This window comes from uncultured Psychroserpens sp. (genome assembly GCF_947501425.1).
GTDB lineage: Bacteria > Bacteroidota > Bacteroidia > Flavobacteriales > Flavobacteriaceae > Psychroserpens.
On record NZ_CANMVN010000008.1, the window covers coordinates 115,343 to 173,013 of the forward strand.

A 57,671-nucleotide genomic window follows, 5' to 3' on the forward strand; every position below is an offset into this window, starting at 1 on the left:
GTAGATCTAGGAAATTATCCAACAAATTACTCGCCTGCATTGCAATAATAGCAACAAAAAATATACTCTAAAAACACCTTCATTTCGAGACCTCGAATGAAGGTGTTTTTTTATACGCAAAAAAGCCTCAAAAATTACTTTAGTTTTAAATTAAAAGATATATCTTTGCAGCGCGAAAAACGAATGTTTTTTCAATCGAAATATCTAAACATTAAACACATAAGTAATGTCAAAAGTTACAGGTAAAGTTGCACAAATAGTAGGTCCAGTTATCGATGTTGAATTCGGAGCTGGTGCTGAACTTCCAAAAATCTATGATTCTTTAGAAATTAAAAACGCTGATGGTTCTATATTAGTACTTGAAGTACAATCTCACATTGGTGAGAATACTGTACGTACTATTGCGATGGACTCATCGGATGGTTTAAGTAGAGGAACTGAAGCTGTTGCAACTGGTGCTCCTATTCAAATGCCAATAGGTGGAGATATCTACGGACGTCTTTTTAACGTAATTGGTGATGCAATTGATGGTATTGGAGATTTACCAAAGTCTGGTGATAACGGTTTACCAATTCACAGACAAGCACCAAAATTTGAAGATTTATCAACATCTACTGAAGTTTTATTTACTGGTATTAAAGTAATCGACTTAATTGAGCCTTATGCTAAAGGTGGTAAGATTGGATTATTTGGTGGTGCTGGTGTAGGTAAAACAGTATTAATTCAGGAATTAATTAACAACATTGCGAAAGGACACGGTGGACTTTCTGTATTTGCTGGTGTAGGTGAGCGTACTCGTGAAGGAAATGATTTACTTCGTGAAATGTTAGAATCTGGAATTATCAAATATGGTGATGATTTTATGCATTCTATGGAAGAAGGTGGATGGGATTTATCTAAAGTAGATAAATCTGCTATGAAAGACTCTAAAGCCACTTTCGTTTTCGGACAAATGAATGAGCCTCCTGGAGCTCGTGCTCGTGTAGCACTTTCAGGATTAACTATAGCAGAATATTTCCGTGATGGAGCTGGTGACGGACAAGGAAAAGATGTACTTTTCTTCGTAGATAACATCTTCCGTTTTACACAAGCTGGATCTGAGGTATCTGCATTATTAGGTCGTATGCCTTCTGCGGTAGGTTACCAACCAACATTAGCAACTGAAATGGGTGCTATGCAAGAACGTATTACCTCAACCAAAAAAGGATCTATTACATCTGTTCAAGCGGTTTATGTACCTGCAGATGATTTAACCGATCCTGCTCCTGCAACAACCTTTGCTCACTTAGATGCTACAACAGTATTATCTCGTAAGATTGCTGAGTTAGGTATTTATCCTGCAGTAGACCCATTAGATTCTACATCAAGAATCTTAACGGCTGATATCTTAGGGAATGATCACTACGATTGTGCACAAAGAGTAAAAGAGTTATTACAACGTTACAAAGAATTACAAGATATTATTGCCATCTTAGGTATGGAAGAATTATCTGAAGAAGATAAAATGGCTGTAGGTAGAGCAAGACGTGTACAACGTTTCCTATCTCAACCTTTCCACGTAGCTGAGCAATTTACAGGTATTCCTGGTGTATTAGTTGATATTAAAGAAACGATCAAAGGATTTAACATGATCATGGATGGTGAATTAGATCACTTACCAGAAGCTGCTTTTAACCTTAAAGGAACTATCGAAGAAGCTATTGAAGCTGGAGAAAAAATGCTTGCAGAAGCTTAATCTAAAATTACAGAAATATGCTTTTAGAAATTGTATCACCAGAAGCTACATTATTTAGCGGAGAAGTAACCAGCGTTACCGTTCCAGGTGTTATGGGTGAGTTTGAAATGCTAAATGATCACGCACCTATCATCTCGTTATTAAAAGAAGGTCACGTTAAAATTAATGGTACTATTACTTTGGAAGAAGAGGTTGAAGCCTTATTCAACAAAACTGATAAAGGATTTTGGCTACCAATTACTTCTGGAACAATTGAAATGAAAGATAATAAAGTTATTGTATTAGCCGACTAAGCAATTCTTTATGTTAAATATAAAAAAAGCCAAACATGATGTTTGGCTTTTTTGTTTTTTACCACAGGGCAGTCGTTATACCTTTTTGATCACATTGGTAACAATACCCCAAATCAAAAAATTATTGTCTTCTGTGATATTGATAATCGGGTAATTTGGATTCTCTGGTTGCAACCACACTTGATCATCCGAAACACGTAAGCGCTTAACTGTAAACTCGCCATCTAAAAAACAAACGGCTATTTTATTATTTGCTGGTTCCAGACTTCGGTCAATAACGAGTAAATCATTATCCTCCAGTCCTGCTCCAATCATTGATTGTCCGCTAACACGAGCATAAAACGTAGCTTCTTTATTTTTAACTAACTCCTCATCTAAAGATAAACGCTGTTCTTTAAAGTCGTCTGCCGGAGAAGGAAAACCTGCGGAAATTCCTGCATCAAAAAATTGTGCTGCTGCACCATCAATAGTTTCGGGTGTAAAGAAGGTCAAACTTCCTGATTTGTGTGTAATCATTTTACTACAATAATATCGTTAATATTCGTGGTATATTTTGGAGATAATCGTTCTTGACGCATTTTCCATGTACGCTTCAAATCTTGATTACCTAATTTAATTTTATGGCTTTTATATTTTGTGTTTATGAAATCAATAGATTTCATTAGTGGTTGATGTTTTGGATTTTCAGCATCAAATAAATGTAATTGATGATTGTCTGTAGGCACTATTCCTGTAACAATGACACCTGCCTTTTTATACTCAATTCCCTCTCTAAATATAGAACTTACTGCACTAACTGCACAATTACTTATGATTAAAGATGAATTTGTTGGATACGACAAGTGAACACTTGTACTTGTACGATGCTGTTTGTGTTCCTTTCGAAATGGATTACTGCGTAAGCTTACAATAACAACATGGCAACTTGAACCTTGTTTACGCAATTTTTCAGCACAACTGGTTGCAAACGTAGAGATCCTTTCTTTTATATAGTTGATATCAGAATATGTAAAATCAAAGCTTCTTGTAGTTGCTATGGCTTTTTTATTTCGGGGTTCATCTAGCAAAATTTTAGAGTTTCCCTCTAAATCCTTTTTTAGCTTCCATTCGGTAATAGAAAATGATTTTCGAACCCAATCATCAGATAATTGTGTAAAATCATAAGCTGTTTTACAGCCTTTAGCTTTCAGGCGTTTTTGTAAGTTATAACCAATTCCCCAAACACTACCAATGTCTATCCATTTTAGTGCTTTGATTCGTTTCTCTTCAGAATCTATGACATATACACCACCTGTATGCTTAGGAAATTTTCGAGCGACTTTATTTGCAACTTTAGAAAGTGCTTTGGTTGGTGCTATTCCAACACAGGTAGGAATGCCAGTCCATTTCAAAATACGACTTCGCATCTCATTTCCGTAGTCATTAAAATTATAATAATCAAACCCCTTAAACTCTAGAAATGATTCATCAATACTATACACTTCAACATCTGGAGTAAACTGTTTTAAAATATTCATCACACGACTACTCATATCACCATACAAAGGATAATTTGATGACAGCACATGAATGCCATTGGCCTTACAGAAAGCTTCCCATTTAAATATAGGAGCTCCCATAGGTAAGCCCATAGCTTTTGCTTCATCGCTACGTGAGATTACACAACCGTCATTATTACTAAGAATGGCAATGGGTTGCCCTTGTAAATTAGGGTCGAACACACGCTCGCAAGAGGCATAGAAATTATTACAATCCACTAATGCAAACATATGTGTAAATATACAATAAAATGTTTGAGTTTTAGTATTCTATTTTCGTAAGATTCTTAACTATTTAGTCCTCAACATACTCTAAAATATCTGCAGGTTGACAATCTAAGGCTTCACATATAGCTTCTAATGTTGAAAACCGGATGGCTTTAGCTTTTCCAGATTTTAAGATCGATAAGTTTGCTGTGGTAATACCAATAATTTCTGCTAGGTCTTTGCTTTTCATTTTTCGTCTAGCGAGCATTACATCAAGATTAACTACTATTGGCATACTTATATGGTTAATTCGTTTTCTTGTTTTAGCTGGTTTCCATTTTGTAAAATATCTGCTATTATATATAAGCTAAATCCTATGACTAATAAAAGAAAATCTTGTCCCATTACACCAAATAATATTAATTCTTGAGAACTATAAGTTAGTACAATACTAAAAATTAAACTTAAACAACCTGAGATTAAAAACAACTTTCCTCCTGTTTTAAATTTAGTAGCACTTTTAAGATTAAAGAATCCTTCTTTAATAATTACACCCAAACCATTCTTGATAAATAATAAACCTATAAACGTTAGTATAGAAAATGCTATACTTATAAACTGTGTATAGTATCCAAAAATAAAGTCCTTATATAGGTCTTCAAATTGATCTGTAAAATCAGTAAAAAAGGTGAGATAAAAATTGCCAAAAAAGTGAATGATATAAATCATAATCAGTATGATTACAAAGCTATTTAGAAATCTGATTTTTCTCATAATTATATGGTTAATTCATTATCCTCTTCGGCTTGTTTCCCTCGTTTAAAGATTTCAGCAAGGATATAAAATGCTAATCCTGCCGGAATTAAAAAGGTAAATTCTGCTTTGAGTTCGTTAAAAAAGTTAAAGGTGGACTCGCCTATTGCAGCAAGAAGAAATCTTAATATCAAAACGCTAATGGTGTACTGAATAAAAATAGTACCAATCTTTTTGAAATACCTGATATTATTATCACTAAAATAATGGCCTTGCTCTATTTCTTTCAGAATGGATAAAAAATAAGAAAATCCATAAATCAAATAGCCTCTCCAGAAAAACAAGCCTGCGCTAATCACATAATAACTCCATTGTATCGCGTTTTTAGAAGTGAACCAAGATTCACTTTTATCTGCTGTTTTAGCCCAGTTTTGAAATGCCTTAAACTGATTAAAATCAAACTCGCGTAAATCATTGAGCAATACTGAAACAGCAGACAGAAGCACAGCCCAAGTGATGATCGTCAAAATAGTAGTATTGTCTTTCATAGTTTATATCGTTAGTTCGTTTTCAGATTGAATCTCTATAGCTCGTTTAAACAAAGCGGCTACAATAAATACCACACCTGCCATGAATATGTAGGCTGATGCACCTAGATCTATTTGTGTAAACACTACCTTTGATGATAGCCACGTCATATATGTCTTTGCAACAGCTCCTATTAACCCTACACTTAAAGCCACATAACTTATTTTAAAAATTAATTGCATTACAGGACGGCTAAATGGTTTACTAAAATCCATACGTTTGAAAATCTTTATAAGCAGATAAAAGATATAGGCCTTCAATCCTGCCAGCACAACAAGTGCTATAACAACACAAGCAAAGTGTCCAACACTTAAATCATATAGTTTAGAAAGATCAATACCCATATACAAATTTTCGGTAGCGTTCTTATTTCCAAATACACTAAGAAGTGCTACTAGAGTAATGGCACCTGCCTTAATGCAATACCCAATGAATACAATCCATGAGACAATGTTCATTGTATTAAAAATTTGTTTTGTTCTCATTGTTTTACAATTTGATTGAGACAAATATATAAAAATTATTGATAAACAATAATTTTTTATCATTAAAGAGTAATTTTTTAATTATAAATCGCTCTAGATTATAGCTTGCATTGGCTATATTTGTAACCATGGATGCTACAATTACATATATTAGAAAAGTCCCATTTTGGAAGATCATAATTGGATTCGCAGCAATACTAATTGGTGTTTTAGGCCTTATTAATTTCGTCTACTTTGCTCTTGTGCCTCTTCTCTTTGGTGTTATGATGTTAAAAACCGAAGGATCAGAAATTAATCTAGAGTCAAAAACCTATAGAAAAATTAATTCGTTTTTAGGTGTTCATTTTGGAAAATGGCAACCATTACAAAACCCAGAATACATTTCGGTGTTTAATACTACTGAAGACATTACAGTAAGAGCCTTATCTGCCGAAACCACCAATAGTTTTCCTATTATAGTTCTTAATATCTTTTATGAAAGAAATAAAAAAATAACAGTCTATAAAACCAAACACGTCAAAGATGCCTTTGAAGTTGCCTCTCATATTGCAGATGCGTTAATGATTGATCTATTAGATGCAACCGAAAAAGGAGATTATAAATGGGTAGACAAGAACATACTTAGAGAGAAAGGAGAAATTTGCTATATCGACTAACTGAAATTTATGCTTCCTAAAAAACTCCAACATAAAATCAATCAGCGTAAGGATGACCAATCTCTGAGACAATTAGGTGCATCTTCCAATCGTATAGATTTTTCATCTAATGACTATTTAGGGTTTTCCAAATCTGAAATCATCTTTAATCAAGCGCATCAATACCTTATTAACCATAATATCATTCAAAATGGAGCAACAGGATCTCGACTATTATCTGGAAATCATAGCTTATATCAAACTGTAGAACAACAAGTATGTACGTTTCACAATTCGGAAGCCGCCTTAATTTTCAACTCTGGCTATGATGCCAACTTAGGTTTTTTCTCATGTGTGCCACAACGCAACGATATAATCTTATATGATGAGTTTTGTCATGCATCCATTAGAGATGGTATTACAATGAGCAATGCGAAATCCATCAAATTCAAGCACAATGATTTAATTCATCTGGAACATCATCTTAATCACTACCAGGAAGCTTTAAAAGACATAGAGATCTATATCGTTACCGAATCTGTCTTCTCTATGGATGGTGATTCTCCCGATCTAAAGCTATTATCACAAATCAGTAAAGCCCACAACGCCAAGCTAATCATTGATGAAGCTCACGCTATTGGTATTTTTGGTAATCAGGGAAATGGGCTAATCAGTGAACTTAATCTTGAAAGCGACATATTTGCAAGAATTATTACCTTCGGAAAAGCACTAGGTTGTCATGGGGCCGCAGTTTTAGGAAGTAAAGCGCTCAAAACATACCTCACTAATTTTTCAAGACCATTCATATACACAACTGCATTACCACCACATGCATTGTCAACCATAAAATTGGCATACGATACATTACAAAATCAAGACCTAAAAGACAGAAGTAAGCTTCAGCATAATATCGTCTTCTTTAAATCAGAATTAAAGCGTCTTGATCTTCAGCATGTATTTATCGATAGTTATTCAGCAATTCATTGTTGTATTATTTCAGGAAATGAATCTGTAAAACAGGCAGCTACAGAATTACAGGATTGTGGATTTGACGTTAAGCCCATCCTATCTCCTACTGTTCCGAAAGGGAAAGAACGTTTGCGCTTTTGCCTTCATGCTTATAATACTGAAAAAGAAATATCGGAAGTTTTGTTCTTACTCACTACCTTTGTGTAAACGTAATAGAGAATTCTTTTCCGGACTGTAAATGAGCCCAACATTTAAGACTATAGCTAGATTTCAATATACCACCGAAGCTCAGATCATCAAAGGTCGTTTAGAAGCCGATGGTATCGAAGTCTTTTTACAAGATCATCTTACCATAGATACCGATCCATTGGTTAGCAATGCTATTGGAGGTGTGAAATTAAAAGTGCTGGCTAAAGATGCTTTGAAAGCTCAGCACATATTGAGTACCATCAAACAATACTCATTAGATGATGATGGCAATATGATCAAATGCCCTAATTGCGATAGCGAAAAAGTAGAACTATTTTCAACTATAAGTGATTTTAAATCGTTTTTTGCATTTATAATTGGGTTCTTATCTGGAACACTCCCATTTCACACACGTTATAAATACACATGCGAAAACTGTAATACAGAATTTAATCAAAAATGAGCACATATTTCATCACAGGAATTGGAACAGACGTAGGAAAAACAGTTGCCGCAGCTATAGTTACTGAAGCATTAGAAGCAGACTACTGGAAACCTGTTCAAGCTGGAGATTTAGATCATTGCGATACTAAAAAGGTCAAACATTTAGTATCTAATTCCACATCAAAATTTCATGAAAATAGCTATGCATTGAACACACCTATGAGTCCGCATGCAGCTGCAGATATCGATGGTATTACTATAGATTTAAAAACCATAAAAGCTCCAAAAACTCAAAACCACTTGGTTATTGAAGGAGCTGGCGGTCTACTCGTTCCTTTAAATAATAAGCAAACTATTTTAGACCTTATCAAACCAGAATACAAAGTCATTGTAGTATCTAGACATTATCTAGGAAGTATCAATCATACGCTATTAACCATTAATTTGCTTAAAGAAAAAGGATTTAATGTCTCTGTTATTTTCAGCGGAAATGAGCATAAAACCACAGAAGAGATCATCACCAAAATGACTAAAGTAAACGTCATTGGCAGAATTAATGAGGAACCTTATTTTGACAAGAATGTGATTAAGGAATATGCTGATATATTTAGAGACAAGATATGAGCCTAAAAGAAAGAGATAAAAAACACATCTGGCATCCGTTAACACAGCACAAATTACATCCAGAAACTACAGCAATTATCAAAGCGTCTGGATGTATCCTAACTGACGAGAACGAAAACGAATATATTGATGCTATTGCATCCTGGTACACCTGTATGTATGGGCATTGCAATCCTCATATTACTCATCGTGTTTCTGAGCAAATGCAACAGTTGGATCAAGTGGTTTTTAGTGGATTCACACATGAACCTGCAGTCCAACTTTCCGAAGCTCTTATTGCTATTCTTCCAGATAATCAAAACAAAATCTTCTTTAGTGATAATGGGTCGACATCAGTAGAAATAGGGATTAAAATGGCATTACAATATCACTTTAATAACAATGATCAACGTAATGTTCTTATTGCCTTTGAAGATGGCTTTCACGGCGATACTTTTGGAGCAATGAGTGTTTCAGGATTATCTGTTTACAATGGTCCCTTTGAAGAGTTCTTCTTAGATGTTAAACGTATTCCAACACCTAATGGAAAGAATCATGATTTCATTTTAAAAGCATTGGAAGCTATTATCGCAAATCACAACGTAGCAGGTTTTGTTTACGAGCCATTAGTTCAAGGTGCTGCAGCCATGAAAATGCATGATGCAAAAGACTTGGAAGCTATTCTGAGGTTTTGTAAGTCAAATCAAATCATTACTGTTGCTGATGAAGTCATGACTGGCTTTGGAAAAACAGGAAAATATTTTGCTTCAGACCATATGGAAAGTAAACCAGACATCATCTGCTTGAGTAAAGCCTTAACAGCAGGTTTACTTCCAATGGCGATTACCAGCTGCTCTCAAGAGATATATAATGCGTTTTATAGTGATGAAATCAGTAAGGGTTTATTTCATGGACATACCTATTCTGCAAATCCGTTAGCATGTACAGCGGCTTTGGCAGGAATTGAATTATTACGATCTGATGACATTCAAACTCATATCCATCGTATTATTCGTTCTCATAAACAATTTGCAAAGCATATCCAAGAGCATCCTAAAGTAGCTTCAGTCAGACAAACAGGTATTATCTTTGCTTTAGATATCGATATTAAAATGGAGCGCTACGGAAATTTGCGCGATAAACTCTTTAACTTTTTTATGGACAACGGTGTGTGTTTAAGACCTTTAGGAAATACAATATACATTCTGGCACCTTATGTGATTTCAGATGAACAACTACAAAAAGTCTATCGAGTCATTGAAGAGGCACTAGATAATTTATAACACGATTTTAATCTCCTTCCATAACTTGATCTAAAAGATTGATTTCCTCCTGATTCTCTTTAATTAAAACATAAAGTTTCTCATACATCCAATCATTACCTTGCTTTTCAGCAACAACAATAATAGTCCCTTTGCCTTTTGGACCTTTAATTGGAATTTTTAAATCAGCCTCTCCTGTACTATTATTTATAGTAATGTTACCTTCAAACAATCCGTCTGTTTCTATAACATCTCCTAATTTTTCTTTTACTTCAATGCTATGAGTAGCTTCATTTACTGCATATTCATAAGGAGCAGATTCTTTAATTATTTTTGAAACACCAAAAAACACGGCTCCTACTCCAAATACAAATAATAAAATCACTCCTAAACATCCTCCCAAAGGCAATACCCAGAGCCAATTTCGTCCAAACCAGCTTTTTTGACGTCCGTTTTCCATAATATATTGATTGATTTATTTGATAGGTGTACTTTATTTAGAATTTGTTACTTAATCTATCTGTAATTTATGTTTACATAAATATACAATATCCTATTTTTGCATAAATTTCAATGTATTTTGCAACAACCCATTTCCATAACTGCGCTTGCCTCTATGTCTCCTCTAGGAATTCAACCTAAAGACATTTGGAATAACTATACTAACAACAATCACCATTTCACATCTAAAGATGGCGCTTTTATTGCTGAAATCTCTACTGAAGCCAAAAAAGAGATCAAACATTTAAGACAATCAAATACAAAATACAAAGCTTTAGATGATTCAGTATTGTACGCTATATATGCGGCCAGACAAGCTGTAAAAAATGCAAATTGGAACGCTTCAGATAATTTCGGAATTAATATTGGTTCTTCACGTGGAGCGACTGCGCTTTTCGAAAACTATCATCAAGAATTCATAACCAACAAAAAAGCCAATACCTTAACGTCTCCCACAACGACCTTAGGAAATATCTCGTCATGGGTAGCTCACGACTTACAAACCAATGGCCCTGAAATATCACATTCCATAACCTGTTCTACAGCATTACACGCTGTGCTCAATGGTATTGCTTGGATCAATTCGGGTATGTGCAAACAATTTTTAGTTGGTGGTAGTGAAGCGCCTTTAACACCATTTACAATTGCTCAAATGCAAGCCTTAAAGATTTATGCTAGGGCAAACACTTCTCCCTATCCTAATAGATCTCTCGACCTCAACAAAACAGAAAACACTATGATTCTTGGCGAAGGTGCAGCAATGGCCTGTTTAGAAGCTGGTGAGATTGATGGAGCGTTGGCTAAAATTATGGGTATTGGTTATGCAACTGAGATCTTAGAGCACAATGCATCATTATCTACAAATGCACTTTGTTTTCAACGTTCCATGACCATGGCATTAGGTAGTCTAAACCCTGAAGATATTGATATTATCGTGACCCATACACCTGGTACTATTAAAGGTGATCAGGCAGAAATTAATGCTATTGAAACGATTTTTTGTAACAAAACACCTGCATTAACTACTAACAAGTGGAAGATAGGTCACAGCCTTGGTGCTTCCGGACTTTTAAATATTGAAATGGCAGTTATGATGTTGCAACACCAGGAGTTCATTTCAGTACCTTACCTAAAAGTTCAAACACCAAAACACATCAAAAAAGTTCTGATCAATGCAGTCGGATTCGGTGGAAATGCAGTATCTATCTTACTTTCAAAATAACATTTGAAATCTATTGTAAGGCACTTTTAAAGGTCTTATCTTTCAGTATTAATTTTAAACACTAACCTATTATGGAATGGTTTTCAGCTTTAGATGGATTCTCACAATTCTTTTGGATTGTCGCGCTTATTGGCTCACTGGTCTTCGTTTTTGTAATCATTACAACCTTTGCTGGTATTGATGGTGGAGATGATATTGGTGATCTGGACTCAGACATTGACGCAGACACAGGAATTGGATTTCAATTTATAACATTTAAAAATCTCGTAGGCTTCTTTACAATTTTTGGGTGGACAGGCATTGCATGTCTTAATGCAGGAATGTCAAAACCCATAAGTGTCATTGTTGCCTTTGGCGCAGGACTCTTAATGATGGCTATTATGGCTGCTATGTTTTTCTCTATGCGGAAATTAGCCGACAGTGGAACATTAAACTATAAAAACGCCATTGGTGCCATTGGAGAAATTTATCTCACTGTTGGAGCAAATCGCTCTAAAATGGGGAAAGTAAGTGTTCGGGTTCAAGGTACTTTAAGAGAACTTGAAGCACTTTCAGATTCGCTCATCGAACTTAAATCAGGTACGCTTATTAAAGTAGTCGATGTCACCAGTAATGGCATATTAATCGTAGAACAAACAAAAAAACCAATAGAACCAATTAAAACAGAAACATATGAACTACCTTCTGACACAACAAAACTTTGATCTAGGCTTTCCTATCGTGATTACGGTTGCGGTATTAATAGTCTTTGTATTCCTAATCATCCTTATCAAACGCTACAAGCGTTGTCCTTCAGACCGGATTTTGGTCGTCTACGGAAAAGTGGGTGGTGGAAAATCGGCTAAATGTATTCATGGTGGAGCCGCCTTCATTTTCCCTGTTATTCAGGATTATGAGTTTTTAGACTTGACACCTATTTCTATTGAAGTAAACCTAGTCAACGCCTTATCTAAGCAAAATATCCGAGTTAATGTTCCTTCAAGATTCACCATTGGTGTTTCTACAGAACCAGGTATCATGCAAAATGCTGCTGAACGTTTATTAGGTCTGGCACAACAAGATGTACAAGAATTAGCTAAAGAAATCATTTTTGGTCAATTACGTTTAGTAGTAGCTTCAATGGATATTGAAGAAATTAACAGCGATAGAGATAAATTCTTAACCAACATCTCTCAAAGTGTAGAGTCTGAATTAAAGAAAGTTGGACTTAAACTAATCAACGTAAACATTACAGATATTGTTGATGAGTCTGGATACATCGAAGCACTTGGTAAAGAAGCTGCTGCACATGCCATCAATGCCGCTCGTAAATCGGTTGCTGAAAAAACAAGAGACGGATCTATTGGTGAGGCTAATGCAGTTCAGGATGAAAGAACACAGGTTGCAGCGGCTAATGCTCAAGCTGTAGAAGGTGAAAACACCGCAAAAATTGCTGTAGCGAATTCTGATTCGTTACGTCGTCAGCGTGAAGCTGAAGCTGAGCGTGTGGCAATTGCAGCTGAAAAAGTACAAAGCGCAAAAGCCTTGGAAGAATCATATGCTGCTGAGCAACAAGCGGAAGCTGCAAGAGCTGAACGTGAGCGCTCTTCTCAAATGGCAGATGTTATTGTTCCAGCGGAAATTGATAAACGCAAAGTAGAAATTGATGCTGAAGCGGAAGCTGAAATGATTCGCCGTAAAGCAAAAGGTGAAGCAGATGCAATACTTTTCAAAGCTCAGGCTGAAGCTCAAGGACAATTTGAAGTCTTAACTAAACAAGCTGCTGGTTTACAAGAAATTGTTAAAGCTGCCGGAAACAGCAGTAAAGATGCTGTGTTGTTATTGATAGCAGATAAGTTACCTGAGTTAGTCAAAACGCAAGCTGAAGCAATTAAGAACATTAAGATCGATAAAGTAACAGTCTGGGATAATGGTGGAAATGGTGAAGATGGAAAATCATCTACAGCAAACTTTTTGTCGGGAATGTATAAATCAGTTCCTCCATTACAAGACATGTTCAATATGGCTGGTATGGACTTGCCTGAGTACTTAAAAGGCAAAGACAAAGCAAAGCCTGAAGACGATGCAAAATCACTTCCTAATACTGAGGAAAATAGTGACAGCTAATGTTTAAAAATCCGCCAATTGGCGGATTTTTTTTGTTCCTGTGTTTATAATTATATTTACGATAAAATCATCACAATGAAATCCATTTTCAAACTTTTGTTACTCATCATAGTTCTTACTGGACAGTACTTAATCGCTCAAACCGATCCAGAGATCTTTGATAAATTTGAATCGAAATTTTACAACATTGACGGTTATCAAATCAACGTTGAAGTGCTAGGAGAAGGTAATCCCATTTTCTTTTTACCTGGCGGTCCAGGAAATTCTCATGACTATATGCAAGGGGCTTTCGGACACTACTACAAAACTAACACAGTAGTCTTCTTCGATTGGCTTGGTCGTGGTAAAAGTGATAATGCAAAGGATATTTCAGAATATAGTGTTGAGAATGATGTCGAACTCATTGAGAAACTTCGTGTACTCTTAGAGTTTGATACAATATCACTTGTTGGTCATTCATACGGAACAGTTCCTGCACAAGCTTATGCCATCAAATACAAAGAAAATGTTGATAAAATGGTACTGATCAATGGCTTCCATTCCGGAGCTATGTGGCAAGCCAACTGCGATAGCTACAACCATTATGCTAAAACCCATTTCCCTGAAAAATGGAAAGTTGTGGATTCACTTAGGTCATTAGGTTATGTCTCAAGTCAGGAGCCATTAAAAACAGTTTATGGTAACTTTCCTACAAAATATATCTACTACCACAATACCAAACTAAGATCTAAAGTACCAAAGACCAAATACAGAGGTTGGGCTGGAGATGTATATACAACTATTATTGGTATTGATGGTGATTTTGACGTTTCGGGTAGTATGATCAATCAGGATTACCGACAAGATTTAAAAAACGTAACAGCTAAAACTTTAGTGGTTGCTGGCAGATATGATGGTGTTTCTACACCAGAGTTTGCAGTACAATACAAAACCTTTATGCCTCAGGCTCAGTTTGAAATGTTTGAGCAAAGTGGTCATAATCCTTATCTGGAAGAATCCGAAAAATTTTATGCAATTTTTGATGTTTTTATGAACATAAAATAGGTATTTTTGAATTTCATAAAGACGACATTACTATGAGCGAAACAAGACATAATTGGACCAAAGAAGAGATTCTAGAAATTTACAATAAACCTCTAATGGAATTGTTATATGATGCGGCAACGATTCATCGCAAGCATCATGATCCAAATACGGTTCAGGTATCTACGCTACTTTCAATAAAAACAGGTGGTTGTCCAGAAGATTGTGGCTATTGTCCACAAGCTGCAAGATACCATACAGACATTGAAGGTAATGATCTAATGTCGGTTCAGCAAGTAAAAGCTCAAGCCTTACGCGCAAAATCATCAGGAAGTTCTCGTGTATGTATGGGAGCTGCCTGGAGAAACGTAAAAGATGGTGAAGAATTTGACCAAGTATTAGAAATGGTGAGAACCATTAACAAACTAGATATGGAAGTGTGCTGTACATTGGGTATGATCACCGAAAACCAAGCACAACGTCTCGCAGAAGCTGGTTTGTATGCCTATAATCACAATTTAGATTCTTCCGAAGATTATTATAAAGAAGTAATTTCTACTCGTGGTTACGAAGACCGCTTAGAAACAATTGATAACGTAAGAAAAACCAATGTTACAGTTTGTTCTGGTGGTATTATTGGTATGGGAGAAAAAACTGAAGACAGAGCTGGAATGCTTGTGGCTTTATCTACATTAAATCCACAACCAGAATCTGTACCAATTAATGCTTTAGTAGCTGTTGAAGGTACGCCTTTAGAAGATCAGAAACCTGTTTCTATTTGGGATATGGTAAGAATGGTAGCTACCACAAGAATTGTTATGCCAGAAACGCAAGTACGTTTAAGTGCTGGTCGAACAGAAATGACTCGCGAAGGACAAGCCATGTGTTTCTTTGCTGGAGCCAACTCAATTTTTGCTGGTGACAAACTATTAACAACACCTAATCCTGATGTTAATGAAGATATGGAGATGTTTAAACTCCTTGGTTTAAATCCTCAAAAACCATTCATTAAAAAAATGCAACCTCAAACTGTTGAGGCACAGAATTCTCAGTATCAGGCACTAGGAGAAAAACCAAAATGGTCAAGACCAGAACATAAAATAGAACGCAACGAGGAAGCCAAACAAAAGGCTAAAGCTTTAAAATGAGTCATGGCGATTAGTGTTGCTATCCTGTTTATTATTCTGGGTGTTCTTATCAAGTATGCCAAGATGTACTATCTCATTGCGGGTTACAATACGATGTCTAAAAAAGAACAAGCTAAATACGACATTGATGGTATTGCAACAGTATTTAGAAACGCTATGTTTGGAATGGCTTTATTAATGATCATAGGTTATGTATTATCCATATGGCTCAAAGACCCTAAATTAGAAGTGTATGGTGTTATCATTGCTGTAATTATCGGACTTCCATACCTGCTCATCGTTTCTAATTCAGGGAAATACAAGGTTGACAAGGAGAACTAATTTCCGGTTTCTGTATTGACTTCAGAAGTTTTAACATACAATTAATTGCATTTCATAACGTTTTCTTAACTTTGAACCCTAATTTTTTTTGATGTCCACATTGAATCTTCAACATATTCCTCGTGTAAAAAACATCACCAAAGAGGAATTCATAACTAACTATTTCAAACCGCAAAAGCCTGTGGTTATTGAACGTTTTACAGAAGATTGGCCTGCCTATTCTAAATGGAACCTAGATTATATGAAAGCCATTGCAGGAGACAAAACGGTGCCGCTCTACGATGACAGACCTGTAGATTACAAAGACGGTTTTAATGAACCTCATGCCAAGATGAAGATGAGTGAATATGTGGATTTACTAAAAAAGGAGCCAACAAAGTATCGTATTTTTCTTTGGAATATCTTAAAGGAAATCCCACAATTACAGAATGATTTTACATATCCTGATTTTGGATTAAAACTTATGAAAAGTCTTCCTATGCTTTTTTTTGGCGGAAGGGACTCACATACATTCATGCACTACGATATTGATCTAGCTAACATATTTCATTTTCATTTTGAAGGAAAAAAACTGTGTATTCTTTTCGATCAAAAACAGAATGACCATTTATATAAAATCCCACACTCTCTGATTACCAGAGAGGACATTGATTTTTCAAATCCCGATTTTGACAAATGGCCTGCACTTGAAAACGCAAAAGGTTGGCAATGCGAACTTCACCATGGCGAAGTATTATACATGCCTGAAGGCTATTGGCATTATATGAAATACCTAACACCTGGGTTTTCTATGAGTTTAAGAGCTATAGCTAGACATCCAAAAAACCTAGGAAAAGCCATCTATAATGTTTTAATCATGCGTCATTTTGATAATCTTATGCGACGAGTTAAAGGGCAAAAATGGATTGACTGGAAAAATCAACAAGCCATTATTCGAACTCAAAAGAGAATTAATTAAAAACCCCCTCATTATTAAAAAGTTGTAATATATTTGCACCTCAAATTTTTAGAATAATTATTATGAAAAAATTACTTTTAATTATCGCGTTAGTATCTGTATCGTTAGTAAATGCACAAGCATACAAAGGAAAAGGCGATACTAAATTTCAAGTTGGAGCTAACTTACAGGAAAATGCCACAGGTTTGAATGTGAGTTACGATTTTGGTGTTGGAGAAAACATCTCATTAGGTATATCCTCTACTTATGCTTTAGGAGTAAAAAGTGAGTTAGATGCTGATTTCGGAGATCGTTTTGATATAAGGGCTCGCTTTAATGCTAATTTAGGTAATGTGATCAACATAGATGAAAATTTTGATCTATACCCTGGCTTGAGTTTCGGACTTAAGAATTTTGGTGGTCATTTAGGAGCTCGTTACTTTTTCACTGATGGCTTTGGTATTTATACTGAACTCAATGCGCCTTTTGCAAAATACGACACAGGAACATTAACACCTGCTGAAAAACTCCATAATCAATTTACAGTAAGCCTCGGTGCTACGTTCAATTTATAAATAAAACACACAATTATTTTAAAAAGCCTCAAACTAGTAATTTGAGGTTTTTTTATGGAATTAACTCCCTTATTTTATCATAAACTAAATGGCTTTCCCAACCTCTGTATAATAAATAATCAGCTAGTTTTTTTCGTTTCTTCTGAAGATTAGTTTCTCTAATTGAATCCAATTTCTTGGCTGCTAACTCCTGAAAGGTATTGAAGTATTCCTCGTCAGTTATTTCTTTGAGTGCTATATCTATCAAAGTTCTATTAATATCTTTTCGCTTTAATTCCAACTTTAAACGTTGCTTTCCCCATTTTTTTATTCTGAATTTTCCTCTTACGAATGCCTTAGCAAAACGCTCTTCATTTAAAAAATCATGTTTAAGTAAGTGTACAATAATTTGATCTCTTGCCTCAGGAATCATTCTCATTTCATATAGCTTTTGTATCACATCTTTATGACAACGTTCCTGATATGCACAATAGCGTTCAAGCCGTTTCTGCGCTTCATCGACAGTATATGTTTTTGATGGATTCATTGTGCGAAAGTATAACAATTTGTTAATAAATGTCGTATATTAAAATCCTCATTTTTAAGTATTTTTGGTTAAATTTGCACGTTTGCTTAAAAGCAAAAAATATTAATTCATCCCTATGAAAAAGAATTACTCCCTTATCTTGATTGCCTTCTTGTGTCTGGTCATTACAAGCTATGCACAGGTCACCACCATCGACTTTGAAACTTTAGGTGCTGGTTATACACCATCTACTACATTTGGCACAGGAAACACAGACACCTTTAACAGAACTGGAACCGCTATTAACGGAAATGCTACTTTTCACTGGGCTGCAGAAGACATATCAGGAAACCCATCTATTACACTGGATCAAATTGATGTAACAGGATCAACATCTTTTACATTTGCTGTCGATTTGTCTTATGACAATGCAGCACAATGGGATGCAACTGATGAGCTACTAATTACTTACTCAATTGATGGTGGAGCATATCAAAATTTGATGGCTGTACAGCATATCAATACTGATGCCTTTAATAATCCTGCGGCATTAGATTTAGACTTTAATGGTAATGGTGATCCTGGTCAGGAGTTGTCAACTACTGCGTTCACGACTTTTACGACCTCATCAATTACACTTACTGCTAACACCACTTTAGACATTGACTTTCAATTCAATAATTTGACCTCCAATGGAGAAGGCATTTTAATAGATAATATTGTTATTACAGAATCTGGAGGTTCTCCAACACCAACAATTACTGCTAGCCCAAGCAGTTTATCTGGTTTCACTTATGTAGAAACTTTTGGCCCTTCAGCAGAGCAAAGTTTCGATGTTTCGGGTTCAGATCTAACAAATGATATTATTATATCTCCTCCAACTAACTGGGAAATTTCTACAGTTTCAGGAGGTCCATATCAAACTACAGCAATTACTTTAAATCAAGCTAGTGGTACAGTTGCAAATACAACGATTTATACACGATTGGTTTCAGGATTACTAAATGTTAATTCACCATTTTCAGGTAATGTAACTTGTACAAGTACAGGAGCGACTACAAGAAATATTGGGTTGAATGGTACTGTTACACTCCCTGTAGCCGACGTAGTCATCACAGAAATCATGTACAATCCACCTGCAGCTAATGATTATGAATGGATAGAAATTTGTAACCTTAATGGGACAGCACAAGACGTTAGTGACTATACCATTGATGTTAACGGCACAACAAGGTTTACATTTCCTTCTAGCACTACAATTCCAGCAAACAGCTGTATTACTGTGTTATTAGGGCATTTAAGTTCATCTCCTGCACCAGAATGTCCATTTACTCCTGACTATTCTAATCCTATTGGAGCTACAAATTTCCTGACTAATGGTGGAGCAACGATCACACTGGAAACTCCAACTAATGTAGTGGCAGACTCAGTAGCTTATGATGATGCAGACAGTAATCCTACAAATGGCAATGGTAGTTCTTTTCACGTGATAGACGCAACTGCAGATAACTCAGACACAGATACTAACTGGCAAGCTGTATTAACTGGTGGTTCGCCTGGAGATAACACTTTAATTTCTCCATGTACTGCTCCCGAAATACAGTTAGTTGATGCTTCAAATACCGATCAGGCATGTGGATTTGCCATGGCTTTTGGATCTCAAGCCACTGGATTTGACACAGACCTTACCTTTGATATTGATAATGATGGTGCTTCTGATCTAACGGTATCTTCAATGGCAATAACTGGAGCAGCAGCAGGTGATTACTCTATCATTTCTCCAGCTACACCATTTGTTGTTACAGCTGGAAACACACAAACCGTAACTGTAAGATTTACGCCTAGTGCACTAGGCTCTAGAAGTGCAACACTTACAATTAATAACGATGATTCAGATGAATCAGCATGTACAATCATTTTACAAGGGACAGGAACATCACCAACTCCGGAAATAAATGTAGAAGGAGATATTGGAGCATTTCCTGACATTGCAGATGGCGACACTACACCGAGTGGTACTGACAACACATTATTTGCTGCTCAATTTATAGGTTCATCTCAAGAAAAAACATTTAGAATTCAAAATACAGGTACAGATGTATTGAATATTTCTAATATCACTGTCGGTGGAACTAATCCTGGAGATTTCACCATAACTGTTGCTCCTGCTTCAAGTATAGCTATCTCAGGTGTAACAATCTTTGAAGTTTCTTTTTCACCGTTAGCTGCTGGTGTAAGGCAAGCAGATATTATTATTACAAATGACGACAATGATGAAGGCACTTATAATTTCAGGGTTCAGGGTACTGGAAATTGCGTCGCTAATGCCATATCTTTAACTCCTACATCAGGACCAGAGGGAACAATTGTAACTGTTACCGGAACAGACTTAAGCAGTGCTACTGCATCATTTAATGGCTTGGCTGCTACCGTTAATAACATATCCAACACAGTTATGGAAGTGACTGTTCCAAGTGGTGCCTTAACAGGTAATTTAGAAATTACAGACAATCTGGGTTGTCCCGGTAATGCGCCTTTCACAGTAATAGACAATCAAATTGGTACTTGTGAAGGTGGCTCTGCTCTGGGTGAATTATTTATGAGTGAAGTTACAGATGCCACTTATGGAAGTTTAACTTATATTGAAATCTACAATGCTACTGGTGCTAATGTAAATCTTGCCAATTATGAGATACGAATATATGCCAACGGAAGTACTTCTTCATTTACATCACAAACCTTAAGCGGCACCATAAATGCTGGAGATACCTTTGTTGTAACTACTGGTACTTCTGGAGTTTTAGCAAGCGCGCTTTGTGCTACACCTGGAGGTGACGGTACATATGGAGACCTCATCAGTTCAACTTTATCTGGTGTTAATGTCAGAACTAATGAGCATGATTTTATTGGTCTTTACAACACAGGGACTCTTATAGATGCTTTTGGAGAATTTGGCGTCAACAACTGGATGAATTCAACAGCTATTACGGGAGATCGAGGGTTTAACTTTAGAAGACTGAATACGGCAACTCCTATCCCAACAACTACATTTGATACTGCCGATTGGAATATTATCGATTGGGCAGGCTCAGGCATGACTTCATGTGTAAGTACAAATGATTATACAGACATAGGAATTTATGACTTTTCAACTGGTGTCCCTCCATCCATAACATTACAGCCTAATTTACCATCTGTAAATTGTGATTTTGCAGCATCAATTAGCGTCACTGCCACCGAAGGTTTTTCTGGTGGAAACACTTTAGCTTATCAGTGGTATTTTGCTGCGCCTAGTGACATCAACTGGACTGCTGTTACAAATGGAGCTACTTACTCTGGTGCTACTCTGGCTACATTAGACATACTCAATACATTAGCTTTGGATGGTTATCAATATTACTGTCAGGTGAGAGAAGATGATGCAACCTGCTACACCGCTTCAAATGCTGTTAAACTTAATGTTTCTAGTACCACTTGGTATGATAATGCTGGAACTTTAGAATGGAGTAATGGTGCTCCAGGAATTTCAACTATTGCTGTTATTGATGCCAATTACAATACAAGTACAGAAGGAAGTTTTAGTGCTTGTCAATTAATTGTTAATGCTTCTAATTTACTAACAATTACAAATAACTTCTATGTTGAAGTAGAAAATAACCTGACTGTTAATGGCAATATATTAGTAGAAACAGACGGTTCTTTTGTACAAAACAATGACAGTGGTATTGTAGATGGTGCTGTTTTATCTGATAAAACAAGAATAACTGTAGAAAAAGAAACAGCTATTTTAAATTCTTATCAGGAATATACTTATTGGAGTTCTCCAGTTTCCGGAGAAATTATAGGTGATGGTTTAAGTGAATCTGAAGTACAAAGACGTTTCTGGTATAATGGTCAAAACTTTAGAGATTCAACTCAAGAAACTAATAATGATAATACAGCCGTTGCTGGACAAGATGATATCGATGATGATGCTAACGATTGGCAATATGCCACAGCCGCTTCAACAATGCTAACTGGAGTTGGATATGCGTCTACTCACGATGCTATTGGATACATTAATCCGGCACGATATAAATACACCTTTGAAGGACCTTTTAATAACGGTGTTTATAATGTTCCTATTTATAGAAATGATGCAGAGACAAATGATAATAACTGGAACTTTATAGGAAACCCTTACCCTTCTGCAATAGATGCAGATTTGTTTTTAGCTGCAAATGCAAGTATTGATCAGACTGTAGGTGCTACAAGTGGAGCTATCTTCTTCTGGTCTCACAATACAGCTGCAGATGGTAATACTAATGGTAATGAAGTATTAAATTACTCACAAAGTGATTATGCTATTATCAATGGAACTGGAGCAACTGCTGGTGGTGATGGTGTAGTTCCTGCTCGTTTTATTCCTTCAGGTCAAGGTTTCTTTGTGTCAATGACAGATACAGCTCCTTCGAGTGTTGTTTCTGGAAGTATAAGAACGACAGATGTTATCTTCAATAATAGTATGAGAGTAACTGGTAATAATAATCAGTTCTTTAGAACATCTAACATTAATACTCCAAACAAGATTAGATTAGATTTAACGTCAGATAATGGTGTTTTCAATCAAATATTAATTGGATATATTGAAGGTGCTACTGATGATGATGACGGCATGTATTTCGATGCTCATAAAAACTTATCAGCAAATGCAAACTCATTGATTTATTCACTAATAGATAATAATAGCAATAAAAAATATGCAATTCAAGGAAAAGCATCGACTAGTCTATCTTTAGAAGAGGTGATTCCTTTAGGTTTCTATACTATAATTGAAGAACCAACAATTTACACGTTATCGATTTCAGAATTAGAAGGTAACTTTATGACTCAAAATACAGTATACCTTAAAGATTATGAATTAGACACTACGCATGACTTAAGTGCTAATGATTACTCGTTTACTTCGGAGACTGGAGAATTCAACGATCGTTTTGAAATTGTATTTCAACCTGAATCACTTTCAGTAAATGAAAATGAAGTTTCACCTAACGATGTAACAATAGTAGAACTTAGTGATGGGAGCGTTAAAATTTCAGTGGGAACTAATTTAATCATTAAGAACGTCGAAATCATTGATGTTGTTGGAAGAACTATTTATAAGCTTGAAGGAAATAGTAATGTTGAAATCTATAACTTATCTCGCTTGAGTCAAGCAACCTATATTGCTAAAGTCACGCTTTCAAACGGACAAACAATATCTAAAAAAGCGGTAAAAAGACAATAACCGTTACGATAAAAAACAAATTAAAAAGGAGGTTTTGGTATATTATTACTAAAACCTCCTTTTTTAGCTAACTATATTTAGAGACTATATCTTAACGATAATATGAGGTTTCTACCAGGAGCTGCAATACCTGAAGAATAAGTCTGATAGCGCTGATCGGTTATATTTTCTAGAGACGCAATTACGGTTGCTGAATTTGAGATCTGATATTGAGTTCTCAAGTTAAAAGTATACCATGATGGTGCGTAAGGGTTCCCATTTTGATCTAGTGCGTAGATATAATCCTTAGCGCGCTCTGATGGTGCCAATTGATCAAACGATAATTCGTTATTATATTCTGCAAAGGCATCAATTAAAAATTTATCATTCTTCCATACAAAATGTGTATTTCCAAAATTTGGAGCAATATGCCTAACTGGAACTTCAATGGCATTATCCTCTTCTGTTCCTCCAATAATATTATATTGTGATGTAAGCTTTAATTGCTTAGAAAGATTGAGTTTTACACCAACTTCAAAACCATATATCCATTCTTTCGAGGCATTTTGTATGGCTTGTACATTGCTTAATTCGCCATCATATTCAATTTGAGATTCGCCATTTAAAGTAAAATCACTTCGTATTAATGCATTATCTAAAAATGTATAATAGGTTGCCATATCTAGGACAAATACATCATCAAAATTAAGTCGTAATCCCAATTCACCTCCATAAGCATACTCTGGTCTTAGATTTTCATTTGGCACAACTACAGAACCAGGTTCAGAATCAAATACCTTACCAATATCATCAATATTTGGTGCTCTAAATGCTGTAGAAGCATTGAATTTCCATTGAATCATCTTACTTGGTGTCCAACTTATACCAGCTGTTCCTGTCAAGGCTCCTGTATTTATTTCCGAAGTATTAAAAGGCAAATTTAAAAATTGATTGTTCTCCATAAAGTCTGCCTTGGCAATGACATGATTATATCTCAAACCCGATTGGAAAACAAATTTTGAATTAGGTTTGTATTTAAAACTTGCATAGGCTGCCATAGACTGCCAATTAGATCCATTGGGATATCTGGATACAGTTGGAGAACTCACATCGGTAGTGATGTTGATTTCACTTGCACTTGAACTCACAGTATTGAACACATATTCTAAACCGTAAAAAAATGTACTTTTTGCTGTAAATCCTTTTTCAAAATCAATATTTAATGAATATGCATCGACTGCCTCCTCTCTAACTCTTCTATTTTCAGATTGAAAATCTCTATCTATTCTGCTCTCTTGAAAATTTTGATAGGCTGCAGTAGCTTGTATCTTATCATATAAATTGGAACTACTACTAAGCTTTGTAACTTGAAAATTACCCATTACCCAACGTTGCGGACCATAGTTCCATTCTGCTGAGCCTAAATTATCACCTCGATTTCTAATCAATCTATCGTATCTAGGAAATGTAGACGTAGTTGTATAATACAATCCAAGATCGAAGCTTAAATCTTCTTTTGGCTCATATCTAACTTTTTGTAAAACGTTAATTTGATTATACGCTGTAGGCTTTTGAATGCGAGGATTTTCATTTTCTACTATCACATCTTCACCATTAATTGTCTCTACAAATTCTGGTCTTAAATAATCATCTGGACCATATCTACCCATTCTTAGATCATCAAAATCTGTATAACTGATGCTGCTTAAAAATGCCCAATTCTTTAATCCGAAATTAAAATCTAAGTGTCCTGTTTTTTCCTTATTGGCAGTAGCGTATCGTACTGCAGCATTAGAATTAAAATACAAAGAGTCTTTATAAGACAATTGTGGTTTTTGAGTGTAGAAACTCATAACACCTCCAATGGCATCACTACCATAGACTACTGAACCTGCTCCAAGAGTAATTTCGGTGTTTTGAATAGTAAAGGGGTCAATAGAAATTACATTTTGTAAGTTTCCACCTCTAAACGTTGCATTATTCATTCTAACACCATCTACAGTAATTAGAAGTCGGTTAGTAGAAAAACCTCTAATCATTGGGCTTCCACCTCCTAATTGACTTTTTTGAACAAATACATTTCCTGTACTTTCCAGGAGATCTGCACTGGTTTGAGGATTTTCAAATTTGATATCATTAGCATTAATATTAACTATCGTTTGGGGAATATCTCTTTTAACTTGTTCAAATCTTGATGCAGAAATAACAACCTGACCTAAATCTTCAATGCTAGGCTGCATGTAAATTGTAAATCCGTTTTCTCTGATTTCACTTTTCTTTAGAGATATATTTGTATAGAGTATGTTTTGAAAATAGATGATTTCATTCTCATCAAATTGATCTAAAGAGGCCTTACCATCTATGTCAGTTATAACTGATTTATCTTTTTTAAAATTAAATAAAGTTACTCCAGATATTGGTATGTTGGTGGTACTCTCTAAAACTCTAACAGTTTGAGAGCTCCCTATTAGAAATGATAATAAAAATATGACTGAAAGCGTAAACTTCATAAATATCAATTAAATACCTGATTGAAAATTTGTAGAGATTTTGGTTTTTTAAAACTGCCCAAATGTAATTCAAAATATAACAATAACATTGCAAGAAATGATTGTCTTTGTTTTGAGTTTAACTTTATATCATTTAGATTATCAAAATTTGTGCCTAATAACTGTTTTAGCACTGTTAAATTTTCTCCTGAAACACTGTAAACATCCTCTTTTTTAGATTGAAATAACCCGTTATTGAGGTTGAAATACATTTGGTTTGTATCTGAAGTATCAGGGTAAAAACCAAGATGTTTAGTTAGGTTAAGTAAAAACAACAAATGAAAGTTTGAGAACTCGTCTGTAGCGTCTAACCACAGAAACGCTGTTTCTAAATAATTATATAATTGATGGTTTTCTTCTTCTTCTCTGAGTACTGATGATAACACCTCAGCCAAAAACATCACAATTGAACTCTTCAATATATTGGTATGTAAACTTGTGTAACTCGAGTCTAATCGTATATCTTTAATAGTTTGCAACGACTGATTCTCTCTGAAATTCTCTTCAATTTGAAGTTGTGATAATAGTTGGAAATAAGCAATTTTAGAATTCCCTTTTTTACTATTCATAACACCTCTAAGCAAATAGCTAACTACGCCTCTATGCAATGTAAAACACTTTACAATAAGATCATTATCTCTATACTTAAGTTTAGAGAGTACTATAGCTTTAGTTTTGATAAGCATGTTGAGATGATATTATCTAACAATAAGTAATTTTAAAACTTTGGTTTCAAAAGAGTCTAAATCTGATATCATAAACAAATACACTCCTGAAGCCACGATGTTACCTCTTAAATTTTTTCCATTCCAGATACCAGTACCACCATCAATAGCAAAATTATAATTGGCATTTGATGATCTCTGATTTACTCTAGATTGAGCTTCGGCAACAAGATTACCTTCAATATCTGTAATTTTAACATTGACATTCTCTGTCAATCCCGAAATTTTTATTCCGTTATTAATATCATTTAAATCGTCAAATCCAAGAATATTATATTCTGGTCTTACTGGATTTGGATATATAAATGCTTCGTCTAGTGTTTCTTTAGGCTTTGTACCTCCAGAGGAGAATGAAACTAAGCCTCTGGTTGTAGCAATATAAACTCTTCCAGATTCTGGATCAATAGATATGTCAGTTATTGAGTTAGACGGAAGAGGTGAATTATCAGTAGTAAACTGAAATATGGTTTCTTGGCCATCAGGTGAAAAATAGAAAATCCCTGAATCTATAGTTCCTACCCATTTGTTATCTGAACCATCTACTTTTATATCAGTGATAAACTGATTTGACAATAGCTCTGTTGGTATTCCATTTTCTAAAATAACAATTTCATTAACGCTAGGATCTGGGTTATCTATAAAGTTAGACGTATTAAATAAAACTCTTAACCCTTTTATTGTACCAATCCAAAGTTGATTTCTACTATCTAAAGCAATAGCTCTCACTCTAGTTGACGGCATATTTTGTTCTTCGGAAAACACATTATTGCTTTCTCCAGTTTCAGTATTGTAACCAATTAAACCGTTATCATTGGATGATATCCACTTTACACCACCACTTCCAAGTTCGAGATCTCCAAAGCCTTTTTCTCCTGTTAAAGCAACAGGAATTATGTCAGAGAGACTATAGCCTTGCCATTGCCCAGTTGAAGGGTTAAAAGACTTTAAGCCACGATCTACTTTTGAGGTGAGTGTCCACATCAATCCATTTCTATCAAATTTTGATGCAGTTTGTCTAATACTAATCACATTAGGATTATTAGGCACTACCAGTGATTCTAAACCACTATTATTCTGATTTAATAAAACGGTTGCTTCCTCGTTATTCATCTCTAAAATCCCATCTTGAAAAGAACTTATAAATACTTGACTTGGATTAAACGGGTTGATTGCAATATCAACTAAATTTTTAGCAACAAGCAAACTGTCAAACGGAATATTATTCCATTCTTCGTCTCTAAAAACACTAATACCAAATCGACGTACTGGTGCAGGATTAAATGATGCTGTATAATCTCCATAAGTTACCCATAGTTGATTATTACCTGCCTGTAACTTAAATGCACGATTACTAGATGGTCCTTGAGGCAGTATAACATCATACTCATTAGGAACATTTTCTATAGTTTTTAGAACACCTGTAGTTGTAGTCCCAATGTAAATGTCGTCTTCTAATAGTGTTGCTGATGTAAAATCGGTATCATAATTTTCATTTGTTGCAGCACTTTGTATTTCTATAAAATTCTGATCGTATACAAAAACCTCTTCTCTAAGTGTCACAATAAGTTTGTCTCCAACAGATCTGACATCTTCTGGTAATAATGAATAAGTAATTAAACCAAAAATATTATCATTTATGATTTCGTAAAGTACGTTGTTGAATCTAACTGTATAAAGGTTTTCCCCTACGTTTTGAACTGCAGAGAAGTTCCCAGGAACTATTGTTGTCCATTGCTGAAAATCTATCAGGTTTTGATTATCTAAAGAGGCTTTTTTAAGACCACTATTAGATCCACAAGCAGCGTATATGAAACCACCAAATGTTGTTGTTTGATTAATAGAAATTTGACTACCTCCATCTCCAATGAAGTAAGTATCTCCAAACTCTAATTGATCTAGATCATATACTGAAATTCCATAATCTGTTGATATATAAACAAGGCCTTCATTTTCGTGGAAATGGTTGATCTTTTTTAATACAGGTGAAATGGTCTCTTTCTCTAAAATATCAACTACAGATAATATTTCAGAATCAGTATTGAAAACAATCTCAATCAGTCCGGTTTCATATCCTACTATTAAAAGGTCAAAATCTTCACTGTATTTAATTGTAGATATGGTTTCTCCTGATAAACCATTAATAGTAGTAATTGTTTCTATTTCATTGGTAAAGATGTCATAACTGAAAATAGCATTTTCTGAGGCAGCAAATATTTTATCATTTCCTTGTGTTACATCCTTAATTTCAAAATATGAGAAGTACCCTTCCCATAATGATGAAAAATCTTGAGAGGTACTTTTAAATGACACTAAAGTTAAAAGGATGAATACTACTCTTTTAAGCATATCAGTTATTTTTATCAAATATATTTATATCTAACGACATTTTATCTAAAATCATATAGTTGATCTCAATAAAAAAAGCTTTCAGATTAATTCTGAAAGCTTTTTTATATTCATATGTAATATATTATACGACTCCCTGAGCAAGCATTGCATCAGCAATTTTAACAAAACCTGCAACATTAGCTCCTTTGACGTAGTCTACATAACCATCTTCTCTTCTTCCATATTCAACACAAGACTCATGAATATCATCCATGATCTTATTTAGTTTCTCATCAACTTCTTCTCTTGTCCAACTCAAACGTAAAGAGTTCTGACTCATTTCTAACCCAGAGGTTGCAACACCTCCTGCATTTGACGCTTTTCCTGGTGAGAATAGAACTTTAGCCTTTTGAAAAGCTTCTATAGCTTCTGGAGTTGTTGGCATATTAGCTCCTTCTGCTACAGCAATAACATTATTGTTTATCAATTGTTTTGCTTCCTCTCCATTTAATTCATTTTGCGTTGCACAAGGCAATGCAATATCACAGTTGACAGACCAAGGTCTTTCACCAGAATGATATGATGCTGAAGGATACTCATCTACATACTCACTTATTCTTCCTCGTTTTACATTTTTAAGATTCATTATGAATGCTAATTTATCTTTATCTATACCATCTGCATCGTGGATATATCCTCCAGAATCAGACATTGTCAATACTTTAGCACCTAATTGTGTTGCTTTTTCACAAGCGTATTGTGCTACATTACCTGATCCAGATATAGCTACTGTTTTACCTTCAAAAGAATCACCGTTAGTGGCAAGCATATTTTTTGCAAAATACACACAACCATAACCTGTGGCTTCTGGTCTTATTAAAGATCCGCCATAACTAATACCTTTTCCTGTTAAAACTCCGGTAAATTCATTTTGAAGTCTTTTATATTGACCAAATAAGAACCCTATCTCGCGTCCTCCTACTCCAATATCACCAGCTGGCACATCAGTATTAGGCCCAATATGTCTAAATAATTCAGTCATAAATGATTGACAAAAACGCATCACTTCATTATCACTTTTCCCTTTTGGGTTAAAGTCAGATCCTCCTTTACCTCCACCCATAGGCAATGTAGTAAGTGAGTTTTTAAACACTTGCTCAAATCCTAAAAACTTTAGGATACTTAAATTTACAGATGGGTGAAAACGCAAACCTCCTTTATAAGGTCCTATTGCTGAGTTAAACTCAACCCTAAATCCTCTGTTTACCTGAGTATGTCCTTCATCATCAATCCATGGTACTCTGAAAATAATAGTACGTTCTGGCTCAACCATACGCTCTAAAAGCATTTTACCTTGATATTTAGGGTTGTCCTCAATAAAAGGGATCACTGTTTCTGCAACCTCATGTACAGCTTGTAAAAATTCAGTTTCATGACTGTTCTTATCTTTTACAAGTTTTAGAAAAGCTTCAATTTTTTCTTTCATTTATTAAAGTATTAATAATGTATGTTGATTTTTGTACCACAAAGATACATTATCTTTAAAATGATTGCATATTTTTTTTCATATTATCAATTTATAGAGGATTCAATGTTAATTAATTATTAAGCAGTTGTTCGGATATTTTTACATTTCGTCTAATTATTTGGTAGTTTATCTAGTTTTTATATATTTGTTACCCAACAAGCCCTCTGTAAAATAAAACCTATGACGCTTAATTTTAAACAATTAACTTTTGTGTTCGTCTTCATACTTGGTATTAACGAATGCTATTCGCAACTTGGTTTTTCTCATGAAATTGGTGTCATCGCTGGTCCAGTAGCTTTTCAATCAGATTTTGGTGTGAGACGTGATTTTGAAACTAATGCAGGAAATACTGGTATTGGTATTGGTGTCGTACACTACATAAATTTTGCATACAGAGCTGACTGTAACTGTTACTCAACCGATACTTTTTTTAACGACCATTTCAAATTGAGAAACGAAATATCCTGGAATAAAACAACACTTAATCACTTCGGGAAATGGGTTGATGCATCAAGAACCAGTGAAAATGCTGAACGCTTGCGTCGTCACTCTGGTATTGCACAAAATTTCGATATTGGTACTCAAATTGAGTTTTTTCCTAAAAGTATAAGGGCTTTTCAAGCTTTTAGCTATTCTTTTGCTCCATTTATAAGTTTAGGGGTTCACTTTACGGCTTACAATCCTAAAGTAGAGACCACCTATGGTGATGGGAATATTAATAATATGAATAACTTTTTTCAGCCATGGGTAAATGCTGCTGATCCAAATACTAATGAAGACCCTTTCCTATTTAATGGCAATGGTACTACTTGGTCTATGGTTGGAAGTCTAGGTACACGATACAAACTGACAGTACTTTCAGATTTAATGCTAGATATACGATGGCAGTATTTTTTCAATAATGAGGTTGATGGATTAGATCACAATCTTAGTTCTAATAAAGCCAATGATTGGTTGGTTTGGGTAAACTTTGGATACATCTATTACTTAGACTAAACTACGAGACTATAAATTAAACAAAAAAAGACCAAGTTCACATTTGGTCTTTTTTTGTTTAATATTGAAATCTTATCCTATAGCTTGCTTTAGATCTGCAATAAGATCATCTGCATCTTCTATTCCTACACTAAGTCTTATTAAAGAATCAACTATACCTGTTTTCTCTCTTTCTTCTTTAGGAATACTGGCATGTGTCATACTTGCTGGATGTCCTGCTAAAGATTCAACACCACCCAGAGATTCAGCTAATGTAAAAATCTTAAGATTTTCAACTATTCTGATAGACTCTTCATAATTATTCCCTTTAGTCGTAAAAGATACCATTCCGCCAAAATCATCCATTTGATCTTTTGCTATCTCATGGTTAGGGTGGCTCTCAAAGCCTGGCCAGTATACATGTTCAATTTTTGGATGATTTGCTAGATATTTTGCAACAACTTTACCATTTTCACAATGACGTTGCATCCTAATATGTAGTGTTTTTATTCCTCTTAATGCTAAAAAACTATCTTGAGGTCCACAAACAGCTCCACTTGCGTTTTGGATAAAATACAAACGATCTGCTAACTCTTTATCCTTAACTATCAATGCTCCCATAACCAAATCACTATGCCCACCTAAGTATTTTGTTGCAGAATGCATCACAATATCAGCACCTAAATCAAGTGGTCGCTGTAAATAAGGTGTTGCAAATGTATTGTCTACAGCTAACAAAACACCATGCTTTTTGGCAATAACTGCAGTAGTCTTAATGTCAATAATATTCATCATTGGGTTAGTTGGTGTCTCTACCCAAATCAACTTAGTTTTCGCATTGATATAGTTTTCTATATAAGATGCATTTTCCATTCCTATGAAATGAAACTTGATTCCAAAGTCTTCAAAGATTTTAGTGAATAATCGATAGGTTCCTCCATAAAGATCATTTGTTGAGATTACCTCATCTCCTGGCTTTAGTAACTTAATCACTGCATCAATAGCTGCTAATCCAGAACCAAAAGCTAAACCATGATTCCCATTTTCAATACTAGCAAACGCATTTTCCAAAGCATTACGTGTTGGGTTGTGCGTTCTGGAATATTCATATCCTTTATGTCCACCTGGTGTAGATTGAGCATAAGTTGATGTTTGATAAATAGGAGGCATTACACTTCCATAGGCTGGATCGTGTTCTTGTCCGCCATGTATTGTTTTTGTGTTGAATTTCATTATAATTTCTCTATGTTTTTCTAAAAATCATAAGTCTTAAACCCACGATATCATTTCAAAGAATTGCAGTAAACAACAAAATTAAGGTTTAATTCGTTCTATTCAAATCTAAGTAATACCTTTATTGAATGTTTAACAAAATCACTTCAATTTTGAAAAAAACCTACTGTCTTTTTATCTGTATTCTGGTGCTTTTTTCCTGTAAAGAAGACATCTCTATTATCTTTTCAGAAAAGAATATCGAATCTTCTGCTGGTGCTGAAATCTCTGTAAATTATCCCAAAGCAACTAGTACAAATGAGGGTAGCGAACTAATCAATTCAACTTTGGAAAATTATATCGCCAATCAGCTTAATTTGGGTGATGAACTCTCTAAAAATACTAAAATAGAAGACGCCTTAAAACAATTTAATAATGAGTTTATTAGCTTTAAAGAAGAGTTTCCTGAGGTATCGCACAAATGGGAGGCTTTTATTGATGGCGAAATCACCTATCAATCTCCCGAACTTATCTGCATAGCTGTAAATTCTTATTTAGATACTGGTGGCGCTCATGGAAATACACATATCAAGTTTTTAAATTTTGATGCCCAAACAGGTAAATTGCTCTCAAAAGAAGATTTGATTCTTAATACTGACGAACTTTCTAAGGTTGTTGAAAAAAAGCTTAAGACCGAAATCAAAGCAAACGCAGATGATCAATCTATGGAAGATGTTTTCTTCGGAAAAGATTTTCAACTTCCAGAATCTATAGGATACAGTGACGAAGGGTTAATCATTTTATACAATACATATGAAATTGCATCGTATGCTCAAGGCATAATTGAATTTACCATTCCTTTCGAAGAGATAAGCTCGTTTATAACTGTAAATTAACTTATTTTTGCATCGTTAAAAGTCATTAGTTTTTTGATTTTATCTATCATCACTATGAAAAAAGTTTACCACTTAAAAACGTGTAATACCTGTGCAAGGATTATTAAAAGTTTGGAGCTACCAAATGACGTTATGTTTCAAGACATTAAAGAAGAAGAGATTACAGTAAAACAATTAGAAGCACTAAAATTATTAGCAGGAAGTTATGAGGCTTTATTCAGTAGAAGAGCTAAACTTTACAAAGAAATGGGTCTTAAAGACCAAAACTTAACCGAAGCAGATTACAAACATTACATATTAGATCATTATACGTTTTTAAAGCGTCCGGTCATTGTCTACAATGACAAAATTTTTATTGGAAATAGTTCTAAAACCGTAGAAGCAGCCAAAGCTTTTATACACGCACATGAATAGACGTATCTATGCATTAATTGCGCTATTTATGGTGCAACTTTTATATGGTTTGAATTATACATTTGCTAAAAATGTAATGAATGAAAACTTTATTAAACCTTTTGGTTTTGTTTTACTGAGAGTAGCTGGAGCCACTGTTCTTTTCTGGTTATTAGGTTTGGTTGTTAAGAGTGAAAAAATTGAAAAGAAAGACTATCTCACCATCTTTTTTGCAGCAGTCTTTGGTGTTTTTATAAATATGTTATTGTTTTTGAAAGGTCTTGAATTAACCTCTCCCATACATGCCTCAGTTATAATGACCATAACACCTATAATCATTTTAGTGCTATCAACGTTTTTCTTAGATGAAAAATTGACCAAGCTCAAAATACTTGGTGTATTTTTAGGATTTTGCGGAGGTGTTTTACTCACAGCTCTTGGAAAGTCTGATCGTGTAGGAGACAATGTAGCCTTAGGAAATCTCTTTATCTTTATCAATGCTGTATCCTACAGTATCTATGTGATTATCGTAAAAAAATTAACAGCCAAATACCATCCCTTTACTTTTATTAAATGGTTATTCTTATTTGGATTAGTTTTGGTCTTACCTTTTGGTTATTCTGAATCTGTTGAGGTACAATGGCAAACATTTTCACCTTACATATGGTTTTCGGTAGCATTTGTAATTATTGGTGCAACATTTGGCACGTATTTTTTAAACCCACTAGCTCTAAGATCTCTTAAAGCTTCAACAGTTGGTGTATTTATCTATTTACAACCTGTAATTGCTGGAATCTTCGCATTGATAATGGGAGTAGATTCTGTTGATAGCGTAAAAATTATAGCAATGAGTCTAATCTTTTCTGGTGTCTATCTTGTTACTAAAAAACCGAAAGTATCAGTCTAGATCTTTAGGTATTTTACCAGATCCACGTGTATCTTCTTTGGTTAACAGTTTAAAATTTTCTGATTTAGGAAAGGTTTTTATCAGTACCTGAAGTTGTTCTGGAAGTGTCGTTAAACGTCTTGTTTTTAGATTGATCCAAGCTCCTAAAATATCACAAGTGGCCAAATGCTTGCCTTTTTGATTGTAGAAGTTATGTTCAAATTTAAAGAACATTCCATCTTCACTTAAACCTGAAACAGCAAGTGTTACTGTTAATGTTTGTCCTAAAAACGACTCTTTGAAATAGTAAATCTGTTCAGAAAACACCACAGGCCCTATACCATATTCAATAAGCTTTTTCATAGAAAACCCATGTTCATTTAAAAATCCAACACGTGTATGACTCATGAAATTTACATATGCAGAGTTTGCGAGGTGACTGTTAGCATCTACATCGCTCCATCGTATTTCAAAATCTTTTTTGTACATCCTGATTAAATTTAAAGTTTGCAAAGTTATAGTTTTTTATAAAGTATATCTATCATTTATAACTTTATGATTTTCGTTACCTTTGCTCAACTTTTAAAATGTGTTCATGATACAATCAATGACAGGTTATGGGAAATCTGTATTACAACTCCCAACCAAAAAAATATCAATTGAGATAAAATCACTCAATAGTAAAAATTTAGATCTCAACACACGAATGCCTTCAATGTATCGTGAAAAAGAGTTAGAGATTAGAAAATTGATTGCTTCAAAACTCGTAAGAGGTAAGGTTGACTTTTCACTTTATATGGAAATTACTGGTGAAGCAACCTCATCACATATCAACAAAACGGTTGTTAATCAGTATATGAAACAATTAAGAGATGTTGTAGATGGTGATGATACAGAACTATTAAAAATGGCCATTCGTTTGCCAGACGCCATAACTACTGAAAGAGATGATATTGATGAAGATGAGTGGAAACTAATCGCTAAAGAAATTGACAGTAGTTTGGAAAAGATCCACAAATACAGGTTAGATGAAGGTAAGAGTTTAGAAAATGATTTCTTAAATCGGGTTCAGAATATTTCAGGTTTATTAGAAGAGGTCATCGCTATGGATCCTGATCGTATTGAAGGAGTAAGAGAACGACTTGCTAAGGGCATTTCAGAAATAAAAGAAAAGGTAGATGAAAACCGTTTTGAACAGGAATTGGTCTATTACATCGAAAAATTTGACATCACTGAAGAGAAAGTGCGCTTAACTAATCATTTAGATTACTTTTCTAAAGCTCTAAAATCTGCTGATTCTAACGGAAAAAAACTTGGCTTCATTACACAGGAAATGGGCCGAGAAATTAATACTATTGGCTCGAAATCTAATTATGCACCTATGCAAAAGCTGGTGGTGCAAATGAAAGATGAGCTGGAAAAAATTAAGGAACAATTATTGAATGTTCTGTAATATTATATTTTAAATCTCATTTGTGAAAGACAATAACAACACGAAAAAGGGTAAATTAATTGTATTTTCAGCGCCTTCGGGATCTGGAAAAACTACTATTGTAAAACATCTTCTAAAACAAGAAGAACTCAATTTAGAATTTTCAATATCTGCAACTTCCAGAGAAAAACGCGGACAAGAAGTTCATGGAAAGGACTATTATTTTTTAGATCTAAAAGAATTTAAAAATAAGATTAAGAACGATGAGTTTTTAGAATGGGAAGAAGTATATCGTGATAATTTTTATGGGACATTAAAAACTGAAATTGAACGCATCTGGGCCAAAGGAAAACATGTAATTTTTGATATTGATGTGTCTGGAGGTTTAAGAATTAAGAAAAAATTTCCTGAAGAAACCATAGCAATCTTCGTTAAACCACCAGATTTAAACGAGTTGATTATTAGGCTTAAAGAACGTGGAGAAGAAAGTCCGGAAAAAATAAGCATGAGAGTTGCTAAAGCACCTGCCGAATTAGCTACAGCACCATTGTTTGATGAGATTGTACTTAACAAAGATCTGGACAAAGCATTGGATGATGCCTATAACTTAGTGTCAAACTTTATAAATTCATAAGTAATGAAAATAGGTTTGTATTTTGGAACATTTAATCCAATACATATTGGGCACCTCACCATTGCAAATCATATAGCAGAATATAGCGACTTAGATAAGGTCTGGTTTGTAGTTACGCCTCATAGCCCGTTTAAAAAGAAAAACTCACTGCTTGCTGACCGACAGCGCTATGAGATGGTCTATCGTGCTACCTATGATTACATCAAACTAGAACCAAGTGATATTGAGTTCAACTTACCACAACCAAATTACACCATAAATACCTTAGCTTATCTTCAGGAAAAATATCCTCAGCATGAGTTTGCCTTAATTATGGGAGAGGATAACTTAAAAAGTTTTCATAAGTGGAAAAACTATGAACTTATCCTAGAAAACCATCATATCTATGTGTACCCAAGAATTTCTGAAGGACAAGTAGAAACCCAATTTGATAAGCATCATAAAATCCATAAAATAGATGCACCTATTATGGAATTATCATCAACATTTATCCGGAAAGCAATCAAAGACGGAAAAAATGTTCGTCCGATGCTACCTGAACATGTTTGGGGATATTTAGACGAAATGAATTTTTACAGGTAAAAAATCACTGTTATCCAAAACAATAATTTATGAAGGACCATAGCGTGCTAAATTATATTAAGAATGTTATAGAACACTTACCTAATAACTGGTTAGATCTTACAACTCACCGACTAGATATTTATAACGAAACGTTAGCTAAAACTGAGTTTTTGGAACAGTTTGAAACATTATTCGCAACTAATAATACCAAACCTTCAGCACTCAATGAATTGCCTACAGCATACGACTATATACGATTAGGACACCCTTTATCTTGTGTCTTAGAATGGACCATCGCAAAATATAATAATGTCAACCCAGAACAAGTGATAAGTTTCTCCTCAAATACAATGCCTGTAATGGCTGTTTTGAGAAGCAATTTGTTAGAACATAAAAACACACTAATTATTTACAAGGATGAGTTACCTGATGCTTTTGATATTGAAGTACTCAAACGTGTTTATGGTTATCAATTTGAATTAAAAAAAGTTGAAAATTTAAATGAACATTCTGAGTTTAATGGCAGTACTATTTTCATTTCGCAACAACATGAAATTTCTCAAAGAGAGGCTAACCCTAACATTGACTTTTATGTCAATATTCATGGTTCTTTAGGAAGTATTTTGCTAACAAATGGAATTCAAAACACGGACTATATTTCAAAAATTCAACATGTGCGACGAAGAGAAACCATTGCAATGACACCTAGCAATTGTCTTAAAGCACTTAAAGCTTTTGTTGATAAGCCTCCTATTGATATTCATAAAAATAGCTCCAATAAAACAATAGTGCTAGATACAATTAAATCTATTACTGGAACTACAGCGAAGCCTTTGGTTGGTTCTAGTGGACTCTCCATTCAGTACGCTATTATGATGGGATTAGTAGATCATGCTCAAGAGCATTATAAAGGAAAGGATATAAAATTCATTGTGCCTCCAAATTGTTATGGTGGAACAAATGATCAAGCACGACGACTTGCTGCTTGCTTTGATAATGTAGACATTGTGGATTTGCCTGTTGATGGCAATCATGATATGGTTCAAAGCATTGATACAGTATTAGACCATATTGCAAATGAAGATGCTGTTCCCTATATCATAGCTGAAATTCCAACAAATCCAAGAGTTGAAGTTCCAGATCTTGTACAATTAAAAGAAGTGTTAAGTCGTGTTCGTAAAACTTCAGCAAATGCTATTGCTATCGATCCCGTTTTTATTTTAGATCAAACCTTTTGCCCTAACGTCCAATTTTTAGGAGAGGGTAAAATGCTTTCAGCGGTAAGGACCATTTCTTATGCTAGTGGATCAAAATTTCCAAGTGGCGGACAATGCACTGCTGGCTATTGTGTTGTAAATACTAAAGCTGAAACATTGTTGGAAAAAATAGAACATCATTTGATACTTTGTGATAATGAAGCTACAGATCTTCAAATGGAGATATTGTCGAAACAATTACCTTCAATGAATCAAAGAATACGTGATGCTTATAAAAACACGAGAGCATTTGTAAACTTTATTCAAGATACGTTACCTACTGCAAAAATCAATTTTGTTTCAGAAGAACTAGCAAAACAAGGGTTTACGCCATCTGTATTTTCATTAGACCTTCCAACTCAAGGTGCTACTGCTGAAGAAAAAGAATCATACAAAAGGGCATTGAATCATAAATTAATCCATTTAATGATCACTGAAATTCCTAATGAAAGTAAGTATTGTGTAAGCTATGGTCAATTAAAAGGATGTTATTGGACAATCCCTGCCACCTCAACGCAAGGCACAACTAAAGAAGGTGACAAAGATTATATAGCTCGTGTAGCACTATCTCCGAATATGGATTTAGAACGACACAAAAATGTATTCTTAGATTTTGTTAGAGATATCTCTTTAGGTTAAAAATGATAAACTTAGGTAGTATCTAATAAATATAAAAATGGATGATTATTTTTATGGTAAAAATTTAAAATATAGTATTAAAAAGGAGTATTTCCACCATTACCCTCGTCTTCTGTACACTCAGTAACCTCAGAAAACATAGCCCAGCTATTACCATCAAATTGTGATCCTTCTGCCCATGCGGTTTCACCTCCAGTAGGTCCATCTACTTCAGCATGCGCAGCAAAACAGAAAGTTTCATCTAAATCCATGTCTTCCAAATTCAAAATGTAAACCACTTCATATGGGGTTATTAAATATGGCTCTGTAAACTCAAATTGTCCAATTTGAGGGTTTCCAGATCCTGTTAGAGGTACCCAGTCATCATCACAATTTCCTAGAGCTAAATGAGTGAGTTCTATTGTCCACTCTCCATTACTGGAAAACGTAACGATTAAATCATCTCCATCAATATCTATAGTCACGATACCTGCGTCATTATGCTGTCCGGCAATTAAATTTGTAGTAAAGCAAGGGTCTTCAGACGTTGAATTTTGAGCGTTAAGATTATCTTGTCGATTTTCTTCCTCTATAATTTGAGACTCAGTACAAGCTGAAAACAGAAATGAAAATATGAGAAGTTTTAGTAAGTAATTTTTTTTCATCATTAATATTATTTGGGGTAAATACTATAATAAATCTAAAAAAAACACAGATTATAAACACAAAAAATAGATGAAAGACACAAAATATTAGTATTTAAAAGATTTTTCTTACAAATAAATACTGTTCATAGTTTCAAAAATGATAAAAAGCATTTTCTAAATGCTCAATGTCGTATTGACTTCCGTTTTTAACAATAGCTATGATGTCAAATCTTACCTCAACATCTAAACCATTTGAACTTATAAACTCATCGACTGCTTTGATAATGCGTTGTATTTGTTTTGGTTTAAGGAAATCCTGAGGATTACCAAAATTAGTATTGGCTCTTGTTTTGACCTCAACTATAGCCAATGTATCTCCTTTTTGTGCTATGATATCTACTTCGGCTTTTTGATATACATAATTTCGGGTGATGATATCATATCCATTGGTAACCAGAAAATCTACCGCTAAATCTTCTCCTATTTTTCCTAAGTCATTGTGGCTTGCCATATCACTAAAATAGAAAAATAGTATTACTTTTAAGATATCAATTTAAAAACATCTGTTCATCAATTCATTATTAGACTTTCCATTTAGTTTTGGGCAAAAAAGCTCCTTACTCCTGATCTTCTTTTTTCATGGAATCGTTTTTTCGTTTCTATTATTAAAAAATGGGATTGATCACAATAACAAATCCAGTAAATGGCTTAGTCTGCTGCTATTTTTATACGCTATGTATATCACACCTTATATGCTAGGCTATGCGAATTGGTATGCTGGAGAAATCACAAGTGACATCTTATTTTTTGTGCCTTTTATGCAAGTACTACTTATTGGACCTGTAGTGTATTTTTACACAAAAAGCCTGTTAAATAAGTCCTTTCGTTTATCTAAAAAAGATTGGATTCATTTTATTCCAGCAATCCTATATTTCATCTATAGCCTGATTATTTTTGTTACTGATAAACTTATTTTGGATGAATACTATTTCTACGCAGATGGTAGAGATAAAGATTTAGCTAACTGGTATCAGGCATCTGGATTGATTTCTATGAGTTTTTATCTGATATTGAGTTTGAAATATTATGCAAACTATAAAGTCTTAATTTTTGAAACCGTTAGTTATGCAGATACTGTATTATTTAAATGGATCAGAAATTTCATGATTGCCTTTTTAGGGATTCTTATTTTACGAGTGCTGTTCTTTATTTTGAATCCAGATTGGGGCGAATTTGGAAGTCAGTTTTGGCATTACATTTCGTTTTCTTTCGTTTTTTATTACATCTCTGTTAACGGATATTCTCATGCTGTAAAATCTTCAATATTATCCTCTATAACTTCAAAAGAAACGGATGTTTTTTATGAGGTAGAAAAACCGTCATCGACAACTCAGGATAATTCCATCGAAAAAGATATTGCGTATTGGAAGCCAAAAATACTTGTCTTGATTAATGAAGATAAGATTTATGAAAATCCAACTTTAACTTTATCTGATGTGGCTAATCAATTGAATACAAATACCAAGATTGTGTCTTCGGTAGTTAATAATGGCTTTCAAATGAATTTTAATGATTTTATTAATCACTATCGTGTTGAAGCCGTAATTGAGCAGTTAAAAAAAGGAGAACAAAACACCAAAACACTTCTTGGTATTGCCCTAGAATGCGGCTTTAACAGCAAAGCCACATTTAACAGAGCATTTAAAAAGAATACTTCACTTTCTCCAAAAGAATTTCTTGTTAAATTATCCTAAAAATAAGTCTCAAATCTAGATTTGAAGCGTTTGGTATGGGATAATACTTCATATTTGTGTCAAATTATTAATTGTAGTTATGAAGAAAATTATCGCCTTATCATTATTGCTTCTAGCATTTTTTGTTAATGCACAACAACAGGAATTAAAAACAATTGATTCAATAATCAACTCAAAAATAGAAGAAAAACATCCAGGCATTGCCGTCGGCATTATAAAAGATGGAAACATTGTTTATGAAAAATATCTTGGTTTAGCTAACCTTCAACATCAAGTGAAATTTGATGAAAAGACAAGGTCAAATATTGCATCAACTGCAAAACAGTTTACGGCATTAATGATTTTAGATTTGTCATTAAATAACAAACTCAATTTAGATGATGATATTCGAAAATACCTTCCAAAACTTTATGAAAATGTCACTGATAAAATTAAAGTGCGTCACCTCTTGAACCACACAAGTGGCATCCGAGATTATGTAGAACTATTAGATTTAGAAGGTGATGTTTGGTGGAGAAGGTTTGGATATGATAATGATGATGTTTTAGAGTTGTTAGAAAATCAAGAAGATTTAGGGTTTAAACCAGGTTCAAAATACGGTTACAGTAATTCCAACTACAATGTACTGACCAAAATTATTGAAAAAATAACAGATAAAACATTTAATGATTATTCTAAAACGTTCTTTGAAAACTTAGGGATGAATGAAACGTCTTTTGTAGAAAGATATATGAAAGTAATTCCTAATAGAGCAAACCCCTATTCTGATTGGGGAAGAGGAGAATGGTGGGAAGTACCAACGGTAACCAAAACCAATGGCGAAGGTTTTTTGTACACAACATTAAAAGACCAATTAACGTATGAGATTGCTGTTCAAAATGCAAAAAGAGATAAAAATCGTCTTTTAATTGAAAGTCAAAAACCAATCCCCAATAGTGAAATTAAAACCTATGGGTTTGGGTTAGAATTGGAAAATAGATTAGGTAGACCTGCTGTCCACCATTCTGGAGGAACTTATGGCTTTCACTCGCAAACATATCGTTTTCCTGAAGAAAACCTAACCGTTTTTATTATGAGTAATAATGGAAATATAAGCAGCAACTTGATTGCAAAACAAATTGCTGAAATTCTTCTGCCAAAATCGAACAAAAAGATAGAATATAATAAACAGTTTTATAAAAAGAACAATGCAGATAACGTGACTATTTTAGGGAAATACATTTATCCAAATGAAGATAAAATTGTTGAAATTATAGATACGGAAGGCAACATATTTTGGAAAGAGCGAAACTTTACTGTAGGCATGGTTTCTGAGGATAAAAATGTGTTTTCATTTACAAACAATCCAAAATTGAAAGTTGTTTTTTATGAGGATAACATGACGGAGTATTATACTACAGGTAAAACTATGATTTATAAAAGAATTATTGAATCGCCAAGTTCCTTAGCTGACTTAGAGTCCTTAGTTGGTACATATATTAACAAAGAATTGGATATAAACTTTGATTTAAAATTAACAAAAGAAAATAACCTACAGCTTAAACTATCAACTGATAAAGGGTTTAACGATGTCACAGTGTATAATAAACAATACTTGCAGGCAAATAACTTTTTTTTGAAAGTAAAAAAAGATTTATTTAATAGAGTTACAGAGATAATACTTACGTATGGTAGAGCTAAAAATATTAGCTTCATCAAAAAAACAAACTTAAAATTTCAACCAAAAATAGCAACAGAGAATGGGTCCATTAATGTCACAACCATTAGCTCTAGAAATGGCAAAACTTCGGATATTCTATTAACTAAAAACTACCCTAACGGAAACGAAATCTGGTCACAACAATTTGGTGGAAGTAGTTATGATAAAGCCAGTTCAATACTAAAAACTAAAGATGATGGTTACTTAATCATTGGTTCGACAAGTTCTTTTGGAAATGGGAATTATGATATCTATGTGATAAAAGTTAACAGAGAAGGAAAAGAGCAATGGAGCAACAGTTATGGTGATTTTTATAATGAATATGGATTCTCTGCCGAACTCACCAGTTCTGGTTATTTAATCAAAGGAACAAAACAAAATTGTAGTTCAAATTCAGATGTATTGAATAGAACTTGCACTACAAATGCATGGTTTATCAATATCGATAATGAAGGTAACGAAATTGCCAGCAAAGTTCTGGAAGAAATTAAGAAGGACTATAATTAGTATCGATATAGGCAATAGCTTCATCTTGGCTCAGAACTGCAAACTTTTTATAGCGGTAATGTACATCTACAATTTCGTCTAATGCTTTTTGTACCAATGGTTTGTTCTCCCAGGTGTTAAGATGTGAAACAACGGTTTGTAAGCAGCCATTCTTATATGAAATTTGTCCAATGACATGAATTAACGTTTCAGAAACTCTTTTAGTCTCATCAAACTCAAGTTCCTTTAAAAGCGGCAAAACATCTTGAGGATGTGTTCTACCTCGAAGTTCAATCCCATGACAAATCTCTCGTCGAATCTCTTTGTCTGGATGCTTTAAATATGATTTTGCCCATTCTAAAACAGGAACAGGATTCTTTTCTCCCATTTTTTTGATGGATCCAATGACAGCATTTCGCACGCGATGATGATCATCAAATAATCCTGTATCCATAACATGCTGAATCTTATCAAAATGAAACTTTCCAATCTCTCCCGCAGCATTGACCACGGTTTGTCGGATAAGCTCATCTTCAGACTCTAGTAAAGTTTTTAATACTGAAAATATAACCGATTGTAATTCTGGTCGGGCATAAAAAATCTTACCTGTTGCTAGGTATCCTGATTTTCTGATATAAGTGTCTTCATCTGAAAAATACCTAATGATATTTTCGGTTTGATCTTGAGATAAATCAAGAGCAATCTCCCGATTGATTTGCTCAACTAGTAGATCTCTTTCTGCTTTTGGAAGGTCATAAAATGCCACAACTAATCTTGAAAAATAATTCTTGAACTACCTTTCTCAACCTTTAAAATAATCGATTTCCCAAAAACCATTGCACGATTATCTTTCTCATGACCTGCAGGCATGTTAAAGGCTATCGGAAAATCGTATTCAGATAACGCGTCTAAAACTAATTGTTCAACAGAAGTTCCCCAAAGTGTGGTATTCTTCCTCAACTTGCTCATATCACCAACAATAACCCCTTTACAATGATCAAAATAGCCTGCTCGTTTTAAGCTCTGAAGCATGCGATCTATATGGTATTTATACTCTCCTATTTCTTCGATAAACAATATTTTTCCTGTAACATCAATGCTCGTCTCAGAACCCAACATGGTATGTAGCATGGTAAGATTCCCTCCAACTAAAGGTCCGCTCGACTCACCTACCCTGTTGTAAGATGATCCCTCTAATGTGTAGTCTACAGGGTTTCCGAAAATAGTTGATACAAACGTGTCTACAGTGTCTTTGATTTCATCCAAATCTTTAGTTAAACTCACACCCATTAAAGCGTGGATAGATTGATACCCTTCGTTATGAATTTGATTGTGTAATGCAGTAATATCACTATAACCAATAATCCATTTTGGATGGTTTTTAAACTTTGTATAATCCAGCTTATCTAAAATCCTGACAGTTCCGTAGCCACCTCTAGCACACCAAATAGCACTTATAGCTGGATCATCTAATGCATTTTGAAAATCCTCGCAGCGCTCATCATCAGTTCCTGCAAAATGATCGGCTTGATTAAAGACATGTTTCCCAACAACCACATTTAGACCTAAACTATCCAATAGTGCTACTGCACGTCCAACCTCTTCGTCTCTATTTTTTAATATGCCTGAAGGTGCTACAATAGCTACAGTGTCTCCTGCTTTTAAGTATGGTGGTTGTATTAATTTAGATGTCATTTCTGAAGAATTATCGATAGTATTTTGAGCACATGCATCACTATTAAACACTAAAATTATAGTAGAAACTAGATATATAAAATGAGTTCTTAAAATCATGGCAAATGCTTTTATGTAAATATAGGAAGTAAAAACATACAGATTAAAACTATAGATATTTAATAAATTTTTAACATTAAACATCCAAATATCTTAATTAAAACGTACATAAAATGTGTCCCACACATAATATCTACCAATTTATTAAAAATTCTGCTTATGAATGTTCTTACTTCGTGTATTACTTCTACATTACAACCTTTTGCACCTTCTTCAGAAAACCCATGGAATGCTTTAAGAGTTAGACATGCATACAGACGTATAGGCTACGATGCCAATATGTCTATGATAACTAATGCATTATCACAGTCTCCAGAGGAATTTATCGACCAGTTAATTGACCAATCTTTAAATGCTCCTGATTGGCCAGAACCTTCATGGTCAAATTTTATTTATGAAGATTATCAAAATTTAGGCTTAGATTTTGACGAAGCTACCCAAGAGAATCATCAAGAACTCTTACTAGAAGTCTTAAATCAAATGCAAACAACAGGCTTAAAAGGTCGTCTAATATTATTTTGGAGTAATCATTTTGTTACTCGCCTTGAAGAATATTATGCTAGTAATTTCCTTTACGAATATTTCCATACACTAGAACAACATGCTTTAGGGAATTTTCAAGATTTTACAAGGGCTATAGGAAAAACAAGTGCAATGCTCATTTTTTTAAACGGCCTTGAAAACACAAGCCTAAACCCAAACGAAAATTATGCTCGTGAACTCTATGAACTATTTACATTAGGTGTAGATAATGGCTACACACAACAAGATATTGTAGAAACGTCTAAAGCCTTAACAGGCTATAACCACAGAGATCATTGGACATCTCCTATATATTTTGATGACAGCACCTTTAATAGCTCAACTAAACTAATTTTTGATCAAGAAGGCAATTGGAATTACGATGATGTTATTGATATTTTGTTTCAGGAGAAAGCGCCTTTAATAGCTCAACATATTTGTAAAAAACTATATACTTATTTTGTAAGTCCCACTATTAATGATGATGTTGTTGCTGAAATGGCTGGCATCTTTGTACAAGATTTCGATATTGCTAACCTATTAAGGATTGTATTTAAGAGTCAACATTTCTTTGATTCTAAAACTATTGGAATACAAATAAAGAGTCCATACGACATGACAATGTCTTATCTGAAGATAACTAATTTCAGTATCCAAGACGACTATTTTCAAGCGTTCATGTGGTTTAATAGTGTCATGGGACAAGACCTGTTTAATCCAATAGATGTCGCAGGATGGCAAGGTAACAGAGATTGGATCAATTCAAGTACACTTACTGGTCGATGGCAAATACATGAATGGATCATATGGCATACCTGGGAATTCTATAATGAAGAACTCAGAAATTTTGCTATTGAAAGTTCTAGTAGCAATAATGATCCTTATATCATTACAAAAGACATTATTGATCGCTTTGTTCCTTTAGAATTATTTTCTCCTGAAGAATATGAAGTCGCTACCGATGTTTTTAAACACAACCTTCCTGAAAACTATTATGAAAATAACATTTGGAGTTTAGAATGGGATTCTGTCCCTTACCAGGTAGTGCTCTTACTACTTCATCTCATAAAACTTCCTGAATATCAACTTAAATAACCTACAACCATGTGTAAACTCAACTCAAATCACCATATAAAATTAAACCAGGATGCTCATGATTTGGAGCACAAAAAATGGAATAGAAGATCTTTTTTACAAGCTTTAGGGCTTGCTGGAGCAGGCACCATGATGGTGGGAGGAATGCCACTTTCAGCCTCAAGTAATTCTAAACTCGCAGCAGCTATTAGTAGTAGTGAAACAGATCGTGTTTTAATTATAATCAGACTTAAAGGTGGAAATGACGGTCTTAATACCATTGTCCCTGTTTACGATTATGACACCTATGCATCTTATAGACCTACTGTAAGACAACATTTAGATCAGGTAACACTATTGGGAGCTGATTTTGGTATGCCCAATTACATGAATGATTTGCTTAATTTATGGGATAATGGTGCTATGAAAGTCGTTCATGGCGTTGGTTATGAAGATTCTAGCCAGTCACATTTTGCAGGCTCTGATATTTGGGCTTCAACCGATCCAGATAATTCTACACAATCAGGATGGTTAGGACGTCATTTTGAAGAATTGTATCCTGAATATCTAATTAATCCCCCTTCCATTCCTGCCGCAGTACAAATAGGTAGTGTTGGTAACCTTATATTTGACGGTCCTTCTACCAATTATGCATTCTCTGTTGCTAATCCCAATCAACTTGAAGCCGTTGCCGAAAACGGAACTGTTCATGATATGTCAAACTTTCCTGAATGTATTTACGGTGAACAGTTAGAATTCATGAGAGGTACCACAAATACAACCTATCAATATGCTGGCACCATTCATGATGCTTATACCGAAGGCTCAAATAGCTTTGAATATGCCGATTCCGATCTCGGACAACAACTCTCTATTGTAGCTCGATTAATTAAAGGTAATTTAGGATCTAAAGTGTACATGGTGACTTTAGGAAGTTTTGACACACATGCCAACCAATTAAATGATCACAAAGCACTTCTAACAGATTTAGCAAACTCAATAAAAATCTTTTATGATGATTTGGCTGCTGCCGGATTAGATGATAAAGTCCTCTCAATGACCATTAGCGAATTTGGTCGAAGAGTAAATGAAAATGGCTCCAATGGTACAGATCATGGTACTGCTGCTCCATTAATGCTTTTTGGCCCAGCCATTCAAGGAAACGGATTTGTAAGTCAACATCCAGATCTAAATAATCTGGATGAAGATGGTAATCTTAATCACACTCAGGATTTTAGAGAGGTTTATGCCACAATAATGCAAGAATGGCTCTGTATTGATAGTAATTTAGTAGATGAAGCTTTACTCAATCAAAATTTTGTCCGAGTGGATCTGGGATTCAATTGTGATACGTTATCTGTGAATGATTTCAATCAAAATAGATTTAAACATTTCGTAGTCTACACCGATCAGGACACCATTATAAAAATTAAAAATCCATACACACAACACATGGTTATAAAGTTATTCGATATTATGGGCAAGGAAATTACTACGCTCAAAAATGAAATGGTATTTGCTGGAGACCATAGTTTAAGCTTAAAAAAAACATTAAGAAACAAACTCAGTATTGGTCAATATATTTATAGAATTTCTGTTGGCAATCAAAACTACAGTAAGTCGCTTATTATTCGTTAGTCAGAATAAATACTTCAGAAAACGTCTTTAGTTCATACTAAGGACGTTTTTCTTTGTTTTAACTTGTCTAAAATCACTAATTTTGTGGCTTGTTAAAACGATTTTAAGATGTCTAAACGATATACAATTACAGCAGCTTTACCCTACACTAATGGACCTATTCATATTGGTCATTTAGCTGGAGTTTATGTGCCTGCAGATATTTACGCACGCTACAAACGTCTCACTGGTAATGATGTGGCTTTTATTTGCGGTAGTGATGAACACGGTGTACCTATTACCATTAAAGCAAAAAAAGAAGGCGTGACACCTCAAGATATCGTTGACAAATACCATGCGATCATAAAAACATCTTTTGAAGACTTCGGAATTACGTTTGACAATTACTCGCGAACATCGGCAAAGATTCATCATGATACAGCGTCTGAGTTTTTCAAAACCTTGTATGATAAACATGAATTTGTTGAAGAGGTTACAGAACAACTTTATGATGAGGAAGCTAATCAATTCTTAGCCGACCGCTTTGTCACAGGAACTTGTCCTAAATGTGGCAATGAAGAAGCTTATGGCGATCAATGTGAAAACTGTGGCTCTAGTTTAAATGCCACTGAATTAATCAATCCAAAATCTGCTATTACTGGTAATGTTCCTACTTTAAAAGAAACCAAACACTGGTTTTTACCCTTAAATAAGCACGAAAACTTTCTAAGAGAATGGATTTTAAAAGGTCATAAAAAAGATTGGAAGCCTAATGTTTACGGACAAGTAAAATCATGGATCGATGATGGATTACGACCACGAGCAGTCACTCGTGATCTGGACTGGGGAATTCCAGTTCCTGTTCCAGGAGGAGAAGGCAAAGTGCTTTATGTCTGGTTTGATGCACCTATTGGTTACATTTCAGCAACTAAAGAATGGGCAGCCAGAGAAGGTAAAGACTGGGAACCATATTGGAAAGACGAAAACACCAAACTTGTTCATTTCATTGGAAAAGATAATATCGTGTTCCATTGTATCATTTTTCCAGCAATGTTAAAAGCTGAAGGATCTTATATTTTACCTGATAATGTTCCGGCAAATGAGTTCCTAAATCTCGAAGGCAATAAATTATCGACGTCTAAAAATTGGGCAGTATGGTTACCTGATTATTTAAAAGATTTTCCAAATCAGCAAGATGTATTACGCTATGCGTTAACTGCAAATGCTCCGGAGAGCAAGGATAACGACTTTACATGGAAAGATTTTCAGGCAAGAAATAACAATGAGTTGGTAGCTATCTTCGGAAATTTTATAAATCGAGTTGTAGTACTTACTAATAAATATTATGATGGTATTGTTCCTGAAGCTTCAGAGTTTTCAGAAGTGGATAAAGAGACTTTAGCAACAGTTAAAGCTTACCCATCAGTTATTGAAAGCTCTATTGAGCGTTACCGCTTTAGAGAAGCTAGTCAGGAACTGATGAATTTAGCACGATTAGGAAATAAGTATTTGGCAGATGAAGAACCATGGAAATTGGTGAAAACTGACGAAGCTCGCACCAAAACAATCATGTATGTGGCGCTTCAAATTGCAAGTGCTTTAGCCACATTAAGCGAACCGTTTTTACCATTTACTTCTGAAAAATTAAAACGCATTCTATCTGTCAGTTCGAGCGCAGTCGAGAACCAATGGGCTGACATCTCAACTAAAGACGTTCTACTACCTTCTGGTCATCACATAGGAAAAGGAGAATTGCTATTCTCAAAAATTGAGGATAAGACCATTCAGGAACAATTAGATAAATTGGAGGCAAGTAAGAAAGCCAACGAAGCAGCTAATAAAACCTTAGAACCGCAAAAAGATACCATCACCTTTGAAGACTTTACCAAACTCGATATCAGAGTAGGCACCATTTTAGAAGCCGAAAAAATGCCAAAAACGAAAAAACTACTTGTCTTAAAAGTCGATACAGGTATTGATACTAGAACCATTGTATCAGGAATTGCAGAAAGCTTTACACCAGAAGAAGTAGTTGGAAAACAGGTAACTGTTCTGGTTAATTTAGCTCCAAGAAAACTCAGAGGTGTAGAAAGTGAAGGTATGATCTTAATGACCGAAACACCTGATGGTAAATTGGTATTTGTTAATCCTGATACTACAGTAAATAGCGGACTGCAGATTAGTTAATATGCTCAAAATAGCATACCATCCTATTTACAAACATCCCTTACCTGAAGGACATCGATTTCCTATGCTCAAATACGAGCTCTTACCAGAGCAATTGCGTTATGAAGGCACCTGTTCAGACATCAATTTCTTTGAACCTGAAAAACCAAATGAAGCTCATATCTTAAGTGTTCATACTCATGAGTATTACAATGATCTTAAACAACTTACCCTTGATAAGCGTGCTGCCCGAAAAATTGGATTTCCTCTGAGTGATATCCTGGTAGAGCGTGAAGTTATCATAGCCGACGGGACTATTAAAGCCAGTGAATTTGCACTACAACATGGAATTGCCATGAACATTGCTGGTGGCACACATCATGCGTACACCAATCGAGGCGAAGCTTTTTGTTTGCTGAACGATCAAGCTATAGGCGCGCGATATCTTCAGCAAAAACAACTCGCTCATAAGATCTTGATTGTGGATCTAGATGTGCATCAAGGTAATGGTACTGCTGAAATCTTTCAGAATGATAATTCGGTATTCACATTTTCGATGCATGGTAAAAGTAATTATCCTTTTAAAAAGGAAGAGAGCAATTTAGATATTGCTTTGGAAAATGATGCTGATGATGAGACCTATCTCAACTTATTATACGATACACTTCCGAAGTTAATCCAACAAGAGCAACCCGATTTTATCTACTATCTGTGTGGCGTTGATGTGATAGCAACCGATAAACTTGGTAAATTAGGCTTATCGCTCGAAGGTTGCAAAGCACGAGATCTCTTTGTTTTGGAGACCTGTAAATCACACAAACTACCAGTCATGTGTAGCATGGGAGGCGGTTATTCTCCAGATATCAAAATCATTGTTGAGGCACATGCAAATACATTCAGACTCGCACAGGATATCTTCTTTTAGATCAACAACTCTAAGCTAAGCTGAATTACGACTGGCGTTAATATTTCCGAAGAGTGAACGAGTGACAATCTTTTCGTAAATCTCAATTTCGCTTTTGTCTGCATCTCCTGATTTCTCAAGTTCCTGAACCTTTTTTAATGCGTACTGTTGAATGGTCAATAGCGGCAACACAATAGATTCCCGAACATTTATGGATGCCTTGCCTACTTGTTCATTTTCCATGAGTTCTTTGTAACCTGTAAGTTTAAGTAATAAACGTTTTGAGATTTCATATTCGGTGTAGATAAGGGTCCAAAATGCACCAAACTCTTTATCCTCTTGCATGTATTTTGTGAGGCTAAAAAAGGATTTAGACAATGACATCATACTATTTTCAACCAAGGTTTTAAAGAAACTCGAATTGTTATAAAGGTCTTTTACTTTATCGAATTCGCCTTTATCTTCATAATGCTTGAGTGCCGTTCCTACGCCAAAGAATCCTGGAACATTTTGTTTGAGCTGACTCCAACTCCCCACAAATGGAATGGCTCGTAAATCTTCAAAAACAAGTTTACTCGATTTTCCGCGTTTTGAAGGACGGCTCCCAATATTGGTTTTCGCATAATACTTTAGTGTACTCATCCGTTCCAGATATGGTAAGAACATAGGATGATTTTTAAAATCGACATAAGTCTTATAACTCAAATTAGCCAAGTTATCCATCACTTTTTTGTTCTCAGGCAACATAGCAAGGTTTTTATCATTCAATCGGTTTGAAATACCAGAACTGATCAATTGTTCCATATTGTATTGGGACGAATCCTCTGTTCCGAAATTTGAACTTATGGTTTGTCCTTGAATAGTTAGCTGAATTTCTTTGTCTTCAATAGTTGGACCAAGTGATGCATAAAACTGGTGCGTTTTTCCACCACCTCTGGCTGGCGGACCTCCTCTACCATCAAAAAAGATAACATCAATGCCATAGGCTCTTGACAATGCGGTAAGGGCTTCTTTTGCCCTAAAAATTGCCCAGTTTGCCATTAAATATCCTCCATCTTTTGTTCCATCACTAAAACCGAGCATAATGGTTTGCTTGTTACCTCGTTCTTCTAAATGCGCTCTGTAATTAGGATTTGTATAGAGGTCTTCCATCACTTGTGGAGAGGCTTCCAGATCTGTAACTGTTTCAAAAAGCGGTACGATATCTGCCGTAAGTTTATCATGAAATGCAACCACCTTGAGCATTGCAAACAATTGTAACACATTTAATGTTGTTTGATTATTACTGATAATATATCGATTACATGCAATTTCTCCATTTTCAATCTGAATAGCTTTCATAGCTTTAATGGTCTCCGTAATGTTTATGGCCATTTCATCTTTGAAGGTCATATCTCCAATAGATCCATCAATTTCAGATAAGAGTTTTAATTGTGTCTCTAATGGGAGCTCAAAATAGTTTTTAGGGAACAAATCACTTCCGTTTGCGATAAGCTCAGTCACCAAAGCACTAAACATTTTATCATGAACTCTACTATCCTGACGAATATCTAAACTAGCAAAATGGTAGCCAAAAAGTGTAGTTCGGTTTATTAAGGAGGTGATTTTATCAACATATAAAGATTGGTGCTCTTTAATTAATTGATCTCTAATGGCATTGAGTTCGCTTCTAAACTCTAAAAGTGATATTTGATTATCTTTATTGAGCAATGTATTATGTAGACTGTGATTAATTGTAATTATTTGAGAACGAATACCCTTAAACGTGAGTCGTCTACGTAAGTATTTAATATCTTTTATATATTTTTTGATAATTGATTCTTTGAGTTTTTTGGCTACATCTAAGGTTATTTGCGGTGTAACAAAAGGATTCCCATCTCTATCACCTCCAGGCCAGAAACCAATATTAATAATTGGATTATCAATTTCTCTGGCGTCAAAAATATTCTCCTGAACGTAGTCATAAATAGATCCAAAAGAATGGTAAAACACATTTTTTAGATACCAGATAAGATTTACAGCCTCATCATAAGGTGTTGGTTTGTGATCTTTAAAGAACGGGGTTTTTCCAAGTTGAGCCAATAGTTCGTTTATTTCAACAAGGTTATCGTCTTTGATAGCTTCGGCAAGATCAGTAATAATTCCCAGAACTGTTCCTGGATAGAATTGAGTTGGATGCGCTGTTAACACAATACGAACCTTAAACGACTCCAGATAGTCTTGAAGTAATTGCTTTTTATTCTCCGCTTCAGCGTTTTCTTTCAAACTTCTCAGTGTTCCAATACCTTCCATATTATGAACTATAGAAAATGCGGCATCTTCAACAGCATCAAACAAAACGACCTGACGTTCAATGTACTGTATAAAACGAAACAACAAATTGATCTGACTTTGCTTATTACGTCTGCCTTGATACTTTTTAAAGAACGTCTCCACTATAGTGGTTGGATCATCTCCTGATTCAAATCCATTCTTACAAGTTTCATGAAATAATGGAAGTAATACCACAGTTTTGGAAATGGTATCAAAAGGTAATGTCATAAAAATACTGTTATAGATACGGTATTTAGACAATACATTTTGTTTAAATCTAGTCAGTTTAGTTTGCGTTGGCATGATATCAATTATTTATATAAAAATACTAAAGGAAAAGCTGTTGAAGCAATTTATATGGTGTTTTTACGGAATTTTTAATCATAAAAAGAGTTCGTTATCAATCCGTCAATAAAATCGAAATTTAACTAGAAATTAATAGTAAAATTGTAAGAAAATATAGCGTTATATTGTATTTTTATGTTGATAACCTATTGCATTGCAGCTAATTCTGTTTTCATATTTTAATCTGTTTTGGATCAACCGTTGATTTTATCAAAATTCTATGCTATGAAAAAAATTAAATTAAACAGTATCAACTTCTGGTGTACCTCATTACTGTCTTGCCTTATGGTATTACAAATACCTGCTCAGGATTCTGAAGACCGCATTTTAGAGACGTATCAAACTTATTTCAGTGCACCAAGAGAAATTGCCTTTATTCATCTCAATAAGTCAACCCTTATCACAGGTGAAATGTTAGGCCTTACGGCCTATGTCTTAGAGCAATCCTCAAAAAAACGCTCCTTACTTACTACAAACTTGTATTGTACTATTAGTGACAAAAATGGAATCGTCATAAAAGAGAAGCTACTACTGGTTGAAAACGGTATTTCTTCTAATGTATTTAATATTGATAATTCATTTGCTTCAGGATATTACACTATCAAAGCATATACAAGCTGGATGAAAAACTTTAATGAACAGACTCACTTTCAGCAAACCATCAGAATAATTAATGAAGAAAAAGGCACTGAAATTGCAAGCGACATTGCCGGTAATGCAATTGATGTTCAACTATTGGGTGAAGGCGGACATTTACTTTATGATGTATTTAATACTGCTGGAGTGATAGCTAAAAACGACAAAGGACAAGGCTTGTCTATGGCAAATGTTAAGATATTAGATGCAAATGACGCAGTGATTAGTCAAACAACACTTAATCAATTTGGAATTGGGAAAACATTTTTCTTGCCCGAACGAGGTAAATCGTACTTTATTGAAGTCACCCACAATGGTAAAGCCATTAAAAAGCCAATAGATACTATAGATTCAAAAGGGTTAGTTTTTAGCATTAATGAAACACAAGATAATCTGGGTATTAGTATCAAAACTAATACTGCATCGATTTCTCAATTGAAAAACAAGGACTTTAAATTGGCCATTCATAATGGTTCCGATATAAAGTTATTACCAATAAAAATTCTAAATGAACGCGAAGATCTCTTAATTCCTTTAAAAGATCTCGAGAAAGGCATAAACATATTGACGCTTCTCGATCACAATAATAGTCCGATTCTTGAACGATTGTTTTTTAATTCCAAGGATATAACCATACCAGATATATCCATTTCAAAAATAAGAAAAGCACCCGATTCGTTGACCATCACATTAAACATAAAAAATATAAATCCTGAGGCATTTCACAACCTCAGTATTTCAACACTTCCGAATGGGACAAAAAGTTATAATAATCAACATAATATCTTATCTCATACGTATTTGCAACCCTACATCAAGACTCCAATTGAAAACGCCAGATATTATTTTAAAAACACTTCAAATGAAATCAAATATGATCTCGACTTGCTTCTACTTACTCAAGGATGGAGCAGTTATAATTGGCAAGGCATTTTCAATTCAACACCAATTCTAAAGCATAGTTTTGAACAAGGTATTGAAGTCGTTGCCAACTTAAATGAACGCTTAGAAGGCACATATTTAGTATATCCTTTAAGAAATAGTTCAACACAGGTGTTTCAGGTGAGTAAAGACAATGAGCGATTTATTCATAGAAAGGCATTGCCTGTAGATAGTGATAAATTAAAAGTAGGATACATCAATACTTTTAACACACCAAGCGCTCCAAAATTGTATCCGCAATTTTTTCCTTCAAAAATTCCTGATTTTGATAAAGAGTATAACGACATTTATATTCAAAATACGGTACTCAATAATGTTGAAGAGTTTCCAGTATTACAATCTAGCTGGGGCAAAACAGAAGAATTAAAAGAAGTGGTAGTTACCGCTGAAAAGGAACGCACGTATAGAGATGATCTAAAAGTGAGCTCAAACGGAACGAAACTCTTTAAAATTGGAGATTCTGATAAACAAACAGGAAAACCTTTATCCGCTTATTTACAATCAATAGGTATAAATGCTCGTTATGATAATCAGAATAAACTCTTCACAATTAACGGTCAAACGACATCAAGTGCCTTAATGGTATATTTGGATGATATCCCTCTTCAAAGTTTTGAAATCTTAAGCACGTTTAACATGGATTTGGTTGACAAAGTATCTTGGAATAAATATGGTGCCACTGGGTTACGTGGTTGGCTCGGTATTTTGAAGATTTACACGAGTCCGGGTTATTACTATAGAAATCAAGGGAAAATAAAAGTTACAACTGAATTTGATTTTCCTTTAACCTTTAGCAGAGCTAAGCGGTATTATACACCTGAATACAATAATTTTGATACTAACTTCTTTCGTGAATATGGTGTTATTGGCTGGTCACCAAATGTGATAATTGATAAAAAGGGAAAATTAACCTTCACAGTGGTAAATACTGGAACAGAACATATAGAGTTGTATATTGAAGGAATCATTAACGATGATATATTAGTTTCGAAAAAAGTTGACGTATCGTTTTAAACCTTAGAGAATTACTAATCTAAAGAACATTTAATCAACATAGCAAATGATATCACAAAATATATATAGTCACTCCATCTTAATTTTTTTAATTTCAATTGTTGGTTTGAATCTTAGTTACGCTCAAGAAAACAGTAATGACGACTATATTGTAGATGCTTTTAAAAGTTACTCTGAAGCGCCTCGTGAACTTATTTTTGCTCATCTTAATAAATCCACATATATCTACGGTGAAATGCTTGGTTTTACGGCATATGTCTTTGATAAATCATCAAAAAAGCGTTCTTCACTGACTACCAATTTATACTGTACTATTTCTGATCTTGAAGGGAATATCATCAAGAAAAAACTCATTCAAGTTAAAGACGGTATTGCATCTAATGTGTTTTACGTCGATGAGGGTTTAGCTGAAGGCACATTTATTTTTAAAGCTTACACCAACTGGATGCTTAACTTTGAAGAACAAAACCATTTTCAG

The 57,671-nt window shown here is 34.4% G+C and carries 52 protein-coding genes (2 of these 52 running past the window's edge); 33 read left to right on the forward strand and 19 right to left on the reverse strand.

Annotation, left to right across the window (positions count from 1 at the left end):
* The 3 genes from Q0951_RS13225 to Q0951_RS13235 form a co-directional block, all read left to right on the forward strand.
* Positions 1 to 48, forward strand: the final stretch of a protein-coding gene (locus tag Q0951_RS13225) for a G-D-S-L family lipolytic protein (protein WP_299337630.1). 1,575 nt of this gene lie to the left of the window's left edge; only the last 48 of its 1,623 coding nucleotides appear in the window; its start codon lies off the left edge, out of view; the stop codon is at positions 46 to 48.
* Positions 49 to 226: 178 nt separating this feature from the next.
* Entirely contained in the window at positions 227 to 1,735 is a 1,509-nt protein-coding gene (gene atpD / locus Q0951_RS13230) for a F0F1 ATP synthase subunit beta (RefSeq protein WP_299337633.1), read from the forward strand.
* A 17-nt stretch (positions 1,736 to 1,752) separates the two neighbouring features.
* Positions 1,753 to 2,028, forward strand: a complete 276-nt coding sequence (locus Q0951_RS13235; RefSeq protein ID WP_299337635.1) for a F0F1 ATP synthase subunit epsilon — start codon at positions 1,753 to 1,755, stop codon at positions 2,026 to 2,028.
* Positions 2,029 to 2,103: 75 nt separating this feature from the next.
* Here the strand turns inward: Q0951_RS13235 and Q0951_RS13240 are convergent, their stop codons facing one another.
* The 6 genes from Q0951_RS13240 to Q0951_RS13265 form a co-directional block, all read right to left on the reverse strand.
* Positions 2,104 to 2,544, reverse strand: coding sequence for a LexA family transcriptional regulator (locus tag Q0951_RS13240; RefSeq protein WP_299337638.1), 441 nt, complete (start codon positions 2,542 to 2,544; stop codon positions 2,104 to 2,106).
* Positions 2,541 to 3,797 (reverse strand): Y-family DNA polymerase, encoded by a 1,257-nt coding sequence (locus tag Q0951_RS13245; protein WP_299337641.1) that lies wholly within the window; start codon positions 3,795 to 3,797, stop codon positions 2,541 to 2,543. Before Q0951_RS13245 ends, Q0951_RS13240 begins: the two co-directional genes overlap by 4 nt.
* Positions 3,798 to 3,861: 64 nt before the next feature.
* Positions 3,862 to 4,068, reverse strand: a complete 207-nt coding sequence (locus Q0951_RS13250) for a helix-turn-helix transcriptional regulator (protein WP_299337644.1) — start codon at positions 4,066 to 4,068, stop codon at positions 3,862 to 3,864.
* Positions 4,069 to 4,070: 2 nt separating this feature from the next.
* The gene (locus tag Q0951_RS13255; protein ID WP_299337646.1) at positions 4,071 to 4,547 is read right to left on the reverse strand and encodes a DUF2975 domain-containing protein; all 477 of its coding nucleotides are present in this window, start codon (positions 4,545 to 4,547) and stop codon (positions 4,071 to 4,073) included.
* Positions 4,548 to 4,549: 2 nt separating this feature from the next.
* On the reverse strand, positions 4,550 to 5,074 hold the full coding sequence (locus Q0951_RS13260) for a DUF2975 domain-containing protein (protein ID WP_299337649.1): 525 nt from the start codon (positions 5,072 to 5,074) through the stop codon (positions 4,550 to 4,552).
* Between the two features lie 3 nt (positions 5,075 to 5,077).
* A complete protein-coding gene (locus Q0951_RS13265) occupies positions 5,078 to 5,599 on the reverse strand; it encodes a DUF2975 domain-containing protein (RefSeq protein ID WP_299337652.1) in 522 nt (173 codons plus the stop codon).
* Positions 5,600 to 5,727: 128 nt separating this feature from the next.
* On the opposite strand from Q0951_RS13265, the gene Q0951_RS13270 reads away from it, so the two are divergent.
* From Q0951_RS13270 to bioA, 5 genes are read left to right on the forward strand one after another with little or no spacing between them, the layout of a single operon-like run.
* Entirely contained in the window at positions 5,728 to 6,255 is a 528-nt protein-coding gene (locus tag Q0951_RS13270; RefSeq protein WP_299337654.1) for a hypothetical protein, read from the forward strand.
* Between the two features lie 9 nt (positions 6,256 to 6,264).
* Entirely contained in the window at positions 6,265 to 7,410 is a 1,146-nt protein-coding gene (locus tag Q0951_RS13275) for a pyridoxal phosphate-dependent aminotransferase family protein (RefSeq protein WP_299337656.1), read from the forward strand.
* Between the two features lie 31 nt (positions 7,411 to 7,441).
* Positions 7,442 to 7,855: a DUF2007 domain-containing protein gene (locus Q0951_RS13280; RefSeq protein ID WP_299337659.1), complete on the forward strand. Its 414-nt coding sequence runs from the start codon at positions 7,442 to 7,444 to the stop codon at positions 7,853 to 7,855.
* Positions 7,852 to 8,460, forward strand: coding sequence for a dethiobiotin synthase (gene bioD, locus Q0951_RS13285; protein WP_299337661.1), 609 nt, complete (start codon positions 7,852 to 7,854; stop codon positions 8,458 to 8,460). Before Q0951_RS13280 ends, bioD begins: the two co-directional genes overlap by 4 nt.
* A complete protein-coding gene (gene bioA, locus Q0951_RS13290) occupies positions 8,457 to 9,722 on the forward strand; it encodes an adenosylmethionine--8-amino-7-oxononanoate transaminase (protein WP_299337664.1) in 1,266 nt (421 codons plus the stop codon). The genes bioD and bioA overlap by 4 nt, the downstream gene beginning before the upstream one ends.
* A 7-nt stretch (positions 9,723 to 9,729) precedes the next feature.
* Here the strand turns inward: bioA and Q0951_RS13295 are convergent, their stop codons facing one another.
* Positions 9,730 to 10,161, reverse strand: coding sequence for a cytochrome c oxidase assembly factor Coa1 family protein (locus tag Q0951_RS13295; RefSeq protein WP_299337667.1), 432 nt, complete (start codon positions 10,159 to 10,161; stop codon positions 9,730 to 9,732).
* Positions 10,162 to 10,281: 120 nt separating this feature from the next.
* Here Q0951_RS13295 and Q0951_RS13300 point away from each other — a divergent pair, with 120 nt between their 5' ends.
* From Q0951_RS13300 to Q0951_RS13335, 8 genes are all read left to right on the forward strand, one after another.
* Positions 10,282 to 11,424 (forward strand): beta-ketoacyl synthase N-terminal-like domain-containing protein, encoded by a 1,143-nt coding sequence (locus Q0951_RS13300; RefSeq protein WP_299337670.1) that lies wholly within the window; start codon positions 10,282 to 10,284, stop codon positions 11,422 to 11,424.
* A gap of 71 nt (positions 11,425 to 11,495) precedes the next feature.
* The gene (locus Q0951_RS13305; protein ID WP_367179763.1) at positions 11,496 to 12,128 is read left to right on the forward strand and encodes a hypothetical protein; all 633 of its coding nucleotides are present in this window, start codon (positions 11,496 to 11,498) and stop codon (positions 12,126 to 12,128) included.
* On the forward strand, positions 12,097 to 13,530 hold the full coding sequence (locus Q0951_RS13310) for a flotillin family protein (protein WP_299337673.1): 1,434 nt from the start codon (positions 12,097 to 12,099) through the stop codon (positions 13,528 to 13,530). Before Q0951_RS13305 ends, Q0951_RS13310 begins: the two co-directional genes overlap by 32 nt.
* Before the next feature lie 75 nt (positions 13,531 to 13,605).
* Positions 13,606 to 14,574 carry an alpha/beta fold hydrolase gene (locus Q0951_RS13315; protein ID WP_299337675.1) on the forward strand — a complete coding sequence of 323 codons (969 nt, stop codon included), beginning with the start codon at positions 13,606 to 13,608 and terminating at the stop codon, positions 14,572 to 14,574.
* Positions 14,575 to 14,606: 32 nt separating this feature from the next.
* Positions 14,607 to 15,701 carry a biotin synthase BioB gene (gene bioB, locus Q0951_RS13320; protein ID WP_299337678.1) on the forward strand — a complete coding sequence of 365 codons (1,095 nt, stop codon included), beginning with the start codon at positions 14,607 to 14,609 and terminating at the stop codon, positions 15,699 to 15,701.
* A gap of 3 nt (positions 15,702 to 15,704) precedes the next feature.
* On the forward strand, positions 15,705 to 16,022 hold the full coding sequence (locus tag Q0951_RS13325) for a DUF3784 domain-containing protein (protein WP_299337681.1): 318 nt from the start codon (positions 15,705 to 15,707) through the stop codon (positions 16,020 to 16,022).
* Positions 16,023 to 16,113: 91 nt separating this feature from the next.
* Positions 16,114 to 16,980: a cupin-like domain-containing protein gene (locus tag Q0951_RS13330; RefSeq protein WP_299337683.1), complete on the forward strand. Its 867-nt coding sequence runs from the start codon at positions 16,114 to 16,116 to the stop codon at positions 16,978 to 16,980.
* Between the two features lie 62 nt (positions 16,981 to 17,042).
* Positions 17,043 to 17,534, forward strand: coding sequence for a DUF6646 family protein (locus Q0951_RS13335; protein ID WP_299337686.1), 492 nt, complete (start codon positions 17,043 to 17,045; stop codon positions 17,532 to 17,534).
* Between the two features lie 52 nt (positions 17,535 to 17,586).
* Here Q0951_RS13335 and Q0951_RS13340 read toward each other — a convergent pair whose 3' ends face one another.
* Positions 17,587 to 18,060: a regulatory protein RecX gene (locus Q0951_RS13340; protein ID WP_299337689.1), complete on the reverse strand. Its 474-nt coding sequence runs from the start codon at positions 18,058 to 18,060 to the stop codon at positions 17,587 to 17,589.
* 115 nt (positions 18,061 to 18,175) lie between these two features.
* Here Q0951_RS13340 and Q0951_RS13345 point away from each other — a divergent pair, with 115 nt between their 5' ends.
* Positions 18,176 to 23,305: a choice-of-anchor D domain-containing protein gene (locus Q0951_RS13345; protein ID WP_299337692.1), complete on the forward strand. Its 5,130-nt coding sequence runs from the start codon at positions 18,176 to 18,178 to the stop codon at positions 23,303 to 23,305.
* 77 nt (positions 23,306 to 23,382) lie between these two features.
* Here Q0951_RS13345 and Q0951_RS13350 read toward each other — a convergent pair whose 3' ends face one another.
* From Q0951_RS13350 to gdhA, 4 genes are all read right to left on the reverse strand, one after another.
* On the reverse strand, positions 23,383 to 25,794 hold the full coding sequence (locus Q0951_RS13350) for a TonB-dependent siderophore receptor (RefSeq protein ID WP_299337695.1): 2,412 nt from the start codon (positions 25,792 to 25,794) through the stop codon (positions 23,383 to 23,385).
* 5 nt (positions 25,795 to 25,799) lie between these two features.
* Positions 25,800 to 26,519, reverse strand: coding sequence for a DNA repair protein RecO (gene recO / locus Q0951_RS13355; RefSeq protein WP_299337698.1), 720 nt, complete (start codon positions 26,517 to 26,519; stop codon positions 25,800 to 25,802).
* A gap of 12 nt (positions 26,520 to 26,531) precedes the next feature.
* Positions 26,532 to 28,904 (reverse strand): two-component regulator propeller domain-containing protein, encoded by a 2,373-nt coding sequence (locus Q0951_RS13360; RefSeq protein ID WP_299337701.1) that lies wholly within the window; start codon positions 28,902 to 28,904, stop codon positions 26,532 to 26,534.
* A 124-nt stretch (positions 28,905 to 29,028) separates the two neighbouring features.
* A complete protein-coding gene (gdhA, locus tag Q0951_RS13365) occupies positions 29,029 to 30,372 on the reverse strand; it encodes an NADP-specific glutamate dehydrogenase (RefSeq protein ID WP_299337704.1) in 1,344 nt (447 codons plus the stop codon).
* A gap of 222 nt (positions 30,373 to 30,594) precedes the next feature.
* Between gdhA and Q0951_RS13370 the strand changes: the two genes are divergently transcribed.
* A complete protein-coding gene (locus Q0951_RS13370) occupies positions 30,595 to 31,410 on the forward strand; it encodes a glutamate dehydrogenase (RefSeq protein ID WP_299337707.1) in 816 nt (271 codons plus the stop codon).
* A gap of 72 nt (positions 31,411 to 31,482) precedes the next feature.
* Here the strand turns inward: Q0951_RS13370 and Q0951_RS13375 are convergent, their stop codons facing one another.
* Positions 31,483 to 32,622, reverse strand: a complete 1,140-nt coding sequence (locus Q0951_RS13375; RefSeq protein ID WP_299337710.1) for a cystathionine gamma-synthase — start codon at positions 32,620 to 32,622, stop codon at positions 31,483 to 31,485.
* Between the two features lie 152 nt (positions 32,623 to 32,774).
* On the opposite strand from Q0951_RS13375, the gene Q0951_RS13380 reads away from it, so the two are divergent.
* Genes Q0951_RS13380 through Q0951_RS13390 form a run of 3 tightly spaced genes read left to right on the forward strand, consistent with a single transcriptional unit; the run spans position 32,775 to position 34,797 of the window.
* Positions 32,775 to 33,497 (forward strand): DUF3298 and DUF4163 domain-containing protein, encoded by a 723-nt coding sequence (locus Q0951_RS13380; protein WP_299337712.1) that lies wholly within the window; start codon positions 32,775 to 32,777, stop codon positions 33,495 to 33,497.
* A gap of 54 nt (positions 33,498 to 33,551) precedes the next feature.
* The gene (locus Q0951_RS13385; protein WP_299337715.1) at positions 33,552 to 33,911 is read left to right on the forward strand and encodes an arsenate reductase family protein; all 360 of its coding nucleotides are present in this window, start codon (positions 33,552 to 33,554) and stop codon (positions 33,909 to 33,911) included.
* Positions 33,904 to 34,797, forward strand: coding sequence for a DMT family transporter (locus Q0951_RS13390; RefSeq protein ID WP_299337718.1), 894 nt, complete (start codon positions 33,904 to 33,906; stop codon positions 34,795 to 34,797). The genes Q0951_RS13385 and Q0951_RS13390 overlap by 8 nt, the downstream gene beginning before the upstream one ends.
* Here Q0951_RS13390 and Q0951_RS13395 read toward each other — a convergent pair.
* Positions 34,789 to 35,265 carry a thioesterase family protein gene (locus Q0951_RS13395; RefSeq protein ID WP_299337721.1) on the reverse strand — a complete coding sequence of 159 codons (477 nt, stop codon included), beginning with the start codon at positions 35,263 to 35,265 and terminating at the stop codon, positions 34,789 to 34,791. The genes Q0951_RS13390 and Q0951_RS13395 overlap by 9 nt on opposite strands.
* 106 nt (positions 35,266 to 35,371) lie before the next feature.
* Here Q0951_RS13395 and Q0951_RS13400 point away from each other — a divergent pair, with 106 nt between their 5' ends.
* From Q0951_RS13400 to Q0951_RS13415, 4 genes are read left to right on the forward strand one after another with little or no spacing between them, the layout of a single operon-like run.
* A complete protein-coding gene (locus tag Q0951_RS13400; RefSeq protein WP_299337723.1) occupies positions 35,372 to 36,229 on the forward strand; it encodes a YicC/YloC family endoribonuclease in 858 nt (285 codons plus the stop codon).
* 22 nt (positions 36,230 to 36,251) lie between these two features.
* Entirely contained in the window at positions 36,252 to 36,842 is a 591-nt protein-coding gene (gmk, locus tag Q0951_RS13405) for a guanylate kinase (RefSeq protein ID WP_299337726.1), read from the forward strand.
* Between the two features lie 3 nt (positions 36,843 to 36,845).
* Entirely contained in the window at positions 36,846 to 37,424 is a 579-nt protein-coding gene (gene nadD / locus Q0951_RS13410; RefSeq protein WP_299337729.1) for a nicotinate (nicotinamide) nucleotide adenylyltransferase, read from the forward strand.
* Positions 37,425 to 37,453: 29 nt separating this feature from the next.
* Positions 37,454 to 39,301, forward strand: coding sequence for a PLP-dependent transferase (locus tag Q0951_RS13415; protein ID WP_299337730.1), 1,848 nt, complete (start codon positions 37,454 to 37,456; stop codon positions 39,299 to 39,301).
* Positions 39,302 to 39,378: 77 nt separating this feature from the next.
* Here Q0951_RS13415 and Q0951_RS13420 read toward each other — a convergent pair whose 3' ends face one another.
* Positions 39,379 to 39,948 (reverse strand): hypothetical protein, encoded by a 570-nt coding sequence (locus Q0951_RS13420; RefSeq protein ID WP_299337732.1) that lies wholly within the window; start codon positions 39,946 to 39,948, stop codon positions 39,379 to 39,381.
* Positions 39,949 to 40,078: 130 nt separating this feature from the next.
* A complete protein-coding gene (locus Q0951_RS13425; protein ID WP_299337734.1) occupies positions 40,079 to 40,438 on the reverse strand; it encodes a YraN family protein in 360 nt (119 codons plus the stop codon).
* Positions 40,439 to 40,661: 223 nt separating this feature from the next.
* Between Q0951_RS13425 and Q0951_RS13430 the strand changes: the two genes are divergently transcribed.
* Complete coding sequence (locus tag Q0951_RS13430) at positions 40,662 to 41,681, forward strand: AraC family transcriptional regulator (RefSeq protein ID WP_299337735.1); 1,020 nt, start codon at positions 40,662 to 40,664, stop codon at positions 41,679 to 41,681.
* 79 nt (positions 41,682 to 41,760) lie between these two features.
* On the forward strand, positions 41,761 to 43,887 hold the full coding sequence (locus Q0951_RS13435; RefSeq protein WP_299337738.1) for a serine hydrolase: 2,127 nt from the start codon (positions 41,761 to 41,763) through the stop codon (positions 43,885 to 43,887).
* Here the strand turns inward: Q0951_RS13435 and Q0951_RS13440 are convergent.
* Together Q0951_RS13440 and Q0951_RS13445 are read right to left on the reverse strand one after the other, a co-directional pair.
* The gene (locus Q0951_RS13440) at positions 43,868 to 44,632 is read right to left on the reverse strand and encodes a HEAT repeat domain-containing protein (RefSeq protein WP_299337740.1); all 765 of its coding nucleotides are present in this window, start codon (positions 44,630 to 44,632) and stop codon (positions 43,868 to 43,870) included. The two genes, Q0951_RS13435 and Q0951_RS13440, sit on opposite strands and share 20 nt — an antisense overlap.
* Positions 44,633 to 44,634: 2 nt before the next feature.
* Positions 44,635 to 45,561 carry an LD-carboxypeptidase gene (locus Q0951_RS13445; protein WP_299338010.1) on the reverse strand — a complete coding sequence of 309 codons (927 nt, stop codon included), beginning with the start codon at positions 45,559 to 45,561 and terminating at the stop codon, positions 44,635 to 44,637.
* A gap of 258 nt (positions 45,562 to 45,819) precedes the next feature.
* Here Q0951_RS13445 and Q0951_RS13450 point away from each other — a divergent pair, with 258 nt between their 5' ends.
* The 4 genes from Q0951_RS13450 to Q0951_RS13465 all read left to right on the forward strand — a co-directional run bounded on the left by Q0951_RS13450 (position 45,820) and on the right by Q0951_RS13465 (position 51,964).
* A complete protein-coding gene (locus tag Q0951_RS13450) occupies positions 45,820 to 47,277 on the forward strand; it encodes a DUF1800 domain-containing protein (protein ID WP_299337742.1) in 1,458 nt (485 codons plus the stop codon).
* Positions 47,278 to 47,286: 9 nt separating this feature from the next.
* Positions 47,287 to 48,894, forward strand: coding sequence for a DUF1501 domain-containing protein (locus Q0951_RS13455; RefSeq protein WP_299337744.1), 1,608 nt, complete (start codon positions 47,287 to 47,289; stop codon positions 48,892 to 48,894).
* A gap of 108 nt (positions 48,895 to 49,002) precedes the next feature.
* Entirely contained in the window at positions 49,003 to 51,060 is a 2,058-nt protein-coding gene (metG, locus tag Q0951_RS13460) for a methionine--tRNA ligase (protein ID WP_299337746.1), read from the forward strand.
* 1 nt (position 51,061) lies between these two features.
* Complete coding sequence (locus Q0951_RS13465) at positions 51,062 to 51,964, forward strand: histone deacetylase (protein ID WP_299337748.1); 903 nt, start codon at positions 51,062 to 51,064, stop codon at positions 51,962 to 51,964.
* A 15-nt stretch (positions 51,965 to 51,979) separates the two neighbouring features.
* Here Q0951_RS13465 and Q0951_RS13470 read toward each other — a convergent pair whose 3' ends face one another.
* Positions 51,980 to 54,559: a phosphoenolpyruvate carboxylase gene (locus tag Q0951_RS13470; RefSeq protein ID WP_299337751.1), complete on the reverse strand. Its 2,580-nt coding sequence runs from the start codon at positions 54,557 to 54,559 to the stop codon at positions 51,980 to 51,982.
* A gap of 267 nt (positions 54,560 to 54,826) precedes the next feature.
* Here Q0951_RS13470 and Q0951_RS13475 point away from each other — a divergent pair, with 267 nt between their 5' ends.
* Together Q0951_RS13475 and Q0951_RS13480 are read left to right on the forward strand one after the other, a co-directional pair.
* Entirely contained in the window at positions 54,827 to 57,193 is a 2,367-nt protein-coding gene (locus Q0951_RS13475) for a hypothetical protein (protein WP_299337754.1), read from the forward strand.
* A gap of 106 nt (positions 57,194 to 57,299) precedes the next feature.
* Positions 57,300 to 57,671: the 5' portion of a hypothetical protein gene (locus tag Q0951_RS13480; RefSeq protein ID WP_299337756.1), read on the forward strand. 1,974 nt of this gene lie beyond the right edge of the window; the window shows 372 of its 2,346 coding nt (coding positions 1-372); its start codon is at positions 57,300 to 57,302; its stop codon lies beyond the right edge, outside the window.

Excerpts from the sequence above, each read along its gene's own strand:
- atpD (WP_299337633.1), top strand. The coding sequence starts at position 227 with ATGTCAAAAGTTACAGGTAAAGTTGCACAAATAGTAGGTCCAGTTATC.
- Q0951_RS13235 (WP_299337635.1), top strand. The coding sequence starts at position 1,753 with ATGCTTTTAGAAATTGTATCACCAGAAGCTACATTATTTAGCGGAGAA.
- Q0951_RS13240 (WP_299337638.1), bottom strand. The coding sequence starts at position 2,544 with ATGATTACACACAAATCAGGAAGTTTGACCTTCTTTACACCCGAAACT.
- Q0951_RS13245 (WP_299337641.1), bottom strand. The coding sequence starts at position 3,797 with ATGTTTGCATTAGTGGATTGTAATAATTTCTATGCCTCTTGCGAGCGT.
- Q0951_RS13250 (WP_299337644.1), bottom strand. The coding sequence starts at position 4,068 with ATGCCAATAGTAGTTAATCTTGATGTAATGCTCGCTAGACGAAAAATG.
- Q0951_RS13255 (WP_299337646.1), bottom strand. The coding sequence starts at position 4,547 with ATGAGAAAAATCAGATTTCTAAATAGCTTTGTAATCATACTGATTATG.
- Q0951_RS13260 (WP_299337649.1), bottom strand. The coding sequence starts at position 5,074 with ATGAAAGACAATACTACTATTTTGACGATCATCACTTGGGCTGTGCTT.
- Q0951_RS13265 (WP_299337652.1), bottom strand. The coding sequence starts at position 5,599 with ATGAGAACAAAACAAATTTTTAATACAATGAACATTGTCTCATGGATT.
- Q0951_RS13270 (WP_299337654.1), top strand. The coding sequence starts at position 5,728 with ATGGATGCTACAATTACATATATTAGAAAAGTCCCATTTTGGAAGATC.
- Q0951_RS13275 (WP_299337656.1), top strand. The coding sequence starts at position 6,265 with ATGCTTCCTAAAAAACTCCAACATAAAATCAATCAGCGTAAGGATGAC.
- Q0951_RS13280 (WP_299337659.1), top strand. The coding sequence starts at position 7,442 with ATGAGCCCAACATTTAAGACTATAGCTAGATTTCAATATACCACCGAA.
- bioD (WP_299337661.1), top strand. The coding sequence starts at position 7,852 with ATGAGCACATATTTCATCACAGGAATTGGAACAGACGTAGGAAAAACA.
- bioA (WP_299337664.1), top strand. The coding sequence starts at position 8,457 with ATGAGCCTAAAAGAAAGAGATAAAAAACACATCTGGCATCCGTTAACA.
- Q0951_RS13295 (WP_299337667.1), bottom strand. The coding sequence starts at position 10,161 with ATGGAAAACGGACGTCAAAAAAGCTGGTTTGGACGAAATTGGCTCTGG.
- Q0951_RS13305 (WP_367179763.1), top strand. The coding sequence starts at position 11,496 with ATGGAATGGTTTTCAGCTTTAGATGGATTCTCACAATTCTTTTGGATT.
- Q0951_RS13310 (WP_299337673.1), top strand. The coding sequence starts at position 12,097 with ATGAACTACCTTCTGACACAACAAAACTTTGATCTAGGCTTTCCTATC.
- Q0951_RS13315 (WP_299337675.1), top strand. The coding sequence starts at position 13,606 with ATGAAATCCATTTTCAAACTTTTGTTACTCATCATAGTTCTTACTGGA.
- bioB (WP_299337678.1), top strand. The coding sequence starts at position 14,607 with ATGAGCGAAACAAGACATAATTGGACCAAAGAAGAGATTCTAGAAATT.
- Q0951_RS13325 (WP_299337681.1), top strand. The coding sequence starts at position 15,705 with ATGGCGATTAGTGTTGCTATCCTGTTTATTATTCTGGGTGTTCTTATC.
- Q0951_RS13330 (WP_299337683.1), top strand. The coding sequence starts at position 16,114 with ATGTCCACATTGAATCTTCAACATATTCCTCGTGTAAAAAACATCACC.
- Q0951_RS13335 (WP_299337686.1), top strand. The coding sequence starts at position 17,043 with ATGAAAAAATTACTTTTAATTATCGCGTTAGTATCTGTATCGTTAGTA.
- Q0951_RS13340 (WP_299337689.1), bottom strand. The coding sequence starts at position 18,060 with ATGAATCCATCAAAAACATATACTGTCGATGAAGCGCAGAAACGGCTT.
- Q0951_RS13345 (WP_299337692.1), top strand. The coding sequence starts at position 18,176 with ATGAAAAAGAATTACTCCCTTATCTTGATTGCCTTCTTGTGTCTGGTC.
- Q0951_RS13350 (WP_299337695.1), bottom strand. The coding sequence starts at position 25,794 with ATGAAGTTTACGCTTTCAGTCATATTTTTATTATCATTTCTAATAGGG.
- recO (WP_299337698.1), bottom strand. The coding sequence starts at position 26,519 with ATGCTTATCAAAACTAAAGCTATAGTACTCTCTAAACTTAAGTATAGA.
- Q0951_RS13360 (WP_299337701.1), bottom strand. The coding sequence starts at position 28,904 with ATGCTTAAAAGAGTAGTATTCATCCTTTTAACTTTAGTGTCATTTAAA.
- gdhA (WP_299337704.1), bottom strand. The coding sequence starts at position 30,372 with ATGAAAGAAAAAATTGAAGCTTTTCTAAAACTTGTAAAAGATAAGAAC.
- Q0951_RS13370 (WP_299337707.1), top strand. The coding sequence starts at position 30,595 with ATGACGCTTAATTTTAAACAATTAACTTTTGTGTTCGTCTTCATACTT.
- Q0951_RS13375 (WP_299337710.1), bottom strand. The coding sequence starts at position 32,622 with ATGAAATTCAACACAAAAACAATACATGGCGGACAAGAACACGATCCA.
- Q0951_RS13385 (WP_299337715.1), top strand. The coding sequence starts at position 33,552 with ATGAAAAAAGTTTACCACTTAAAAACGTGTAATACCTGTGCAAGGATT.
- Q0951_RS13390 (WP_299337718.1), top strand. The coding sequence starts at position 33,904 with ATGAATAGACGTATCTATGCATTAATTGCGCTATTTATGGTGCAACTT.
- Q0951_RS13395 (WP_299337721.1), bottom strand. The coding sequence starts at position 35,265 with ATGTACAAAAAAGATTTTGAAATACGATGGAGCGATGTAGATGCTAAC.
- Q0951_RS13400 (WP_299337723.1), top strand. The coding sequence starts at position 35,372 with ATGATACAATCAATGACAGGTTATGGGAAATCTGTATTACAACTCCCA.
- nadD (WP_299337729.1), top strand. The coding sequence starts at position 36,846 with ATGAAAATAGGTTTGTATTTTGGAACATTTAATCCAATACATATTGGG.
- Q0951_RS13415 (WP_299337730.1), top strand. The coding sequence starts at position 37,454 with ATGAAGGACCATAGCGTGCTAAATTATATTAAGAATGTTATAGAACAC.
- Q0951_RS13420 (WP_299337732.1), bottom strand. The coding sequence starts at position 39,948 with ATGATGAAAAAAAATTACTTACTAAAACTTCTCATATTTTCATTTCTG.
- Q0951_RS13425 (WP_299337734.1), bottom strand. The coding sequence starts at position 40,438 with ATGGCAAGCCACAATGACTTAGGAAAAATAGGAGAAGATTTAGCGGTA.
- Q0951_RS13430 (WP_299337735.1), top strand. The coding sequence starts at position 40,662 with ATGTATATCACACCTTATATGCTAGGCTATGCGAATTGGTATGCTGGA.
- Q0951_RS13435 (WP_299337738.1), top strand. The coding sequence starts at position 41,761 with ATGAAGAAAATTATCGCCTTATCATTATTGCTTCTAGCATTTTTTGTT.
- Q0951_RS13445 (WP_299338010.1), bottom strand. The coding sequence starts at position 45,561 with ATGACATCTAAATTAATACAACCACCATACTTAAAAGCAGGAGACACT.
- Q0951_RS13450 (WP_299337742.1), top strand. The coding sequence starts at position 45,820 with ATGAATGTTCTTACTTCGTGTATTACTTCTACATTACAACCTTTTGCA.
- Q0951_RS13455 (WP_299337744.1), top strand. The coding sequence starts at position 47,287 with ATGTGTAAACTCAACTCAAATCACCATATAAAATTAAACCAGGATGCT.
- metG (WP_299337746.1), top strand. The coding sequence starts at position 49,003 with ATGTCTAAACGATATACAATTACAGCAGCTTTACCCTACACTAATGGA.
- Q0951_RS13465 (WP_299337748.1), top strand. The coding sequence starts at position 51,062 with ATGCTCAAAATAGCATACCATCCTATTTACAAACATCCCTTACCTGAA.
- Q0951_RS13470 (WP_299337751.1), bottom strand. The coding sequence starts at position 54,559 with ATGCCAACGCAAACTAAACTGACTAGATTTAAACAAAATGTATTGTCT.
- Q0951_RS13475 (WP_299337754.1), top strand. The coding sequence starts at position 54,827 with ATGAAAAAAATTAAATTAAACAGTATCAACTTCTGGTGTACCTCATTA.